Here is a 46,369-nt window from a genome sequence, read left to right as displayed (position 1 = left end):
ACGCCGCCCCTTGGGGCGGCGTTTTTTTTATGGCAAATCGGCTCAGGCTGGCCTGTGATGCCTGTCCAGCCAGCCTTGGGCAAGGCCGACCAGCAGACCCGCCAGGTGAGCCATGTTGGTGGTCGCTTTGGTTACCGAGCAGTTGCCGACAACCAGGCCTCACCCTGGCCGATGGCGCCTGTCCAGCCAGCCTTGGGCAAGGCCGATCAGCAGGCCCGCCAGGTGAGCCATGTTGGTGGTCGCTTTGGTTGCCGAGCCGTTGCCGGCAACCAGGCCTCACCCCGGCCTGTGGTGCCTGTCCAGCCAGCCTTGGGCAAGACCGACCAGCAGGCCGACCAAATGGGCCATGTTGGCGGTGGGGGTGCCGAGCATGTCCAGGAAGCCGAGCACCAGCCAGACCAGCATGAAGCCCATCAGGGCTGGCGGCATGGCAAGGCCGCAATCCGGTTGCAGCCTGGTTCGCAGCCAGCTGTAGCCGAGCAGGGCATAGACCACCCCGGAGAGGCCGCCAAAGCGCGGGCCGCTGACAAAGAACTCGGCGATATTGGGCAGGGCAGCCCCGACGATAAGCAGGATGAACAGCTTGCCGCTGCCGAGGCGCTGCTCGATCTGGCCACCGAGATACCACCACCACAACAGGTTGAACACCAGGTGCAGCACCGAGAAGTGGATGAAGGCCGGGGTGACGTAGCGCCAGGCCTGCCAATCGGTGAACTGGGCCAGGGTGGGATGGAAGGCGAGCTCGTCGAAGATGGGCAGGCCGATGGCATCCAGAGCGTAGATGGCCAGGCAGGCGATGATGACCACCAGGGTCAGGGGGCCCGCCTGGTGGAGGAAATCGGTGACCGGATCCGTCATCCCCTTGCTGTAGTCGATCCGGGCATCGGCATGGCCGGATTGCCAGGAGGCCTCCATGTAGCGGGGGTGATTGGGTTCGCTCAGGAAGCGTTTGACCTCCTGCTGGGCCTGGGCGAGGCGCCGTTCGTCCGCCAGCCAGACCGAGACGCCGAGCTCGGACTGGGTCAGCTCGCACGGAATGCCCAGGGTAGCGAGATAATCCACCAGCGCCTGGGCCATGCGGGCGTCGCCCAGCACCAGCAGCTGGATCATGCCGGTCGAGGAGGAACGACCCGCCTCTGTCATGCGTCCCCCGCCTGGATGGGGAACTCCTTGCGCCAGGCCTCGAAACCGCCATCTAGGCTATAGACCTCGTCATAGCCTTGTTGCAGCAGGTACTGGGCCGCCCCCTGGCTGCTGTTGCCGTGATAGCACATCACGATGACAGGGGTATCGAAGTCCACCTCGTTCATAAAGCGAACCAGGGTGCCGTTGGTAAGGTGGAAGGCGCCGACTGCGTGGGCCGTCTCGAAGGATTGGGGATCGCGAATGTCCACGAGACGGGCTTCGCCTGCGCTCAGCTTCTGGTGGGCATCATGGGCGCTGATATGGGCAAACTGGTCCATTGAGATGTCCTGAAAATGGAGGGTTGAAGGGCAGTTTACCGCAAGCGGCGGTTTGCGCTAAGTGTGCGATGGGGGCGGCATCCAGGGGATCGCAATTTTCTTCAATATCGGGCCGCCCGGGCCGGGTAGGCTCGGGCTTCCCTCAATTGAACGAGCATCATCCATGGAATTCAGTCTGCTGTTATCCATGGCCGGGTTTGCCCTGGCCATGTCCATCTCCCCGGGGCCGGTCAATCTGGTCGCTCTTGGCTCCGGCGCCCGGTACGGTTTCACGGCCAGCCTGCGCCACGTGGTGGGGGCCACCCTCGGCTTCATCCTGCTGCTCCTGCTGATGGGGCTGGGTCTTGGCGGCGCCCTGTCCCGCTGGCCTGTGGCGCTGGGGGCCATTCACTGGGGCGGCGTGCTCTTTCTCGGCTGGATGGCCTGGCAGTTGCTGGTGGACAGCGGCGAGGTGGAGGAAGTGGAGGGCGTGCCCCCCGCCTTCTGGTACGGGGCCTTGATGCAGTGGCTCAATCCCAAGGCCTGGCTCGCCGCCAGCATGGGGATGGGAGCCTATGGGATCGCGGGCGGCATGAGCCAGATCGCCCTCTTTACCGGCATCTATCTGGTGATCTGCCTCGGCTCCATCGCCTGCTGGGCCTATGCGGGCAGCCGATTGCAGGGGTGGCTGGTCTCTCCTCGCCGATTGCGCTGGTTCAACCGGGCCATGGCGCTCTTGCTGCTGCTCAGCGCCGCCTATCTGGTGCGCTCGTCCTGAGGGACGAGCTGCGCTCTGTACTGGCCCGGGGTGGCGGCCACCCGGCGTTTGAACTGGCGCTGGAAGTGGGCCTGATCGGCAAAACCGCTGGCAAGGGCCACTTCCGCCAGGGGCTGCCCCTGGCGCAGCAGGGTGCGGGCGTGGCGAATGCGCTGATCGAGCAGGTAGGCGTGGGGCGTCATGCCGTAGTGGCGGCTGAAGGCGCGCACGAAGTGGGAAGGGGTAAGCCCGGCCACCGCACTCAGCTGTGCCAGGGTGAGGGCGCAGGCACTCTCGTCCTGCATCAGCTCGGCGGCTCGCTGCAGGTGCCGGGGAGGGCGGTCATCCCACTTGGCCGGGGTGAGCCTGGCCAGAAGCTGGCGGCTGAAGAGGTGGCAGGCCACTTCGCGAGCCAGGGGATCCGGCTCCTCCACCAGTTGCCGATGAAGCCGGCAGAGCCCCTGGTAGAGCAGGGGATCCCGGCTTGCGGTCATGTCGAAGGGGCGAAACGCGTTGCCGAGCCCGGCCTCCTCCTGCTGGCGCTGCAACCAGAGGTTGTCGATGTAGAACATCAGATAGGACCAGGGCTGGTCAGCGACGGGATTGCAGGCGTGCACCTCTTCCGGGTTCATCAGCACCAGGCTGCCGCGGCCGACCTCTTGCAGGCTGCGCTGGTTGAGGTAGTGGCTGTGGCCGCCGGTGATGGCACCGATGGAGAAGTGGGGGTGGCTGTGCTTGTCATAGCAGACGCGCCGGCCATCCTGCACCGCCCGCGCCTCGATGAAGGGCAGGGCGGGATCGTGCCAGAAGTGGTGCTGATCCTGCGTCGCCCGCGCACGGCTCACAATGTGCTCCTCGGCGGGGGGCTGTTCCCCTGCCGGGCTCGGGGAGCGCGGCAGGGGAAGGGTGACGATGGTTGCTGCATCCTCAGCCGCCGAGATAGGCCTGGCGGACGGCGGGGTTGGCCAGCAGGGCCTCTCCCGTGTCTTGCAGCACCACCCGGCCGTTCTCCAGCACATAGCCGCGATCCGCCAGCTTGAGCGCCTGGTTCGCGTTCTGCTCCACCAGGAAGATGGTCATCCCCTTCTGGCGCAGTTGCTCTATGGTGTCGAAGATCTGCTGGATGACGATGGGCGCGAGTCCCAGGGAGGGTTCATCCAGCAGCAGCAGGCGCGGCTTGCTCATCAGGGCGCGGCCGATGGCCAGCATCTGCTGCTCGCCGCCGGACATGGTGCCTGCCCGCTGCTCCAGCCGCTCGTGCAGGCGGGGGAACAGGGTAAAAATCTGATCCAGCAGGCCGCGCTGCTCCGCCTTGTCGACGAAGAAGGCCCCCATCAGCAGGTTCTCCTCCACCGTGAGGCGGGCGAAGATGCGGCGCCCCTCCGGCACCACGGCGATGTCCTTGCGCATGATGCGGGCGGTGGTGAGAGAGTCTATCTGCTCCCCCTCGAACCAGATGGAACCGCTGCTGGGCTTGGGCTCGCCACACAGGGTCATCAGCAGAGTGGTCTTGCCGGCGCCGTTGGCGCCGATCAGGGTGACGATTTCCCCCTCTTTCACCTCGACGCTGACGTCGTGCAGCGCCTGAATTTTGCCGTAGTGGGTCGATACGTTGCGAAGTTCTAACATCTTTTTGTCCTTACGACTCGCCCAGATAGGCCTTGATCACCGCCGGATTGCTGCGGATTTCGTCCGGTTTGCCGTGGGCCAGCGGGGTGCCCTGGTTGACCACGAAGATGCGGTTGGAGATCTCCATCACCAGCTTCATGTCGTGCTCGATCAGCAACACCGAGACCCCGAACTCGTCCCTCAGGTTGGAGATGAGCTCGTTGAGCTCGTCGGTCTCCTTGGGGTTGAGGCCTGCGGCCGGTTCATCCAGCATCAGCAGCTCGGGCCGGGTCGCCATGCAGCGGGCGATCTCGAGGCGGCGCTGCTGGCCGTAAGCCAGGTTGCCCGCGGCGCGGTTGGCGAGATCCTTGAGGCCCACCTTTTCCAGCCAGAAGGCGGACTGCTCCAGCCCCTCTTTCTCGGCGCGGCGGAAGGAGGGGGTCTTGAACAGGCCGGCGATGAAGCCGGTATTGAGATGCCTGTGCTGGGCCACCAGCAGGTTTTCCACCGCCGTCATCTCCTTGAACAGGCGCACGTGCTGGAAAGTCCGCACTATGCCCTTGCGGGCGATGAGGTGGCCGGGCAACCCCTGGATCTCCTCACCCTTGTAGCGAATGACACCGCCACTCGGGCGATAGAAGCCGGTCAGGCAGTTGAAGATGGTGGTCTTGCCCGCCCCGTTGGGGCCGATGATGGAGATCACCTCCCCCTTTTCCACATCCAGCTTGACGCCGTTGACCGCGAGCAGGCCGCCAAAGCGCATCGACAGATCTGAGACATCCAACAATGGTTGATTGTTGCTCATTTACGCAGCTCCATATGGGGTCGACTCATGGGCAGCAGTCCCTGCGGCCGCCAGATCATCATGAATACCATCAAGAGACCGAACATCAGCATGCGATATTCGTTGAACTCGCGGGCGAGCTCCGGCAGCACCGTCATCACGATGGCCGCCAGCACCACCCCGATCTGGGATCCCATGCCCCCCAGCACCACAATCGCAAGAACGATGGCCGACTCGATGAAGACGAAGGATTCGGGGCTGATGAAGCCCTGGCGCGAGGCGAAGAAGCTGCCGGCAAAGCCCGCGAAGCAGGCGCCTATGGTGAAGGCGGTCAGCTTGATGATGGTGGGGTTGAGCCCCAGGGACTTGCAGGCGATCTCGTCTTCCCGCAGCGCCTCCCAGGCACGGCCGAGCGGCATGCGCAGCAGGCGGTTGATGACGAACAGGGTCGCCACTACCAGCACCAGGGCCATCAGGTAGAGGAAGATCACCTTGTGGTTGGCGTTGTAGGCGATGCCGAAGAAGTCGTGGAAGGTGCCAAAGCCCCCATCCTTGACGGTGCGGTTGAACTCGAGCCCCCCCAGGGTCGGTTTCGGAATGCCGGAGATCCCGTTCGGACCGCCGGTCAGGGTGGTCATGTTGTTGAGCAGGATGCGGATGATCTCGCCAAAGCCCAGGGTGACGATGGCCAGGTAGTCCCCCCGCAGCCGCAGCACCGGGAACCCGAGCAGGAAGCCGAAGGTGGCCGCCAGCAGACCTGCGATGGGCAGACACTCCCAGAAGCTCAGACCGAAGTAGGTGTTGAGCAGGGCGTAGCTGTAGGCGCCGACCGCATAGAAGCCGACATAGCCGAGGTCGAGCAGACCGGCGAGGCCCACCACCACGTTCAGTCCCAGCCCCAGCATGATGTAAATCAGGGTGAGGGTGGCCAGATCGATGGCGCCGCGAGAGGCCATGAAGGGCCAGCTCACCGCAAACAGCAGCACCAGCACGGCGGTGAGGTTATAGAGCTTGGGGGCCTCTTCGGGGCTTGGCAGCACCAGCTTGGTGAAGCCGACGGAGAAGCCGCTGATGGAGGCCTGGAACAGCCGGCTTATCTGGCCGCGCAGCATCTGGAACCAGAAAACGATGGTGGCGCCCCCCAGCAGCCAGGCCAGCGATACATCGAGGCGGCTCACCACCAGCAGGCGGGAGCCATCGGTCTCCAGCTTGAAGCCGAGCAGCCAGAAGGAGAGCACCAGCAGCACCAGGCTGGCGATGCAGGCATGGATAAATTGACGTTTCATCAGACTTTCTCCACTTCCGGACGGCCGAGAATGCCAGTGATGGTCATGAACAGCAGCACGAGGGCATGCATAGATTGGTTTTTCATACCTTCTCGACCTCCGGACGACCCAGGATGCCGGTGGGCATGAAGAGCAACACGAAGATGAGCAGGGCGAACGCCATCACATCCTTGTACTCGGTGCTGAGATAGCCCGCGGTGAGCGCTTCCACCACGCCGAGCAGCAGGCCGCCCAGTACGGCACCGGGAATGCTGCCGATGCCGCCCAATACCGCGGCGGTGAAGGCCTTCAAGCCCGCCATGAAGCCGAGATAGGGGTTGATGACACCGTAGTACATGCCGAGCAGCACCCCCGCGACGGCGGCCAGGGCGGCCCCCAGCACGAAGGTGATGGAGATGACCACGTGGGTGTCTATCCCTAACAGGTTGGCCATCTTGATGTCTTCGGAACAGGCTCGGCAGGCACGCCCCATGCGGGAGCGGCCGATGAACTGGGTCAACGCCAGCATGGTGACGAAGGTCACCACGAAGATGATGAGCTGCATGTAGGAGAGGCTGGCCTGGAAGCCATCCTCGCCGCCGAGGGTCCAGCCCCCGGAGATCAGAGTGGGCATGGCGATGTCACGCGAGCCCTGGGCCATCCGCATCATGTTCTGCAGGAAGATCGACATGCCGATGGCGGAGATGAGGGGGATCAGGCGGTTGCCGCCCCGCAGCGGACGATAAGCCACCCGCTCTATGGACCAGCCATAGCTGCCGGTGATGATGATGCTGACCAGGAAGGCGCCCCCCAGCAGCAGCACGGTGCTGTCGATGCCCATCATCATGAGCCCGGCCATCACCATGAAGGCGACATAGGAGCCGATCATGTAGACCTCGCCGTGGGCGAAGTTGATCATGCCGATGATGCCGTAGACCATGGTGTAGCCGATGGCGATCAACGCATAGGTGCTGCCTATGGTCAATCCGTTCAGCAACTGCTGAACCAGATAAAGAAGGTGTTCGGACATACCGCGTTCCCTGTGTACTTGCCCGCAAAGAAAGGAGGGGTGACTCATGTCACCCCGACCGGCAGATTATTTGAGTTGAGTGGAGGTACCGTCGGCGTGCCACTGGAACACACCGAATTCAAAGCCTTTCAGGTCACCGTTCGGTGCCCAGGTCAGGGGGCCCATCACGGTGTCGATCGGTGCGGCCTTGATGGCGGCAGCGACGGCAGCCGGATCATCCTCGCCCGCCTTGGCGATACCGGCCGCCAGGGCCTGCATGGCGGCATAGGTGGTCCAGACGAACGGACCGGAGGAGTCCTGACCCTTGGCCTTGAACGCTTCTACGATGGGGGCGTTGGCCGGCACCAGGTCATATTTGTTCGGCAGGGTCACCAGCAGGCCTTCGGAAGCCGGGCCGCCGATGGCGGAGATGTCCTTGTTGCCCACGCCTTCCGGACCCATGAACTTGGCCTTCAGACCCTTCTCGCCAGCCTGGCGCAGGATCAGACCCAGCTCGGGGTGGTAGCCGCCGTAGTAGACGAAGTCGACGTTCTCTTTTTGCAGCTTGGCGATCAGGGCGGAGAAGTCCTTGTCGCCGGCGGTGATGCCCTCATAGGCAACGACCTTGACGCCGGCCTTGTCCAGCGCGGCTTTCACGCTGGAGGCGATGCCTTCACCGTACTGTTTCTTGTCGTGGATGACGGCCACGCGCTGGGGTTTGACCTGCTCGATGATGTACTTGGCGGCGGTCGGGCCCTGGTCGCTGTCCAGACCGATGGTACGCAGGGTCAGCTGGTAACCGCGCTCGGTGATCTTGGGGTTGGTGGAGGCGGGGGTGACCATCAGGACCCCTTCATCTTCATAGATGTCGGAGGCGGGCAGGGTGTTGTCGGAGCAGAGGTGGCCGACCACGAACTTGACGCCGTCGTTGATCACCTTGTTGGCGATGGCCACGGCCTGTTTGGGATCGCAGGCATCGTCATAGATGACGGCTTCGATCTGCTTGCCCTTAATGCCGCCCGCCTTGTTGATCTGCTCGACCGCCATCTTGCCGCCGGTGAACTGCATGTCACCGTACTGGGCGACCGGGCCGGTCAGGGGGCCGGCAATGCCGATCTTGATGGTATCGGCCGCATTGGCCATGGAAACTGATCCAAACAGAGCCAAAGAAACCGCTGCTCTGACTGCCATTTTGCTGAAGTTATGCATTGATTCGTCCCTTAATCAGTGAATTGTTTCATTTTATGCACGTCATTCCGAGCCTGTGTCCCGCCAGCCCGGCGATAGATAAGGTTCTATCATTCCTCGCCGGGCAATAACAAGATGTTAAAGATACTAACCGGAGCAGGCGCGAGAGGGGTTTTGTGAAACTAACACGCAGTTTATTGCTGTTTACTGGATTTTAATGTCGTTAAGGTGGTGCAACATACAGATAACAAATTGTCATGGTGACAATTTCCAGAGTAAAAAACTGACGATATTTCATTCTGCGTCCGCTCTCATTTTGACCAAAATCCGTTTGCGCAAAAAGAAATGACCGCATAGATTAGCCAGCATTGATAATTCACTGGCAGCGCCCGTTAAAACCAAGCCTTTATTCGGGAAATCTGCTACTGTTCCGCCTTTGTTATTCAGGAGACAGAGATGGCAACTATCAAGGATGTCGCCTCGCGCGCAGGCGTATCCATCTCCACCGTCTCACATGTACTCAATCACACCCGTCGGGTCAGCGAAGACGCAACCCAGAAAGTGCTTGAGGCGGTGGCAGAGCTGAACTACGCGCCCAACTCGGTGGCGCGCAGTCTCAAGATCAATTCGACCAAGACCATTGGCATGCTGGTGACCACCAGTGCCAACCCCTTCTTCGCGGAAGTGGTACAGGGGGTGGAAGCCTACTGCTTCGAGCAGGGTTACAGCCTGATCCTGTGCAACACCGAGAACCAGCCGCCCCGCCAGCAGCACTATCTGCGCATGCTGATGGAGAAGCGGGTCGACGGTCTGCTGGTGCTGGGGACCGATATCGACACCCAGTTCAGGGACATGCTGCGTATCCACAAAAACGTGCCGCAGGTGGTGCTGGACTGGGGCAACGAGTGCGATTTCGCCAACGTGATCAACGACAACGCCCGCATCGGCGCGCGTCTGGCGGTGCGCCATCTGCTGGAGCAGGGCCACACCAACATCGTCTGCATCACCGGCCATCTCGCCAAGCCGACTACCCAGCAACGGCTGGACGGGGTGCGCGATGCCCTGGCTGAACAGGGGATGACCCTGAAAGAAGAGCAGATCTTCGAAGGGGACTACGAGAGCCAGAGCGGCTTCGATGCCATGCAGCGCATCCTGGCCCTCACCCCTCGCCCGACCGCGGTCTTTGCCTTCGATGATCCCATGGCCATCGGTGCCATCTGCGCCGCCTGGGAGGCCGGGGTCAAGGTGCCGGACGATATTTCCATGATCGGCTATGACGACGTGGAGATGGCGCGCTTCTCCAGCCCGCCGCTCACCACCATCCGCCACCCCAAGGCCGAGCTCGGCCTGCTGGCGGTGCAGCAACTGGTGAGCCGGATCCGCAACAAGGAGCTGGAAGTGGAGTCCATGACGGTGCAGCCCGAGCTCATCGTCCGCCGCTCGGTCAAGTCCCTGCGCTGACGGCGCCACGGGTGCCATGAACAAGAAACCCCCTCGCCAGCGAGGGGGTTTCTGTTTTTGGGCCCCTCTCGTATCTGGGGGCGTCAGGCCTTGAGACCGAGCCGCCTGGCGAGGCGGTGCAGGTTGCCGCCGTCCAGATCCAGCGCCCGGGCGCTGGCGGCCCAGTTGCCGTCATGGGCCGTCAGGGTCTGCTCGATGAGTTGGCGCTGGAACAGATCGGTGGCGGCGCGCAGGCCCAGGCCGGCAATGGCCGGAGAGGCGGGCTGGCTGACGGTGTCGGCGGGCAGGGATGAGCCCGTCGGTCCCAGGTTGAAGTGGTGGGGTTTCAGGGTCGGCGAGGGGCTGCCCTGTTCGGCCCTGGCCAGCACGGCGGCGCGGTGGATGGCGTGCTCCAGCTCGCGCACGTTGCCGGGCCAGTCGTGGCGCTCGAGCAGTTGCAGCGCCTGTGGCTGGATACGCAGCTGCTCCAGCCCCAGGCCGAGCCGGCAGCGCTCGCAAAAGTAACCGGCCAGCAGGGGAATGTCGCCCGGACGTTCCCGCAGTGCCGGGGCGTGGATCGGGAAGACGCTCAGCCGGTGGTAGAGGTCGGCCCGAAACTGCCCCTCGACCACCGCCTGCTTCAGATCCCGGTTGGTGGCCGCCAGGATGCGCACATTCACCTTGAGCGGGGTGTCGTCACCGATCCGCTGCAGATCGCCGTATTGCAGCACCCGCAGCAGCTTGGCCTGCAGCGCCAGGGAGAGCTCCCCTATCTCGTCGAGAAACAGAGTGCCCTTGTCCGCGAGCTCGAACTTGCCCGCCCGATTGTGGATGGCGCCGGTGAAGGCCCCCTTCACGTGGCCGAACAGCTCGCTCTCGGCCACGGATTCGGGCAGGGCGGCGCAGTTGAGGTAGACCAGGGGGGCATGGGCGCGGGGCGAGCCGCCATGCACCGCCTTGGCGATCAGCTCCTTGCCGACCCCGGTCTCCCCCAAAATCAGCACATTCAGCTCGGAGCTTGCCACCACGTCTATCTCGTGGCGCAACCGGGCCATGGCGGGGGAGCGGCCAATCATCTCGGGTTGGCCCGGCCCATTCTGGGTGGAGGGAGCGAGGGGTTCGCTGCTCTGGCGGGCGAGCCGCTCCAGCAGCAGGGCGTTGTCGAGGGCGGCGGCGGCCAGAGCCCCCACCAGCCGCAGCTCCTCGTCGCTGATGCCGTCGAACTGGGTCGGGTTCATGCCGTCTATGGTCAGGGCGCCGATCAGCGCCTGATCCGAGAAGAGCGGCAGGCCGACGCAGGCGTGTACCTTGAAGTCGTCGTGATCCGGCAGCAGGCCGTCATAGGGGTCGGGCAGGGCGCTGTCGGCAGGGAAGCGCACCACATCCCCGGCGCGGGCGATGGCCTCGAGGCGCGGGTGATCCTTGAGGGCGAAGCGGCGCCCCAGCACGTCCTGCATCAGGCCGTCGATGGCCAGCGGGATGAACTGGCCCCCCTCGTAGCGCAGCAGGGCCGAGGCATCCGAGTTCAGCAGGCTGCGCACGCTCTGGATCAGGCGGTGGAAGCGGTCCTGATGGGAGATGCCGAGTTGCAGGTCGAGGGCGATGCGCGCCAGGCTGTCGGTCGAGATCACGATAATTGTCCAAATGACAGTATGTTTGTGATTTTGACTATAAAGGTGTGGTGTCTTAATGACAACGAGTGATATGCGAAGCCATTAAAAACAATGGGTTACAATTTGGCACGTCCGCTGCAATAGCTGGTTCAGTTGAACATCCACTATTGCATTCGAGGAACTGCCTGATGAGCATTCACGTCAAGAACAACATCCACTGGGTCGGCCAACGGGACTGGGAGGTACGCGACTTCCACGGCACCGAGTACAAGACCCACAAGGGCACCAGCTACAACAGCTACCTCATCCGCGAAGGGAAAAACGTGCTGATCGACACCGTCGATCACAAGTTCAGCCGGGAGTTCGTGCAGAACCTGGCGGCCGAGATCGATCTCGCCGCCATCGACTACGTGGTGATCAACCACGCCGAGGAGGATCACGCCGGCGCCCTGACCGAGCTGATGGCCCGTATCCCCGGCACCCCCATCTACTGCACCCACAACGCCATCGACTCCATCACCGGCCATCATCACCACCCGGAGTGGAACTTCCACCCGGTCAAGACCGGTGACAGCCTGGACATCGGCAACGGCAAGCAGCTGGTGTTCATCGAGACCCCCATGCTGCACTGGCCCGACAGCATGATGACCTACATGACCGAGGACGCGGTGCTGTTCTCCAACGACGCCTTCGGCCAGCACTACTGCGACGAGCACCTGTTCAACGACGAGGTGGATCAGAGCGAGCTGATGGAGCAGTGCCAGCGCTACTACGCCAACATCCTCACCCCCTTCAGCCCCCTGGTGACCGCCAAGATCAAAGAGGTGCTGGGCTTCAACCTGCCAGTGAGCATGGTGGCCACCTCCCACGGCATCGTCTGGCGCGAGGACCCCACCCAGATCATCCTGAAATACCTGGAGTGGGCCGACCACTATCAGGAAGACCGCATCACCTTGTTCTACGACTCCATGTCCAACAACACCCGCATGATGGCCGACGCCATCGCCCAGGGCATCCACGAGGTGGACCCCGGCGTGGCGGTGAAGATCTACAACGTGGCCCGCCACGACAAGAACGAGATCCTGACCCAGGTGTTCCGCTCCAAGGGGATACTGGTGGGCTCCTCCACCATGAACAACGTCATGATGCCCAAGGTGGCGGGCATGCTCGAAGAGATCACCGGCCTGCGTTTTCGCAACAAGCGCGCCTCGGCCTTCGGCAGCTACGGCTGGACCGGCGGTGCGGTGGACCGGATCCAGACCCGATTGATGGACGCAGGTTTCGACATCAGCATCTCCCTCAAGGCCAAGTGGCGCCCGGATGGTTCGGCGCTGGCCGAATGCCGCGAGCATGGCCGCCAGCTCGCCCGTCAGTGGGCGCTGCATCCGCTGGATGCGCCCCGCCCGATCACCGCTACTCATGCGGCGGCGGTACCCGTTCCCGCGATGCCTGCTGTTGAGCCGCAAGCCGCAGCGGCCGCCGCCGAATGGGACGATGATCAGGCCATGCTCTGCACCGTCTGCCAGTGGGTCTATGACCCGGCGCTGGGCGAGCCGGATCAGCTGGTGGCGCCGGGCACCCCCTGGGCCCAGGTGCCGGACAGTTTCCTTTGCCCCGGCTGCGGCATCGGCAAGGAGGTATTTGAACCCTGCGCCGTGGAGGCCTGTGTATGAACGCAGCAACGCAGAGTGACGCCGGCATCAGCCGGGAGATAGTGGTGATCGGCAGCGGCTTCGCTGCCCAGCAGCTGGTCAAGAGCCTGCGCAAGCTGGATGCCGAGCAGCCCATCCGCCTCATCACCGCCGACAGCGGTGACGAGTACAACAAGCCCGACTTGAGCCACGTGGTGAGTCGGGGCTGCCCTGCCGCAGCCATGACTCGCCAGAGCGGCAGCGATTTTGCCGAGCAGCAGCGCATCGCGCTGCTGCCACACTGCCCGGTGCATGGCATCGACCCAGCAAGGCGGTTGGTGCTGACCGAGCAGGGGGAATTCCCCTACGGCCAGCTGGTGCTGGCCACAGGGGCGAGCGCGGCGCGCCCCGATCTGCCGGGCAGCGAACACCTGGTCACCCTCAACAGCCAGCAGGAGTATGCCGCCACCGAGGCGCAACTGCGCCAGGCCCACCGCATCCTGGTGCTGGGGGCCGGCCTCATCGGCTGTGAGCTGGCGATGGACATGGCGAGCGATGGCCGCGAGGTCACCCTGCTGGATCTGGCCGATAGCCCGCTCAGCGCCCTGTTGCCTGCTACCCTGACCCAGCAGCTGCAACAGGCCCTGCGCACCCAGGGGGTCAGTCTGCAGTTCGGGACGGGTCTCGCCAGGATGGATGCCCAGCCGGGGGATGGCTGGCGCGTCACCCTGACCGACGGGCGCGTCAGCGTGCAGGATCTGGTGATCGCCGCCATCGGCCTGAGGCCCAATCTGGGCCTGGCCCGTGGGGCCGGGCTGGCAGTGGAGCGCGGCATTCTGGTCGACGATCGGCTGCAGACCAGCGATCCCCATATCTTCGCGCTGGGGGATTGCGTGCAGTGGCAGGGCCAGCTGCTCCCCTTCCTGCAACCCATAGTGCTGGGGGCCAATGCGCTGGCGCGCACCCTGCTCGGGACGCCGACCCCGCTGACTTTGCCCCCCATGTTGGTGAAGGTGAAGACGCCGCGCTACCCGCTGCAACTGGCCGGTCGCACCCGGGGCGAGGATCTTGCCTGGCAGTGCCGCTGGAACAGCCACGGCATGGTGGCCGAGGCGCACGGCGAAGATGGCAAGCTGTGCGGCTTCGTGGTGGGTGGGGATCAGATGAGTGCCGCCTTCCCGCTGCTGCGCCAGCTGCCCCGTTAACCCCTTTCATTGCACCGGCCGGGTCGACCCGGCCACACGAGGAGAACCGATATGGCCATGCAACTGATCCCGTCTCACTGGGTGGTGCGTCGCTCCACCCCCTTCTTCACCCGCGAGAATGTGCCCCAGGCCCTGCTCACCCACCACAACACCGCGGCCGGGGTGTTCGGCCAGCTCTGCGTGATGGAGGGGACCGTCACCTATCACGGCTTTGCCAATGAGCAGGCCGAAGAGCCCGAGCTGAGCCTGGTGATCCGGGCCGGGGAGTTTGCCACCAGCCCACCCCGGTACTGGCACAGGGTCGAGCTGTCGGAGGATGCCCGCTTCAACATCCACTTCTGGGCCGAGCAGGCCGAATCCGACCAGCCGCTGTTCCACAGCCGCAAGGCATAGGCTCAATCGCGGGCAGGGGCACTGGCCCGAATCTCCCCCTGTGCCTATGCAGATCAAAATGATCAACTCAGATGTTGGTTATCCTTGCCGCCAGATCGGGTGTACGCAGTGGAGGATGCATGAGCGTGATTGAGGCGATGACCATGGTGGCCGGACTGGTCTATCTGGTCCTGTTGGTGTTGAAAACGGGGCCGGGCTGGTCATCTCGACTCTCCCTCGGAGTGCTGGTCATTGCCTGGCTGGCGGCGGCAGATGTCAGTCTCTGGCTTGGCCTGGGGCTGGTGGTCGGCAGTCTCAGCCTGCTTCATCGCATCCAGCCCTTCCCCGCACTGGACGAGCTGGGCAGTCAGCCGCTGCGGGAGTGGGCGCGTCATCTGCTGCTGCTCTGCTGGTTGCTGGTGTCGGTGCAATATGGGGTCTATATCTGGCTGCTGGCACGGGGGACGGTTCCCTGGCTGGTGCGCCCCGACGTGGTGGACGGTTTCCTGCCCATCGCCGGCGGGCTCGGGCTGCGGGCCTGGCTCGGGCAGGGGCTGACGGACCCCCATCACCCGGCGGCCACCGTCACCGTGCTGGTGCTTTCCCTGTCGGCCCTGCTGCTGGGTCGGGCGTTTTGTGCCTGGTTCTGCCCGCTCGGGTTGGTGGGGGAGTGGCTGCACGGCCTGCGCTCGCGCCTGTTGCCGGGGGAGTGGACCCCGCCGCGCTGGCTCGATGCCGTGTTGCGCGGCCAGAAGTTTCTGGTGCTCGGCTTTCTGCTCTTCATCATATTGCTGGCGGTACCCGCCGCCGCCCTGCCCGGCTACCTTGCCAGCCCCTACCATCAGGCGGCGGACATGAAGATGGGGGCCTTCTTCTTCAACCTGACCCTGATCTCGGGCCTGTGCCTTGGCTGGGTGCTGCTGCTCACCGCCACCTTCCGGCAAGGGTTCTGTCGCTACCTCTGTCCCTATGGCGCCTGGATGGCCCTGCTCGGCCTGCTGACCCCGCTGCGCATTCGCCGTGACCCGGCCCGTTGCTTGCGAAGCGCGGGCCACGACTGCGACAAGTGCAGCCGGGTTTGCCCCTCGCGCATCCAGGTACACCAGCTTATCGCGGTGCGCAGTCTCGAGTGCACCAGCTGCCAGAGCTGCGTGGCCGCCTGCCCCAAGCGGGCCGATGCCCTGCATCTTGGCACACAAGGGCAGCGACTCGCCCCCCGCCAACTGCTGGGGCTGCTCTGTCTGTTGCTGCTGGTGTTGCCGCTGCTCTCCTACGGCTTGCTGGATCTCTGGGTCAGCCAGACACCGATCCCTGACCGCTACGAGTTGTTGCAGCGGCTGCCCTGGCTGAGCCACTGAGGGGGGAAAGGGCAAAAGGTGGATGATGGGGGGATCTTTCGGATTGGCGATAATAAGCTGTATAAAAATCCCCCGCCAAATTGTTAGCGCCATCCCACTTTGCTCATATTGCAATTGATCATATAGCGCTCCCCACCATAATGGGTGCTGTTATTTGGCGTTGTTAATATCAATTGGATGAGCAACAACATGAATATCAAGGTCAGCTATCCCAAGTGGTTTACCCTGGACCATAAGATCGCGTTCTTCTTCCCGCTGTAATTCCCCGCGGCGGCGCGGCATGCCAGCCATGCCACGAGCCCGCCTCCATTCCTGAACTGAAATAGCTGCACCTGTCTTCGCCTGTTTATTCTGGCGAGGCGATGTCGTGCACCCATTTCACAATATTTCCCACCTGCCGGACATTCTATTTTCGGCGGGGGAAGAGACTCATTTTGAATATTTAAATCTGGGGTGTTTATATTATGGAAAACTTCAAGCATCTGCCCGAACCCTTCCGTATTCGTGTCATCGAGCCGGTCAAGCGCACCACCCGTGCCTATCGGGAAGAGGCCATTGTCCGGGCGGGCATGAACCCCTTCCTGCTGGACAGCGAAGACGTCTTCATCGACCTGCTGACCGACAGCGGCACCGGCGCCATCACTCAGGACATGCAGGCCGCCATGCTGCGCGGTGACGAGGCCTACAGCGGCAGCCGCAGCTACTATGCCCTGCAACAGGCGGTGCAGGAGATCTTCGGCTACTCCCTGACCATCCCCACTCACCAGGGGCGCGGCGCCGAGCAGATTTACATCCCCGTGCTCATCAAGAAGCGGGAGCAGGAGAAGGGGCTGGATCGCAAGAAGATGGTGGCCCTCTCCAACTACTTCTTCGACACCACCCAGGGCCACACCCAGATCAACTGCTGCGTGGCGAAGAACGTCTACACCAGGGAGGCGTTCGATACCTCGGTCACCGCCGACTTCAAAGGCAACTTCGATCTGGTGAAGCTGGAAGAGGCCATCCTGGAGGCGGGCCCCGCCAACGTGCCCTACATCGTCAGCACCATCACCTGCAACTCCGCCGGGGGGCAGCCGGTCTCCATTGCCAACCTGAAGGCGGTGTACGAGATCGCCAGAAAGTACGACATCCCGGTCATCATGGACTCCGCCCGCTTCGCCGAGAACGCCTACTTCATCCAGCAGCGGGAGCCCGGCTACGCGAACTGGACCATCGAGGAGATCACCAGGGAGTCCTACAAGTACGCCGACGGCCTCGCCATGTCGGCGAAGAAGGATGCCATGGTGCAGATGGGGGGGCTGCTGTGCTTCAAGGATGACAGCATGCTGGACGTCTACACCGAGTGCCGCACCCTGTGCGTGGTGCAGGAGGGCTTCCCGACCTATGGCGGCCTGGAAGGGGGCGCCATGGAGCGCCTGGCGGTGGGCCTGCGGGACGGCATGCGCCAGGACTGGCTGGCCTATCGCATCGGCCAGGTGCAGTACCTGGTGGACGGGCTGGAGGCCATCGGCGTGGTGTGCCAGCAGGCGGGGGGCCATGCGGCCTTCGTGGATGCGGGCAAGTTGCTGCCCCACATCCCGGCGGATCAGTTCCCGGCCCACGCCCTGGCCTGCGAGCTCTACAAGGTCGCCGGCATCCGCGCGGTGGAGATAGGTTCCCTGCTGCTGGGGCGCGACCCCGCCACCGGCAAGCAGCACCCCTGCCCTGCGGAGCTGCTGCGCCTGACCATCCCCCGTGCCACCTATACCCAGACCCACATGGACTTTGTCATCGAGGCCTTCGGCGAGGTGAAGAAGAACGCCCACCGGGTGAAGGGGCTGGACTTCATTTACGAGCCGGCCGTGCTGCGTCACTTCACCGCCAGACTGAAAGAGGTCGAGCATAACGACCCGTCAGCCGGCAAGACGCAGAAAAAATTGATAGAAGCATAACGAGTCAGGGGCACAGATTTTTCTGTGCCCTTTTTTTTCACTGCTCTGTGAAAGATTTGGAGTGACACACATGACATCAACACCGTCCGTCATCGGAGGGGCCTGCATCATTGCCAGCGTCTGTGTCGGTGCCGGCATGCTGGGGCTGCCGAGCGCGGGAGCCGGGGCCTGGACCAGCTGGTCAACCCTCGCCATCATTCTTACCATGGTCGTCATGACGGTTTCAGGCTGGATGCTGCTGGAAGCCCTGAAACCCTACGCATTGACCGCCTCCTTCAACTCGGTGACCAAGGATCTGCTCGGTCGCAGGATCAATCTCTTCAACAACCTCACCGTCTATTTCGTGGGCGGCATTTTGCTCTATGCCTACATCACCTCGTCGGGTCTCATCCTGGGCGGCCTGCTGGGCATCAATAGCCAGCTGGCCTCGGTGTTGTTCGTGCTGGTGTTCTCCTGGTTCGTCTGGCATTCGACCCGGGCGGTGGACAGGATTTCGGTCGTCCTGATCGTCTTCATGGTGCTGAGCTTCGTGTTCGGGGTCTCCGGGCTTGCCAGCAAGGTCGACACCGCCAAGCTGTTCAACTCCTTTGCCGAGGAGCTGGGCCGCGCCCCTTACGCCCTGGCCATGTTGCCGGTGGCGCTCACCTCGTTTGGCTACCACCACTCGGTGGCATCGATGCGCGCCTATTACGGCGAGGAGCAGAAAGCCAGGCAGGCGATCCTGGGGGGGACCCTGATCGCCCTGGCGCTCTATCTGCTGTGGCTGCTCAGCATCTTCGGCAACCTGCCTCGTCCCGCCTTCGGCCCCGTCATCGCCAAGGGGGGTGACGTGGATGTGCTGCTGGGGGCGCTGGCCTCGGTGATCGAGTCCAGGCAGGTCTCCCAGGCCATCAACCTCTTCTCCATGGCGGCCATCCTCTCCTCCTTCATCGGGGTGGGGCTCGGGGTGTTCGACTATCTGGCGGATCTGTTCCGGTTCGACAACAGCCGCCGGGGGCGGGCCAAATCCTGGGCGGTGACCTTCCTGCCCCCCCTGGCGCTCTCCCTGATGTTCCCGTTCGGCTTCGTGGTGGCCATCGGCTATGCCGGGGCCGCGGCGACCGTCTGGGCCTGCATCATCCCGGCCCTGCTGGCGAAAAAGTCCCGGGAGCTGGCCCCGGACGAGGCGGGGTTCAAGGCCCCCGGCGGCCAGCCCATGGTGGTGGCCGTCATCGTCTTCGGGGTGCTTACCGCCATCTTCCACCTGATGGCCATGGCGGGTCTGCTGCCCGTCTACACCGGCTGATCCTGGTGTGCTGAACCTGGCCCCATCCCGAACATATTCCACGGATGGGGCGCAGGATCCGGCCCGTTTCCCCCCATTTCCCCTCCGGATTTGATACCCGAAGGCATGCAGGGTAAAGTCCCCCGGCGCCAGCAGTGGCGAACGCAGGAGAAGCACGGCGGTGTGCCGTGACCAGTCGACAATCCGTTTGGGGGAGTAATGGAACAGAAACCATCGTTGGTGGGCGGGGCATGCATCATTGCCGGCGTCTGTGTGGGGGCCGGCATGCTGGGGCTGCCGAGTGCGGGGGCGGGCGCCTGGACCCTCTGGTCCATGCTCGCGGTGGCACTGACCATGGTGGTGATGACGGTCTCCGGCTGGATGCTGCTGGAGTCCTATCGGGGCTATCCCCTGCGCGTCTCCTTCGATACCGTGACCCGGGATCTGCTGGGGGAGAAGGTCAACGCCCTCAACAATCTCAGCGTTTATTTCGTCGGCGGCATCCTGCTCTATGCCTACATCACCTCGGCCGGTCTCATCATCGACGGCATGACGGGGATGGGCAGCCAGTGGGCGTCCGTGCTCTTTACCCTGGCCTTCTCCCTGCTGGTGTGGCACTCCACCCGGGCGGTGGACCGCATCTCGGTGTTGCTGGTGATCCTGATGGGGCTGAGCTTTGCCTTCGGCATCTCGGGCCTGTCGATGAACGTGCGCCTCGATCTGCTGCTCGACCGGGTGGGCAGCGAAGTGAGCTACGCCCCCTATGCCCTGGTGATGCTGCCGGTGGCGCTCACCTCGTTCGGCTACCACCATTCGGTCTCCTCCATGCGCGCCTACTACGGTGAAGAGCGTCGCGCCAGCCGCGCCATTCTGGGGGGCACCCTGATCGCGCTCGCGTTTTACCTCATCTGGCTGGTGAGCGTCTTTGGCAACCTGCCCCGCAGCGAGTTCGGCCCGGTGATCGCGGAGGGGGGCAACGTGGATGCCCTGCTCAAGGCTCTCGGTTCGGTGATAGAGTCCAAGGCGGTGGCCAGCGCCCTCAACGCCTTCTCCATGGCGGCCATCCTCTCCTCCTTCATCGGGGTGGGGCTCGGGGTGTTCGACTACCTGGCGGATCTGTTCAAGTTCGACAACAGCCGGGGTGGCCGCGCCAAGTCCTGGGCGGTGACCTTCCTGCCGCCCCTGGTGCTCTCCTTGCTGTTCCCGTTCGGCTTCCTGGTGGCCATCGGCTATGCGGGCGCCGTGGCGACCCTGTGGACCTGCATCATCCCGCCTCTGCTGGCCTGGAAGGTGCGGTCGGCCCGGCGCGAAGAAGGTGGCGAGGGCTTCCGCGCCCCCGGTGGCCTCTTCATGATCGTCCTGGTGATCCTGTTCGGCGTGCTGACCGCCGCCTTCCACCTGCTCAACATGGTGGACCTGCTGCCCGCCTACAAGGGCTGAGCCGTTACCCGGGTCGCAGTGCCAGCATACAATGACAAAGAAGGAGCCTCATGGGCTCCTTCTTGCTTGTCACACAGGCAATATTGGCGTCGGTTACTGAATGCCGACCGACAGGGAGTGGGGGACCTTGGCGCCTTTACGGGCGGTGGCGCGCATCTGGTAGACCTGGATCAGGTACTTGCCCGACTTGGGCAGGGTGCCTTGCCATTTTGTGTCCACGTTGCCGCCGCCCAGTGCCTCGGCCTGACCCGGGATGGCGCCCGGCGCGAAGACGTTGAAGTTGGCATTGGTGCTGCCGGTGATGGCGACCGTCATGGTCTGGCCTTCTTTGGCGCCCAGGGTGTAGTTGATGGTGTCATAACCGGAGAAGGTGCCGTCAACCTTGGCGCTGTGCGCGCCTTTGGCGAAGTGCACCGGCACCGTGGTCACCTTGTCTGCCGCCTGAACCGAGGCCGCCATCATCATGGCCAGCAAGGCGACCGTTACTGCTTTTTTCATTATGTATTGCTCCTGTGATCGGGCCCTGGCACGGGCCTCGAGGGGAAGATATGCCTGAACGATGACGGGACTCCATCGAAATGATGGGGCGGTCGGAGTGGGGGATGTTGCAAGATTTGGGGTATGCACAGATGGACATGGTGCCTTTTGGCCGCAAGCCAGATGAACACAAGGTCGATGGGGTTTTATATGGTGAGTTCCCTGATACAGGGGGCGTTTTTGTCAACGTGGTGTTGACGAACAGGGTGCCCGCTGCGGCCATGAGTCTGCGACAGAATTGATCGCCCCGGGTCTCCTGCATGGTCAGGGCGCGGGAAGGCGTGCGGAAAAAGAGGACGTTAAGGTTGGCTGGTGCCCCCAGCCGCCATGGCCTGCTGCTCATAGCGCGCCACCGAGCCGTCCTGCTTCATTTGCCGGATCACGCTGGCAAGGGGGGCCAGCAGATCCTGATGCCGTTCGTGCAGGTAGACGTAAGAATCGGCCAGCTCCATCACCCCGGCGGAGTAGATGCCGGCATAGCCCGGGTCCTGGCGCGTCAGGGCGGCCAGGGCCTGGCTGGCAATCAGGGTCTGCTCCACATAGAGGTCACTGCGCCCCTTGAGCAGCTTGCCCATCCCCTGCTCGGCGGTGGCGATGGCAAAGAGCCGGTCCGGTGCCACCACCTTGCCCAGCATCATCTCCGGCAGCTTGGCGCCACGGCGAAACTCGACCCGATAACCGGTGCCCTGCAGGCTGTGCCACCCCTGCAGCTGGATCCCGGGCTGGTGGGCATAGGCCTGATAGGAGACGGCGAAATGGGGCTCGGGCACGCGCTGGAGGGTGCGGGTCTGCTGCTGGTAGCTGGCGGCGCGGTGGATCTCGCCATCGACCTGTCCCTGCTCTGCCAGCAGGGGAGCCCGTCCCCCGGGGTAGCCCTGGTACTGGAAGTCATAGCCCAGGCGGGCGAACGCATCCCGATAGATGAGGTCGAGCCAGCGACCATAGGGGGACTCCCTGGTTTCAAGGGAGCTCACCAGTGTGATGTTGCCCCTGCCTTGCGCCCCCCATACCTGGAAGGCCAGCAGCAAGAGCAGTGAAAGAGCGAAGAAGCGGTATCCTGAAACCTGCGCCATGGTGTCCCTGTCAGAGCGGTGGTTGCAAAGGGTGACAGTCCCATCCTAGCCCAGGGGGTTGCCCGGTCCAGCGCTTTCTGCCGTCCGCCCGTGGATACCCTCCGGGCCGCCTTGCCCGAATGAACGACAACAAAGGGAGATGGCCAGCGCCGCTCACAGGCTGGCGAAATCCACCTCGGGCAGGGTTTCGAAGCCGGGGCGGGCAAACAGATAGCCCTGCATCAGGCTGACGCCCATCTCCCGCAGGCAGGCCATCTCTTCGCGGGTTTCGATCCCCTCTGCCAGCGGGGTGATCTGCAACTCCGTAAACAGCGCCAGACAGTGGCGAACGATGGCCTGACGGATCGGGTCCTGGTCGATGCCGCGCAGCAGGTGCATGTCGAGTTTGATGATGTCGGGGCGAAAATCGGCCAGCAGACTCAGGCCCGAGTAACCGGCGCCAAAGTCGTCGATCGCCGTCTTGAAGCCCAGGGCCTGATAGTGATCCACGATGCCGCGAATATGGCGGTTGTCCTGCACCTGCTCCACCTCGGTGAACTCGAACATGATCTGCTCGATGGGAAAGAGATGCTCGCGGGCCGCCTGCAACGTGGTGCGGATGCAGCGCTCCGGGCGATAGACCGCATTGGGCAGGAAGTTGATGCTCAGCATGCCCCGCATGTCGAGGCGGGCGGCCAGCGCGATGGCCTTGATCCGGCACAGCTGATCGAAGCGGTAGCGGTTGTCGTCGTTGACCCGGTCAATCACGCTCTGCGCCGACTCGTTGTTGAGCCCCCGCACCAGGGCCTCGTAGCCGAAGAGGGTGCGCTGACTGCAATCGACGATGGGCTGGAAGGCCATGGTGAAATCGAAGTCGAGATCCACCTGCTCATGACACTGCTGGCAGAGGGTGGAGGACGGGGCGGCAGGTATATCCATGACGTTCCTTTCAAGGCGTGGGGTCGCGAGAGATTGCCTCAAAGGATAACAGCTCATATCTCGCCGGCAGAGGTTATTCATTGGAGCTGGCGGGTGTCTAGGTGCGGATTGTGCGGCAAAGTCGGGGCCATGATGGATTCGACAATGACCGATCAATACCAAGCAGCATACTCCGTAGGCCTCCGTCGCCCCGTAGGTTCGATTAGCGCAGCGTAATCGGACGAACGAGAGGCTTTGGTTGCATTTGTTGCCGTGAGTCGGGGTTGGCCAGCCGGAGGGGAAATTGTGGCTTGCAGTTATAGCGGGAGAATTGATTAACACGAACGCCCTACGGGCTTACGAGTTTTCTTCTTATATCACCCTAAGACTATTATCAAATCTCAACAACGAATCATATTGTTAAATCAATGATCTTTGTGAGTTATAACACTCTTTACCGTTTTAATAGTTGGTAATGTATGCTTTTATGTATATGAAGACCTGAGATCATAAATTGATCTATGTATATAGGATGTGAACTGAGTTTTAATGTTGATTATCTCTGGAGGCGCAATGAGCAAGCGTATAGTTTTTTTTAATCATAAAGGTGGAGTCAGTAAGACTACTACAGCATTTAATCTTGGTTGGAAGTTAGCTGAGGGAGCGAGAGTTCTCTTGGTCGACGGTGATCCACAATGTAATCTAACAAGTCTTATTATTGAGGACTTTGATGAATATTATTCCAATGATTTAACAAAAAACAATAATATTCGTGATGGCGTTGAAGCAGCTTTTAAAGGAAGGCCAACACCAATTCAAGCTGTAGACTGTTTTAACTCACCTAAAAATCCTAATATTTTCTTGATTCCCGGGCATCAAAATCTACATGAGTTTGAAGCAGCGTTGACTTTCGCTCAAACGTCAAACAATGCAATTTCAACTTTGGAAAACTTACCGGGTGCATTCAGTGCATTTATTGGTGAGACAGAACGAAAATACAATATTGATTATACCATAATTGACCTTAACCCAGGTTTAAGTGCCATTAATCAAAATCTTGTTTTGGCTTCTGATTATTTAATAATCCCAACTAATCCAGATCCATTTTCTTTAATGGCAATAGATACCCTGAAAATAATATTGCCTCGTTGGGCCTCTTGGTTAGTACAAAGTGGGCCACTTTTTGACAATTCAGCATATCCATTTAATAAAGAGCCACCAGTCCTACTAGGTTCTATAATTCAGAGGTTTAATGTTAGAAAGGGTAAAGCTGCGAGGCCTTTCAGAGATAATATTCAAGAGATTAAGGATGATATATCAGAAGAGTTGATGCCAACCTTGAAGAAAATAGGAATGTTGTTTGACAATGAAAAATATGGTGATGCACTACTTCATAATGGGCTTTGTTTGTCAGAAATACCAAACTTCCAAGGTTTATTGCCCAAGGCTATAGATGCTGGTGTCCCTGTCTTCTCATTAAGTGATGAGGAGATAGGCGAAACTGGTCCAGTGTTGGACCAGCTCAAAGAAAATCGAGATAAATTTAATGCAATATTCTCTCATATAGCAAGCGAAGTTATACGATTAACAGCATAGGTCGAATTTTATGCTTCAAGTTTTTCATGAAAGTATAAGAGATGCAAGAAACTTGCGCTTATTGTATACACATTGTGTATTAGACCTAAAATTACCTGGTGACTATAGTGATCTATTAAGGATGGATATTGTTTATTGCATGAGTGCCTTAGATAAACTTATACATGATATTGTTAATTTTGAGATGGTAGAGGTTTATGCTGGGCGAAGAAATCCAACTCAAAAATACCTATCAGAGCCAATATCGCTCATGAATCACGCTATGCTTTCTACAATGGAAACACCATCTCAAATAACTTTTGATGGTATTGTAAGATTAAAATTGAAGCACCAAAGCTTTTTGGATCCAGCTAAGTTGGTTGATGCTTTAGGGCTGGTTTGGCAAGTTCAAGATAAATGGCTAGCAATATCTAATGCGATGCAGCGAGATCGCAAAGATGTGATGACTGAACTTAAAAGTATATTTCAAAGAAGAAATTCGATAGTTCATGAGGCTGATAAAGATCCTATTAGTAATAATAAATACCCAATAAGTGTTGCTGATACTATGCGAGTTGAAGAGTTTATTGAAACTCTTGGTGATACTGTTCATAATTTGGTTAGGTAAATGTTTTTTTATTATTTTTGATCATGTTTAAAATATGTTCGCTCCATAAAAACGGCGCCTCAATGGCGCCGTTTTTAATATCATTTACTTAACCAACATCACTGCAGCAGGGAGATATCCGCGACTTGCAGGAACAGGTTGCGCAGGTTGTTCAGCAGTGCCAGACGGTTGGCCTTGAGGGCTTCGTCGTCGGCCATCACCATCACCTCGTTGAAGAAGGTATCGACCGGCTCGCGCAGGGCGGCCAGACGGGTGAGAGCAGCCTGATAGTCACCGGCGGCGAACAGCGGGGCCAGTTCGGCTTGCAGTTCGGCAACCTGGGTGGCCAGCGCCTTCTCGGCAGCATCGACCAGCAGTTCCGGTTTGACGGCAGTCGGCAGTTCGCCTTCGACCTTGGCCAGAATGTTGCTCACGCGCTTGTTGGCGGCAGCCAGTGCCAGGGCGGCATCCAGCGTGCGGAAGTGGCTGACGGCCTTGACGCGACGATCGAAGTCGAGCGGACGGGTCGGGCGGCGGGCCAGTACGGCCAGCACCACGTCGGCACCGATGCCTTCGTCCTGATAGGCGGCGCGGAAGCGGCCCAGCATAAAGTCGACCACGTCGGTAACGACGGTTTTGTTGGTCAGCTTGTCGCCGTAGACGCGTACCGCTTCTTCAACCAGTTCAACCAGATCCAGATCCAGCTGCTTCTCGGTCATGATGCGCAGGGCACCGATGGCGGCGCGACGCAGGGCGAACGGGTCCTTGTCACCCTTGGGCAGCATGCCGATGCCGAAGATACCGGCCAGGGTGTCGAACTTGTCGGCCAGCGCGACGGCGCAGGCAACCAGACCGGACGGCAGGGCATCGCCGGCAAAGCGCGGCATGTACTGCTCGTTGAGGGCCACTGCAACCGCTTCGTCTTCGCCATCGTGACGGGCGTAGTGCATCCCCATGACACCCTGGGTGTCGGTGAACTCGCCGACCATGTTGGTCATCAGATCACACTTGGAGAGCAGACCGGCACGCTTGGCCTGAGCCACATCGGCGCCGATACGCTCGGCGATAAAGCCGGCGACGGTCTCGATGCGCTCGACCTTGGCCTTGACGGTGCCCAGCTGTTGCTGGAACAGCACGGTTTCAAGGCGCGGCAGGCGGGAGGCCAGGGTCTGCTTGAGGTCGGTCTTGAAGAAGAACTCGGCGTCTGAGAGACGGGGACGAACCACCTTCTCGTTGCCGCTGATGATCTGGCTCGGGTCTTTGGACTCGATGTTGGTGACGAAGATGAACTTCGGCAGCAGCTTGCCGTTCTTGTCGTAGACCGGGAAGTACTTCTGGTCACCCTTCATGGTGTGAACCAGCGCTTCAGCCGGAACGGCCAGGAACTTCTCTTCGAAGTTGGCAGTCAGCACCACCGGCCACTCGACCAGTGCGGTCACTTCTTCCAGCAGGGCGTCGTCCAGATCGGCTACGCCACCGAAGGCGGCAGCGGCCGCTTCGACGTCAGCCTTGATCTTGGCCTTGCGCGCCATGAAGTCGGCAATCACCATGCCGCGCTCCTGCAGGATCTGCGGGTACTGGCTGGCGTTGTCGATGGTGATCTCGCTCTCGCCCATAAAGCGGTGGCCGCGGATGGTGCGGGCAGAGTCGATACCCAGAATGTGGGCGGGAACCAGCTCGCCATCCAGCAGCAGGGTCACGGTGAAGACCGGACGCACGAACTGGATGGTCTTGTCGCCCCAGCGCATCATTTTCGGGATCGGCAGCTTGGCCAGCGCCTGGCTAACCAGCTCGCCCAGCAGATCGATGGCCGGACGACCTTCAACCTTGGCGGTGTGAACCAGCCACTCGCCCTTGTCGGTGACCAGACGCTCGGCCTGCTCAACGGTGATGCCGTTACCACGGGCCCAGCCTTCGGCAGCCTTGGTCGGCTTGCCTTCGGCATCGAACGCCTGAGCCACGGCCGGGCCGCGCTTCTCGACGCTCTTGCTCGGCTGTTCGCCAGCCAGCTCGCTCACCTTCAGCGCCAGACGGCGCGGTGAGGCAAACCACTCGACGTCGCCGAAGGCCAGATCGGCCTTGGTCAGTTCGGCTTTGAAGTTGTCGGCAAAGGCTTCGGCCAGGGAGCGCAGGGCTTTGGGCGGCAGCTCAGCAGTACCGATCTCTACCAGAAATGTATGTTGTGCCATGTCCGTTCCTTAACCTTGCTTGTTCTCACTGCGCTGACACATCGGGAAGCCCAGCGCTTCGCGGGAGGCGTAGTATGCCTCGGCCACGGCCTTGGTCAGGGTGCGAATGCGCAGGATGTAGCGCTGACGCTCGGTGACCGAGATGGCCTTGCGGGCATCCAGCAGGTTGAAGGAGTGAGCGGCTTTGAGGATGCGCTCGTAGGCAGGCAGCGGCAGCGGTTTTTCCAGTGCCAGCAGATTCTGGGCTTCCTTCTCGTACTGCTCGAAGCAGTGGAACAGGAACTCCACGTCGGCGTGTTCGAAGTTGTAGGTGGATTGCTCCACTTCGTTCTGGTGGAACACGTCGCCGTAGGTGGTCTTGCCCAGCGGGCCGTCAGACCAGACCAGATCGTAGACGCTGTCCACGCCCTGGATGTACATGGCCAGACGCTCGAGACCGTAGGTGATCTCGCCGGTGACCGGCTTGCACTCGAGGCCGCCAACCTGCTGGAAGTAGGTGAACTGGGTCACTTCCATGCCGTTCAGCCACACTTCCCAACCCAGACCCCAGGCACCCAGCGTCGGGTTTTCCCAGTTGTCTTCCACGAAGCGGATGTCGTGGATCTCGGGATCCATGCCCAGCTCTTTCAGGGAGCCCAGATAGAGTTCCTGAATGTTGTCGGGGGAGGGCTTGATGATCACCTGGAACTGGTAGTAGTGCTGCAGGCGGTTCGGGTTCTCACCGTAGCGGCCGTCAGTCGGACGGCGGGACGGTTGTACGTAGGCGCAGGCGATGGGCTCCGGGCCCAGGGCGCGCAGGCAGGTCATGGGGTGGGAGGTACCGGCACCCACTTCCATATCCAGCGGCTGAATGATGGTACAGCCCTGGCGGGACCAATAGTCCTGCAACTGCAGGATCAGGCCCTGAAAGGTTTTGACATCGAATTTTTGCATAGTGTTTTTCGCGCGAAATGAAATCAGAGCAAGATTTGCTGAATGTGAACCGAGGGAGTATACCGTCTGGCATGGTCGGATAATAGGCGAAATTACAGGGGATTAGTGGGGCTATGTTGTCGCTTGCTCTATGATGTCGCCGACGCAAGCGGCCTGCCGATGGCCGATGAAAAACAGGGGAGAGGAAATGGAACTGCGCTGCGCCTGGGTGACCAGAGACCCGGAATACATCGAATACCATGACAAGCAGTGGGGCAGGCCGGTGTATGACGCCCGCGAGTTGTTTGCCAAGCTCTGCCTCGATGGTCAACAGGCGGGGCTGTCGTGGATCACCATCCTCAAGCGCACCGAGAGCTACCATCGCGCCTATGCGGATTTTGATCCGGTGCGCATCGTGCAGTTCGACGACCAGGACGTGGCGCGGCTGATGCAGGATACCGGCATCATCCGCAACCGGCTCAAGGTGCAGTCGATCATCAAAAATGCCCGCGCCTATCTGGCGCTGGAGGCGGAAGGCATCGACTTCGTCGATTATCTGTGGGGCTTCGTGGGCGGCGCCCCCATCGTCAACCAGCGTCAGGGCAACGGCGACATTCCGGCGACCTCGCCGGAGTCGGATGCCATGTCCAAGGCCCTCAAGAAGCGCGGCTTCACCTTCGTCGGCAGCACCATCTGCTACGCCTTCATGCAGGCGGTGGGCATGGTGAACGATCATCTGGTGACCTGCCCCTGCCACGCCGAGTGCCAGCAAGCGGCGGCGACGTGAAGGGGAAGTGCACGAAGAAGGGAGGCTCAAGCCTCCCTTCTTTTTTACTCTGAATCAGCAGGGCTCAAGGGGGCGGCCGAGCGCCTCGCACACCTCGTCGCTGCTCATCAGCCGCACGAAGGGGCCGGCCAGGGTGGCGTTGTGATGGGTGATGATCTGGGGGGCTGTCAGTTGCGGCGTGTCCATGCAGGTGTGGGCATCGCTCACCAGCACTACGGTGTAGCCGAGATCTGCCGCCGCCCGGCAGGTGGTGTCGATGCAGTACTGGGTCTTCATGCCGGTGACGATCAGGGTCTGCACGCCGTCCTCTTTCAGCCAGCCATCGAGACCGGTGCCATGGAAGGCGCTGGGGCGCAGCTTGTCGAACACCCGGTCGGCCTCGCCGACGACCAGCTCAGGCGCAAGCTGCCAGAACGGGCTGCCGGCGGCGATGGGGCTGCCGGCCGGGCCCGTGTGACGCACCGCCAGCACGGGGAGAGCGGCACTGCGGGCCGCCTGGCTCAGGCGATTGATGTTGGCCAGGGTCTCGGCCCCGGCATGGGGGGATTCCGGGCCGTGAAGGAGGCCCACCTGGATGTCGATGATGAGCAGCGCGGGGCGGGAAAGGGACGACATGATCATGGCTCCGTGAGAAATGTCACCCACTCTGGGGCCATGGGCTCTTATGAGACAACCCGCATATGGGGGGCTCCATTGCGCCAGACCCATGGAGCATGTTGCCGTTGCATCGGGCCGGGAGCCTTGTCGCCCCTTGGTACAGCCGGGATACAGTCACACGGGTTCACCATCGGGAGCGCCATCACGAGGGAATCCCGTGTCACTGAGCGCCGCTCGCCCTCTCTCCCCCGGCCTGATCGGCTGCACCCTGGGGATGACGTTGCTCGTCAGGGCAAACACGAGGGGAAGCCGGCCCTGTGCAAGGTGGTCCGAGGCTGCACAAACGACGCCCCCGAGGGCCGAGTCTGCGCTACCGGGATCTTGCCCCTCCCCTATCATTGAAAGACGCCGGACCGGTTCAGGTTGTCTGGCGAAGGAGCCATCATGAAGAAGTCCGTATTGGCGCTGCTTGCCGCCACCGTCTTGCTGGCCGCCCTGCCTGCACAGGCCACCAAGCAGGCCCAGGAGCGCCGTGACGCCCGCGATGTGCGTCAGGATACCCGTCAGGAGTCCCGTGACGCGAAACAGGAGTGTCGTGAGGGGGTGGTGGGCAATGCCGACTGCCGCCAGGAGCATCGTGACAACAAGCAGGAGGGGCGAGACAAGGCCCGGGATATCAAATATTGATGTGGGTCCGTCCGAAGATGGCCTGCACCGGGTAAGTCGCAAGGGGCAGGGGGCGTTTTGCCCCCTGCCCATCTTCGCAATGCGCGCGTCACACTCTGGCGCCTCTCTGGGTTAGAATGCGCGGCTATCGGCTAGAGTCGTTCTTTTTCAGAGGTTTTTTCATGCATTTCAAGAAACTGGTTCCTGCACTTGCCCTGACCGTCGCCATCACTGGCTGTACCACCAACCCCTATACCGGTGAATCCCAGACCTCCAAGGGCGCCTGGGGCGCGTTGGCGGGTGCGGCGACCGGCGCAGCTGTGGGGGCGCTCTCCTCCAGCAAGGGCGACCGCAAAAAGGGCATCCTGACTGGCGTCGCCGCCGGTGCGGCCCTGGGTGGTGGTATCGGTTACTACATGGATGTGCAGGAAGCCAAGCTGCGCGAGAAGCTGCAAGGCACCGGCGTCAGCGTGACCCGCAACGGTGATCAGCTGATCCTCAACATGCCGAACAACGTCACCTTCGACAGCTCCAGCGCCCAGCTGAAAGCCGCCGGTGCCAACACCCTGTCCGGCGTGGCCCTGGTGGTTGCCGAGTTCGACAAGACCCGTCTGAACGTGGTCGGTCACACCGACAGCACCGGCTCCCGCGAGCTGAACATGAAGCTCTCCCGGGATCGCGCCGATGCCGTCGCCGCCCAGCTGATCGGCCAGGGCGTGTCCGGCAGCCGCATCGCCATCAGCGGTGTGGGCCCGGATCAGCCGGTGGCCAGCAACAGCACCGCCGAAGGCAAGGCCCAGAACCGTCGGGTGACCATCACCCTGACCCCGACCGCCTAAGCGGTCCGGTTCGATGCCATGAAAAAGGCCCCGCCAGCGATGGCGGGGCCTTTCTATTGGCGCCGGTGCGTGCCCTGTGCTCCTTGCCCCCTTCTCCCCTTGCGGGAGAAGGGTCGGGGATGAGGGGATAACCGCCTCTTAGACAGCGGCAGTGAGCTGTACTTCCACCCTGTAGCCTTCGTGGGCGAGGCGGGCCTGCACGCAGGCGCGGACCGGGGCTGTGTCGGCATCAGGGGAGCCAGGCATCCCGCTTGGTTTAGACAGCGGCTGTGAGCTGCACTTCTACCCTGTAGCCTTCGTGGGCGAGGCGGGCCTGCACGCAGGCGCGCACGGGGGCTGTGTCTGCATCAGGGGAGCCAGGCATCCCGCTTTGTTTAGACAGCCGCAGTCAGCTGCACTTCCACCTTGTAGCCTTCGTGGGCGAGACGGGCCTGCACGCAGGCGCGAACGGGGGCTGTGTCTGCATCAGGGGAGCCAGGCATCCCGCTTTGTTTAGACAGCCGCAGTCAGCTGCACTTCTACCCTGTAGCCTTCGTGGGCCAGACGGGCCTGTACACAGGCGCGGACCGGGGCTGTGCCTGCCGGGATCCAGGCATCCCACTGCGCGTTGAAGGCGGCGATGTCTTCAATGTCCTTGAGATAGATGTTGGCCATCAGGATCCTGTCGACGCCGGAACCGTTGGCTTCCAGCAGACGCTGCAGGCTTTCCAGCACTTCACGGGTCTGCTGGTGGATGTCGGCGGTCTCGGTGGCGGGCACTTCCACCACGTAGAGGGTGCCGTTGTGGATGACCACATCAGACCAGCGCTGGGTGGTCCCGATACGGGTAATGGTTGTCATGTTTGCTCCGGTACGGGGTTATTGACCCTTGCGGATCAGGTAGCGGTAAGGGGCCTGCTCAGTCTCGCTGGCGACCAAGGTGTGGTCCATGAAGCGGCAGAAGCTGGGAATGTCGCGGGTGGTGGAGGGGTCGTCGGCGCTGACCAGCAGGGTCTCCCCATCCGCCATCAGCCGCACTTTCTTGCGAACCATCATTACGGGTTCGGGGCAACGAAGCCCGATTGCGTCCAGCTCGTGGGTCGCATTGCAGAATACAGTACTCATGAATAATCAACCTTCAGCCGCACCTTCTTGCGCGCCATCGTCACGGGCCCGGGGCAACGAAGCCCGATTGCGTCCAACTCGTGCGTTGCGCCGCAGAATAAAGCACTCATCAATAATCAACCTTCAACCAATTCGGCCAGCAATGATACTCACGGCGAAAAAATAATCAAACCACGGGGCGGTTATGCAGCATATGCTACCAAAATGTGAACCGGCTCTACCCAGGCTTCGCTCGATGAGTAATATAAAAATTGAACCATATTCAACAAGGAGGTGTGAATATGCAGGTCTCCTACGGCAGATTGCAAGCCTACGCAGGCATGGGGTTCTTGTCGTTCGCCATGATAGTGCTGGGCAGCCCGATCGGTAATACCGGTACCTGGTTCGGCTCCATGGTGATGATAGGGCTGGGGCTCTGGATCGAGCTCAGTGACTACTACGACGAGGATGAGGACGAGAACGATCCCTCCTGAGAGCCTGGCTCTCGGCACTCAAAGGCGGACGATGTCCGCCTTTGTCATTTCTGCTCCGCGCCTGAACGGGTCGAGCGCATGGCGCGTTCCAGCTGCTGCGCCGTCTGCTCGGGGTTGGCCCTGGCGTCGTTGAAGAAGCTGCTCAGCACATCCATGATCCCCTGGCGCATGTTGGTGGGCACCGCCATCCCCTCCGCCATGCTGGGCAGCAGGTTGTCCTGTTGCTCGGCGTGGAGGAAATCCTGATAGGAGCGGATGGCGCAGCGATCGAACTTGCTCATGTCCGGCTTGATGAGCGCCGGGATGGAGCCCTTCACCCGGTTGAACTCCTCCTGAAAGCGCGGCGTCATCAACAGCCTGGCCAGCTCGCCCTGGGCCTGCAACTGGGCGGGATCCCGCTGCTTGAACATGGCGATGGAGTCGAGGTTGTAGCTGAACAGCCCCTGGCTGCCCGGGCTTGGCAGGCACTCGATATCCTCGCCGGGGCGGTAGTTGCCGGCGCTCAGCTCCCCTTTCACCCAGTCCCCCATCACCTGCATGGCGGCGCCGCCGCTCTCCAGCAGGTTGGTGGCCTGGTGCCACTTCAGGCCGGCGTATTTCTCGGGTACATAAGCGCGCAACTGCTGGAAGCGGGTCAGCACCCGCACCATGTCGGGGCCGGTCAGGGTGGCGCTGTCCTGTTCGAGGAAGGCCTTGCGATAGAAGGTCTTGCCCCCTTCGCCGAGGGCCACCGTTTCGAACAGCACCGCGATCTGCCAGGGTTCGTTACCGATGGCGAGGGGGGTGATGCCCTGCTCCTTGAGCTTGTCCGCCACCGCCACGAACTGGGCCCAGTCGGTGGGGGGCTTGAGCCCCTGTCGCTCGAATACCTTGCGGTTGAGCCACAGCCAGTTGACCCGGTGGATGCCGGTGGGGACCGCCATCAGGGCGCCGTTCTGGCTGAGGGTATCGCGCACCATGGGGGGCAGCTGAGGGTACCAGCCGAGATGCTCGGCCATGGGGGTGAGATCGCGCAGAAAGCCCAGGCTGCCCCACTCGTGCAGCTCGAACCCCTTGAGGTGGGCCGCCTCCGGCGGGTTTGCCGCCAGGGCCCGGCTCTTGAGCACCGTCATGGCGCTCTTGCCGCCCCCCCCCTGTACTGCGAAGTCGTTCCACTGGTTGCCCTGTTCGGCCCACTCGGACTTGAGCACTTCCACGGCCCTGGCCTCGCCGCCGGAGGTCCACCAGTGCAATACCTCCACCTGGGAGGCGCAGACGGGCAGGGAGAGCAGGGCGATGACAGAAAAAGACAACCACTTCATACATTACTGCCTTGGTAGGGAGAGGGTGGCCTGCAGGCCGCCCTGGGGGCGATTTTCCAGCACCAGGTCGCCGCCGTGGGCGTGGGCTATGTTGCGGGCGATGCCAAGGCCCAGCCCGGTGCCGGCGGCATCGGTGCTGAGGCGGTAGTAGGGCTCGAAGATGCGCTCGAACTGATCGTCCGGCAGACCGGGCCCCTCGTCCATGATGAAGAGGATCAGCATCTCCTCGTCATCCATGATGATGATGCGCACCTTCTGGCCGTACTTGATGCCGTTGTCCACCAGGTTGCCGATGCAGCGCTTGAGGGCCAGCAGCTTGCCGCGATAGGGCCACTTGCAGTGGCCCTCGATGGTGAGCAGATCCTCGTGCAGGTTCATGGCCTCCGCCATCTGCTCCAGCAGGGCGTTGACGTCGATCTGCTCGAGGTTCTCGTGAATGTCCGTCTCTTTGACCGTCTGCAGCGCCCCTTTGACCATCAGCTCCAGCTCGTCCAGGTCCTTGTTGAACTTGGCGATCTGCACCTCGTCGTCCAGCAGTTCGACCCGCAGTCGCAGCCGGGTGATGGGGGTCTTGAGGTCGTGGGAGATGGAGCTGAAGAGGCGCTCCCGATCGTCGATGAAGCGGCGAATGCGCTGCTGCATGATGTTGAAGGCGCGGGTCGCCGCCACGATTTCGGAGGCACCCTCCTCTTTGAGGGACGGCTGGTCGATGTCCTTGCCGAGGTTGACCGCCGCCTTGGCGAGGCGACGCAGGGGGCGGGTCTGCCAGCGCACCAGCATGAAGGTGAAGAAGCAGAGGAAGACCGTCATCAGGGCGATGAAACGCACCTGGTTGCTCGGCATCACGGTGTCATCCAGCGTCATGTAGGGGGCGGGCAGCAGGGCCGCCAGATAGAGCCACTCCCCCGGTTCTATCTCGATCTGGGTCACCAGCACCGGCGGATTGATGGGCTCCAGCGACAGGGTGTAGCGGGCCCAGGAGGAGGGGAGATCCGCCAGCAGGGTGTCGTTGTTGAAGACGTGCAGCTCCTCGGGGCGGGAGAAGTCCACCTTGATCGCCATGGCGTCGGAGAGTTTGCGGCTGAGCACCTCCTGCACCTCTTTGAGCACCAGCGTCTTGCGCTCGCTGTCGGGGATGGCGCTGATGTGGATCTCTTCCTCGTTCAAGGAGACGAAGAAGCGGCTGCCCCCCATGTTGCGCAGCTGGTCCAGCGCGATGTGGCGGTATTGCAGGGGCAGGGACTTGAAGAAGTTGACGGTGGAAGCCGCCGACAGCGCCAGGTTGCGGGTGGTGCTGAGCATGCCCTCCAGCTCCCGCTTCTGGATCTGTTGCATCCAGATGCCAGTGAGGATGGTCTGGGAGAGCAGGATGGCGAGCAGCAACAGCAGCAGCATCCGCGACAGCAGGGAACGGGGCACCAGGGCCCGCCAGAACTTCTGCCCCGTCATGGCAGCGTGTGTCTCTTGTCGATCAGCATGGGGTGCTTACCTCTGTGCCTTGCCGTTGCCCCGTGATGGGTCTCTCTTCTGCCCGTTCAAGGTCTCGCCGTAGCGTCTGTCTGTTACGGGATCTCGTGGACTTCGGCGATCAGCATGTAGCCGCTGCCGCGAATGGTCTTGATGATGCGCGGGCTCTTGCCGTTGTCACCCAGCTTTTGGCGCAGGCGGCTGATCTGCACATCGATGCCGCGCTCCATGGGCAGGCTCTCGCGACCGCGGGTGGCGTCCGAGATGGTATCCCGGTCCAGGACCACGCCGGGCTGTTGCAGGAACATGCCGAGCAGCAGGGCATCGCTGCCGGAGAGATCCAGCAGGCTGCCATCTTCGTGGGTCAGCTGGTGGCTCAGGGTGTCCAGGGTCCACTCGGCGAAGCGCAGCCGACGGCTCGGTTCCTTTTCTTTCTCCGGCTGGCGGAATTCGGCGCGGCGCAGCAGCGCCTTGATGCGGGCCTGCAGTTCGCGCGGGCTGAACGGCTTGGCGATGTAGTCGTCGGCGCCAAGTTCCAGCCCAATCACCCGGTCAGCCTCGTCGGAGGCGGCGGTCAGCATGATGATGGGTACCTGGGAGTCGCGGCGGATCTGCTGGCAGAGGGTAAAGCCGTCGTCGCCGGGCATCATGATGTCCAGAATGATGAGGTCCGGGCTGTGCTGGGCCAGTTGTTGGCGCATCTCGTTCCCTTCGGCCGCGGTCAGTACCTCGAAACCAGCCCGGGTCAGGTACTCGTTGAGCAGCTCGCGGATCTCCCGATCGTCGTCGACGATAAGCAGTTGTTTGCTCGTTGACATATGTATGTGCATCCACCCATTTTTTTGTGCAGATTGAACCTGTCGGGGGAGCAAAAAGCAAGCAAGCCCCCCCTCTAATGTGAAGTTATGGGCAATATAGCCTCAGGATTGGCCCCGATCGCGGGAAAAGAATAAAAAAGGCCGACCCAAACGGGCCGGCCAACACGCAGATTCCGACGGCAGGAGCGCACCCCGTGTGGCGCGTTCCACAGACTCGACAGCAGGGTCGGCAGGCCGACCCGGTATTCGTGATGGGGCCGCTGTGCCGGGAAGCAGGGCCGCCTTCTGTCTGTTGTTGCCGCCCCGAGGCGGCGTCCCTGACCGGTGAGCAGTCAGGGGCGATTCACTTACACCCGTTCGAACACGGTGGCGATGCCCTGACCCAGGCCGATGCACATGGTGGCGACTCCCAGGGTGGCGTCCTTCTCTTCCATCAGGTTGATCAGGGTGGTGGAGATGCGGGCACCGGAGCAGCCGAGCGGGTGACCCAGGGCGATGGCGCCCCCGTTGAGGTTCACCTTCTCGTCCACCAGGTCTTGCAGACCCAGATCCTTCACGCAGGGGAGGGACTGGGCGGCAAACGCCTCGTTCAACTCGAACAGATCGATGTCGCCGACGGTCAGCCCGGCTCGCTTGAGCGCTTTCTGGGTGGCCGGCACCGGGCCGTAACCCATGATGGCGGCGTCACAGCCGGCAATAGCCATGGCGCGCACCCTGGCGCGCGGGGTGAGGCCGAGCGCCTTGGCACGGTCCGCACTCATCACCAGCATGGCGGCGGCGCCATCGGACAGGGCCGAGGAGGTGCCGGCGGTGACGGTACCGTTGACCGGGTCAAACACCGGGCGCAGCTGGCTCAGGGTTTCTACCGTGGTCTCCGGGCGGATCACCTCGTCATAGTCGTAGAAGAAGCGGGCGCCGCTGGCGTCGTGCCCTTCCAGCCCAACGATCTCCCTGGCAAAACGCCCTTCCACGGTGGCAGCGTGAGCGCGGCGGTGGGAGCGGGCGGCAAACTCGTCCTGCTGCGATCGGCTGATGCCGTGCAGCTTGCCGAGCATCTCGGCGGTCAGCCCCATCATGCCGGAGGCTTTTGCCACCGACTTGGCCATGCCGGGGTGGAAGTCCACCCCGTGGCTCATGGGCACGTGGCCCATGTGCTCGACGCCGCCGATGATGAAGATATCCCCATCACCTACCTGAATGGCACGGGAGGCATCGTGCAGCGCCTGCATGCTTGAGCCGCACAGGCGGTTGACGGTGACCGCCCCCACCTGTTTCGGGATGCCGGCCAGCAGGGCGGCGTTGCGGGCGATGTTGAAGCCCTGCTCCAGGGTCTGCTGCACGCAGCCCCAGTAGATATCCTCGATCTCGTTCGGGTCGAGGTTGGGGTTGCGCAGCAGGATGGATTTCATCAGGTGCGCGGACAAGTCTTCTGCACGCACGTTGCGGAAGGCGCCGCCCTTGGACCGGCCCATCGGGGTCCGGATACAGTCGACAATGACTACGTCTTTCATGAATGGATCTCCTTTCCGCAATCAGTAGAAGGTGTTGCCCTGGGCGGCCATCTCACGCAAGCGGTCGCTGACGCGGTAGAGCGGGCCCAAGTCGGCATACTGGTCGGCCATGGCCACATAGCGATCCAGACCAATGGTGTCCAGATAGCGGAACACGCCGCCGCGGAAGGGAGGGAAGCCCAGACCGTAGACCAGCGCGATGTCGGCTTCGGCTGGCGTGGCGACTATGCCCTCTTCCAGACAGAGCACCACCTCGTTGATCATCGGGATCATCATGCGAGCAATGATGGCGTCCTTGTCAAAGTCCTGCTTCGGCTTGGCGATGGGGGCCAGCAGCTCGTAGCTGGCTGCGTCGGCCACCTTCTTCGGCTTGCCCTTCTTGTCCTGCTCGTAGGCGTAGAAACCCTTGCCGTTCTTCTGACCGAAGCGGCTGGCGTCATACATTACGTCGATGGCGGTGCGGCCTTCCTTGCTCATGCGCGCCGGGAAACCCTGCGCCATCACGTCACCGGCGTGGTGGCCGGTGTCGATGCCGACCACGTCCAGCAGGTAGGCGGGGCCCATGGGCCAGCCAAACTCCTTCTCCATCACCTTGTCGACGGCGGCGAAGTCGGCGCCGTCGGCGACCAGCTTGTTGAAGCCGAAGAAGTAGGGGAACAGCACGCGATTCACGAAGAAGCCGGGGCAGTCGTTGACCACGACCGGGGACTTGCCCATGGCGGCGGCGTAGGCCACCACGCGGTTGATGGTTTCATCGGAGGTTTGCTCGCCGCGGATGATCTCCACCAGTGGCATGCGGTGCACCGGGTTGAAGAAGTGCATGCCGCAGAAATTCTCGGGGCGCTTCAGTCCCTTGGCCAGCAGGGAGATGGGGATGGTGGAGGTGTTGCTGGCGAGCACGGCGTCTTCGCCGATGATCCCTTCCACTTCACTCAGCACGGCCGCCTTCACTTTCGGGTTCTCGACCACGGCTTCGACCACCACGTCCACATGCTTGACGTTGTCATAGCTAAGGGTCGGCGTGATGGCGGAGAGCACCTGGCCCATCTTGATGCCGTCGATGCGACCGCGCTCGAGCTGGCCGTTGAGCAGCTTGGTGGCCTCATTCATGCCAAGTGCCAGCGCTTTCTCGTTGATGTCCTTCATCACCGCCGGGATGCCTTTGCTGGCAGACTGGTAGGCGATGCCACCCCCCATGATGCCGGCACCCAGCACGGCGGCATGGCCGGTGGCCTTGTTTGCCTGCTTGGCGGCCTTCTTGGCCAGCGCCTTGATGTGCTGATCGTTGAGGAAGATACCGACCAGAGCCTTGGCCACGTCGGTTTTCGCCAATTTGATGAAGGTGGCGGCCTCGGCGGCCAGCGCTTCGTCACGGCCCATGCCAGCGGCGGCTTCCACCGTCTTCACTGCGGCCATGGGGGCCGGATAGTGTTTGCCCGCCACGGCGGCAACCATGCCGGCGGCGGTGGTGAAGCTCATCATGGCTTCCAGTTTGGAGAGGCGCAGCGGGGCCTTCTTGGCGGCGCGGCGGCCCTGCCAGTCCAGCTTGCCCTTGATCGCGTCCTTGATCATCTGCACGGCGGCGCTGTGCAGCGCGTCCGGGGCGACCACGGCGTCGATGGCGCCCACCTTGAGGGCGTCATCGGCACAGTAATCCTTGCCGGTGGTGATCCACTCCAGCGCGTTGTCGGCACCGATCACCCGCGGCAGACGGACGGTGCCGCCAAAGCCCGGCATGATGCCGAGCTTGGTCTCGGGCAGGCCGATTTTGGCCGTGGTGTCGGCCAGCCGGAAATCGGTGGAGAGTATCGTCTCGCAGCCGCCGCCCAGAGCATGGCCCTTGATGGCGGAGAGGGTCGGCACCGGCAGATCTTCGATGGCGCTGAAGATGTCGTTGGCCTTTTTCAGCCAGCCGAGCAGGTCTTCTTGCGGAAGATCGAACAGTTCCAGGAATTCGGTGATGTCGGCTCCGACGATGAAAGCGTCTTTGCCGGAGGTGAGGATCAGACCCTTCAAATCGGCTTGTTGCTGTAATGCGGCGATCGCTTCGCTCAGGGAGAGCAGGGTAGCGCGATCCAGCTTGTTGACTGAACCCGGGGCATCGAACCTCAGCTCGGCAATGCCGTCTTCGAGGTAGCTGACCGTCAGGGTTTCGCCTTGGTAGATCATGAGAGTGTCTCCTTGTTCCCACTCTGTGGGGAATGGTGCTCCTTTATCCCCAGCAGGGGGCGAGGCTCACTATTGATCCAAAAGGAGACATTTTCAACACCTATTTAAAACATTTGTTTAACAGTTATCGAGTAAAAGCTCTTCATCACAAAACGGGTAAAAAAGAGGCGCCTTGCGGCGCCTCCGATGGAGATGAGCGTGGTATCAGCTAGCCAGTTCCGGCCGGTTGCGATACTGGTTCAAGACCTCGGGATCGGCGAGGGCGTGGGTGTTGTTGACGGGGCGGTTGTGCACCACTTCCCGCACCGCCAGCTCCACTATCTTGCCGGACTTGGTGCGGGGGATGGCATCCACCTGCAGGATGCGGGCAGGCACATGACGGGCGGTGCAGTGTCGCTTGATCTGCTGGCAAATCCGCTCACGCAGTCCGTCGTCCAGCTTGCAACCCGCCTTGAGCTTGACGAACAGCACCACCCGCTCGTCCTGTTTCCATTGCTGGCCGATGACGATGCTCTCTTCCACCTCATCGAGTTGTTCCACATAGCGGTAGATCTCGCTGGTGCCGATGCGCACGCCGCCCGGGTTGAGGGTCGCGTCGGAGCGGCCGTAGAACAGAATGCCGCCGGTTGGGGTCAGCTCGATCCAGTCCCCGTGGCACCAGATGTTGTCGAACCGCTCGAAGTAGGCGGCGTGGTATTTGTCGCCGTTCTCGTCACCCCAGAAGTAGATGGGCTGGGCCGGGAAAGGCTTGGTGCAGACCAACTCGCCCTTTTCCCCCAGCACCGGCTGGCCCGCCTCGTTGAATACCTGCACCGCGAGACCAAGGCCGCGCCCCTGGCTCTCGCCGCGATAGACGGGGCTCAAGGGGTTGCCGATGACGAAGCAGGAGCAGATGTCGGTGCCGCCAGAGATGGAGCTGAGCTGCACATCCTGCTTTATCTGCTGGTAAACGTAGTCAAACCCCTCCGGCGACAGCACGGATCCGGTGCTGCAGATCAGCCGCAAGTGCGGCAAGTCGTGGGTCTTGATGGGGGCATAACCCTGCTTGTGCAGCGCATCGAGATACTTGGCCGAGGTGCCGAACAGGGCGACCTCTTCGTCCCGTGCGAGATCCCATAACACGTTGCCATCCGGGTAGAAGGGGGAACCATCGTAGAGCACCAGAGTGGCGCCGGAGGCGAGGGCGCTCACCAGCCAGTTCCACATCATCCAGCCACAGGTGGTGAAGTAGAAGATGCGCTCCCCCGGCTTGATGTCGCAGTGCAACTGGTGCTCTTTCAGGTGTTGCAGCAGGGTGCCGCCAATGCCGTGCACGATGCACTTGGGTTTGCCGGTGGTACCGGAGGAGTAGAGGATATAGAGCGGGTCGTTGAAGGCCATGGGCTCGAAGGCGAGCTGGGCATCATGCTGGCTTGCCAGCAGTTGCTGCCAGTCGTGACCAAGCTGCAGCGGGTTGCCGAGCAGAGGGATCAGCACCGTCTGCTCTATGCTGTCGAGCTGACCGACGACGCTGGCCACCTTGTCCTGAATGTCGATGGCCTTGCCGCCGTAGCGGTAGCCATCCACCGCGAACAGCACCCTGGGACGGGTCTGGCCGAAGCGCTCCACCACGCTGGCCTCGCCAAAATCGGGACTGGTGGAGGTCCAGATCGCGCCGAGGCTGGTGGTTGCCAGCATGGCCACCACGGTTTCCGGGATATTGGGCAGGTAGGCTGCGACCACATCACCCCGGCCTATGCCCTGGCTGCGAAGCCACTGGGCCAGGCGGGCGACCTGATCTGCCAGCTGATGCCAGCTCAGGGTCCGGCTTGGGGCCCCTTCGATGCGGGAGATAATGGCCGGGCTCTCATCCTGACGGCGCAGCAGGTTCTCGGCGAAGTTGAGCTGGCTGTCGGGGAACCAGCGGGCGCGCTGCATATCCTGGCGGTTCTCCGCCACAATGTTGCCAAGTTCGCCCTTGACGCCGCAGTGCTGCCACACCAGGGGCCAGAAGCGGGTGGTCTTCTCCACCGACCATTGATACAGGTCGGCATAGCTGCGCAGTTGCAGACCATGGAAGTGATTGACCTCGGCCATGAACTGGTGGAGGTTGGAGTGCTGCATCCTGTCCTGATCCGGTGTCCACAGACAAAGGTTTTGCATGAGTCGTTCCTGACGGCTGATATCTACTGTCTGTGGGCAGTGTATTGAATTGTTCTTTGTTTGTTAATTGTCTGTTTTATCCTCATAACAAAAAGCCTGTAACCTATGCGTTACCTCACGAAGCGAAAGCCGGGTGGCTCGAGCCTTGATTCGCTTGATGTTATGCTGAAGTCACATTCGCCCGGAGCAGGACGCCATGAGCAGTTACAGCCAACTTTTTGCCCAGCATCTCGACACCCTTCAGCAGCGTACCCGCGACATCCTGCAACAACAGGGTCTTGGCGGTCTCGCTATCCACTCCGGCCAGACTCATCGTATCTTCCTCGATGACCAGGATTATCCCTTCAAGGTGAATCCCCAGTTCAAGGCCTGGCTGCCGGTGCTGGACAACCCTCACTGCTGGTTGCTGGTGGATGGCGTGAGCAAGCCGGTGCTGCTGTTCTACCGGCCGGTGGACTTCTGGCACAAGGTGGCGGAGTTGCCCAACGCCTTCTGGGTCGACTTCTTCGACATTCGCTTCCTGACTCGCCCGGAGCAGGTTGCCGATCACCTGCCGGCCAACAAGCAGGAGTGGGCCTATCTGGGCGGCCATCTGGAAGTGGCCGAGCTGCTGGGACTGGGTCAGCCCAATCCGGAGGCGGTCCTCAACTACCTGCACTACCACCGTGCCTACAAGACGCCCTATGAGCTGGAATGTCTTCGCGATGCCAACCGCATCGGCGTGCGCGGCCACATCGCGGCCAAGGACTCCTTCATGGCGGGGGCGAGCGAGTTCGAGATCAACCTGGCCTACATGAAGGCGGTCGGACAGGGGGCCAATGAGGCGCCCTACGGCAACATTGTTGCCATCAACCGCAATGCGGCCATCCTGCACTACACCCATCTCTCCACCCAGCGGGTGCCGGATGCGGAGCGTTACTCCTTCCTCATCGATGCCGGTGTGGACGTGCACGGTTATGCCTCCGACATTACCCGGACCTGGGCCTGGCGCCGCGGTGAGTTCGCCGATCTGATCGCAGCGCTGGATGCACAGCAACAGGAGATCGTCGACGAGATCAAGCCGGGCCGCCGCTACAGCGAGCTGCACCTGCAGATGCACCACAGGCTGGCGCGCCTGCTGCAAGCCACCGAACTGGTAGACATGTCGGTGGACGAGATGATCCACACCGGGGTGACCAATGTCTTCTTCCCCCACGGTCTCGGCCACTTCCTCGGCCTGCAGGTACACGATGTCGGCGGCTTCATGCAGGATGAGCGCGGCACCCACCTGGCGGCCCCCGAGCAGTTCCCTTATCTGCGCTGCACCCGGGTGATGGAAGTGGGCCAGGTGTTCACCATAGAGCCGGGTCTCTACTTCATCGACAGCCTGCTGGAGCCGCTGCGCCAGGGTGAGCAGGGCAAACGGGTCAACTGGAACAAGGTGGAGGCGCTGCGTCCCTATGGTGGCATTCGCATCGAGGACAACGTGGTGCTGCATGCCAACGGGGTGGAGAACCTGACCAGACAAGCAGGGCTCTGATGGCGACGGATTACCCCATACCGGCAGCCCCGTTGGAGGTGAGCGAAGAGATCAAGAAGAGCCGCTTCATTACCTACATCGCCCACACTCCGACCGTCGAGGCTGCCAAGGCCTGGATCGACGAGATCAAACAGCAACACCCGGGAGCCCGGCATCACTGCTGGGCTTTTGTCGCCGGCGCCCCCCAAGACAGCCAGGTTTATGGTTTCAGTGATGATGGCGAACCCTCGGGCACAGCGGGAAAACCCATGCTGGCCCAGTTGATGGGGGCCGGTCTGGGTGAAGTCGCCGCCGTGGTGGTGCGCTATTACGGTGGAGTGCTGCTGGGGACCGGTGGCCTGGTTAAGGCCTATGGCGGTGGTGTGGGGGCAGCACTCAAGCAACTTGAAACCTGTATCAAGCGTCAGCTGACCTCTTCCGTGATCCAGTGTGACTACACCGACATGGGGGCCGTGGAGTCCCTCATCTCTGCCCATCAAGGGCAGTTGCTGGTGGCCGATTATGGTGCCAGCGTCACCCTTCAGGTAGCGTGGGAGTCTGCACTCTGGGCCCGTATCGCACAGGAATTGACCGACCGGACCCAGGGTCGGGTATCCCTTCGTCCCTTAGATGGCTAGAATCCATCGCTCTTTTAGTCTGAAGAGGGAGCCGGAATGCAGATTCTGAGCATCATTCGTATCGTCGGTCTGCTGGTTGCCCTGTTCAGCTCGACCATGCTGCTGCCCGCGATGGTCGCTTTTGGGTATCGTGATGGCGGTGGTACCGAGTTCGTCAACTCCTTCGTCATAGCCCTCCTGCTCGGCCTCCTGCTCTGGTTCCCCAACCGCCACCAGAAAAAGGAACTCAGGTCCAAGGAAGGCTTCCTCATCGTGGTGCTGTTCTGGGTGGTGCTGGGGAGCGTGGGTGCCGTCCCCTTCATCATCAGCGACGTGCCGAACATGTCGGTCTCGGAGGCATTTTTCGAGTCGTTTTCCGGCCTGACTACCACGGGCGCAACGGTGCTGACCGGGCTGGACAATCTGCCCAAGGCGTTTCTCTTCTACCGCCAGCTGCTGCAATGGCTCGGTGGCATGGGGATCATCGTGCTGGCGGTGGCCGTGCTGCCACTGCTGGGTATCGGGGGTATGCAGCTCTATCGCGCCGAGATCCCGGGGCCCGTCAAGGACAACAAGGTGACCCCGCGCATCGCCGAGACGGCCAAGGCGCTCTGGTTCATCTATCTGTTGCTGACCTCCCTCTGCGCTCTCGCGTACTGGATGGCGGGAATGACGTTGTTCGATGCCATCTGCCACTCCTTCTCCACCTTGTCGGTTGGGGGGTTCTCGACCCACGACGCCAGCATCGGTTTCTTTGACAGCCCGGCCATCAACCTGATCACAGTGGTGTTCCTGTTGCTGGCGAGCGTCAACTTCGCGCTTCACTTCATGGTATTTGCCCACAAGCCGGTGCGCGTGAGCAGCTATCTGCGGGACTCGGAGCTCAAAGTGTTTCTGAGCATCCAGTGCGTGCTGGTGTTGATCTGTTTCGTCTCTCTGCTGTTCCACGGTCATTACGCCACCTGGCAGGAGGCGCTCAACCACGGTCTGTTCCAGGCGGTGTCGCTGGGCACGACCACCGGCTACAGCACGACCAGCTATGCGGAGTGGCCCTCCTTTCTGCCCATGCTGTTGATGTTCTCCGCCTTCATCGGCTGCTGCGCCGGCAGTACCGGGGGGGGCATCAAGGTGATGCGTTTCATGATCTTGTTCCTGCAGGGGATGCGTGAACTCAAACGGCTGGTGCATCCGCGGGCCATCTACACCTTGAAGCTGGGACGCCGCGCCGTACCGGAGCGGATCGTGGAAGCGGTCTGGGGCTACTTTGCCACCTACATCATCCTGTTCTTCATCTTCATGCTGTTGCTGCTGATGACGGGGCTGAACGAAGTGACGGCCTTCTCCGCCGTGGCTGCGGCATTCACCAACGTGGGGCCGGGTCTGGGGGAGGTGTCGGCCAACTTCGGCAATATCTCGGCCACTGCACAGTGGATATTAATCGTGGCCATGTTGTTTGGTCGATTGGAAATCTTCACACTTCTGGTACTGTTTACTCCTGCATTCTGGCGTAGTTGAGGTTGGTATGGACAAGATTTTGGTGCTTTATTCTTCCCGGGACGGGCAAACGCGGAAAATCGTGGATGTCATGCTGGAGGAAATATCAGGATGCGAAGTGGTGATGCACGACCTGCACACCCTGCCCATGTGCAACCTCAGCAAGTATGCCAAGGTGTTGATTGGCGCTTCCATTCGCTACGGTAACTTCCACCCCAGCCTGCTCAGCTTCATACACGCACATCATGAACAGCTGGAAGTAGCCAATGCGGCGTTCTTCTGCGTGAACCTGACGGCACGCAAGCCCGAGAAGCAGACGCCGCAGACCAACGCCTACATGAAGAAGTTTCTGCGCCTCTCTCCCTGGAAGCCTAAAACTCTGGGGGTGTTTGCCGGGGCATTGCAGTACTCCCGTTACAACTGGTGGCAGACCCGCATCATCCAGTTGATCATGAAGATCACCGGGGGCAGCACGGATACCAGCAAGGATCTGGAATTCACCGACTGGGACAAGGTGCGCGGCTTTGCCCGTGAATTTTGGTCAAAAAAGTAACAGTGACGTCATTCAGAGCGGCCAGAGCCCTGCGTAAGTAGGGCTTTTTGTTTGATAAGTAGGCATTCGAGCCATAAATCGGTAAAAAGGACTATTTTTCGCAAAATAGCCCTTGTCATCCCGGCGCGGCTCCCTATAATGCGCCCCTACCAGCACGGCGGAACACGCCGAACTGATGAGCTCGCTTCCTTGTGAAGCCAGCGCCGAAAGAAAAGCGAAAACAATCGCTTGACTTT

General features: G+C 61.6%; 45 protein-coding genes and 3 pseudogenes. 21 read left to right on the top strand and 27 right to left on the bottom strand.

Going from position 1 to position 46,369, the window contains the following annotated elements; all coding sequences use genetic code 11:
* Positions 1-276: 276 nt before the first annotated feature.
* Positions 277-1,110, bottom strand: coding sequence for a rhomboid family intramembrane serine protease GlpG (gene glpG, locus AB5Y89_RS11410; protein ID WP_029313427.1), 834 nt, complete (start codon positions 1,108-1,110; stop codon positions 277-279).
* A 29-nt stretch (positions 1,111-1,139) separates the two neighbouring features.
* Complete coding sequence (glpE, locus tag AB5Y89_RS11405; RefSeq protein WP_244812984.1) at positions 1,140-1,463, bottom strand: thiosulfate sulfurtransferase GlpE; 324 nt, start codon at positions 1,461-1,463, stop codon at positions 1,140-1,142.
* 163 nt (positions 1,464-1,626) lie between these two features.
* On the opposite strand from glpE, the gene AB5Y89_RS11400 reads away from it, so the two are divergent.
* Entirely contained in the window at positions 1,627-2,220 is a 594-nt protein-coding gene (locus AB5Y89_RS11400; RefSeq protein ID WP_223924999.1) for a LysE family translocator, read from the top strand.
* Here AB5Y89_RS11400 and AB5Y89_RS11395 read toward each other — a convergent pair.
* The 6 genes from AB5Y89_RS11395 to AB5Y89_RS11370 form a co-directional block, all read right to left on the bottom strand.
* Positions 2,199-3,044, bottom strand: coding sequence for an AraC family transcriptional regulator (locus AB5Y89_RS11395; protein WP_134997275.1), 846 nt, complete (start codon positions 3,042-3,044; stop codon positions 2,199-2,201). The genes AB5Y89_RS11400 and AB5Y89_RS11395 overlap by 22 nt on opposite strands.
* Positions 3,045-3,126: 82 nt before the next feature.
* Positions 3,127-3,828 (bottom strand): ABC transporter ATP-binding protein, encoded by a 702-nt coding sequence (locus AB5Y89_RS11390; protein ID WP_010672380.1) that lies wholly within the window; start codon positions 3,826-3,828, stop codon positions 3,127-3,129.
* A 10-nt stretch (positions 3,829-3,838) separates the two neighbouring features.
* Positions 3,839-4,612, bottom strand: coding sequence for a high-affinity branched-chain amino acid ABC transporter ATP-binding protein LivG (livG, locus tag AB5Y89_RS11385; protein WP_010672381.1), 774 nt, complete (start codon positions 4,610-4,612; stop codon positions 3,839-3,841).
* Complete coding sequence (locus AB5Y89_RS11380) at positions 4,609-5,877, bottom strand: high-affinity branched-chain amino acid ABC transporter permease LivM (RefSeq protein WP_039041002.1); 1,269 nt, start codon at positions 5,875-5,877, stop codon at positions 4,609-4,611. The genes livG and AB5Y89_RS11380 overlap by 4 nt, the downstream gene beginning before the upstream one ends.
* A gap of 82 nt (positions 5,878-5,959) precedes the next feature.
* On the bottom strand, positions 5,960-6,886 hold the full coding sequence (livH, locus tag AB5Y89_RS11375; protein WP_010672383.1) for a high-affinity branched-chain amino acid ABC transporter permease LivH: 927 nt from the start codon (positions 6,884-6,886) through the stop codon (positions 5,960-5,962).
* A gap of 66 nt (positions 6,887-6,952) precedes the next feature.
* Positions 6,953-8,074 carry a branched-chain amino acid ABC transporter substrate-binding protein gene (locus AB5Y89_RS11370; protein ID WP_039041003.1) on the bottom strand — a complete coding sequence of 374 codons (1,122 nt, stop codon included), beginning with the start codon at positions 8,072-8,074 and terminating at the stop codon, positions 6,953-6,955.
* Positions 8,075-8,509: 435 nt separating this feature from the next.
* Here AB5Y89_RS11370 and AB5Y89_RS11365 point away from each other — a divergent pair, with 435 nt between their 5' ends.
* The gene (locus AB5Y89_RS11365) at positions 8,510-9,514 is read left to right on the top strand and encodes a substrate-binding domain-containing protein (RefSeq protein ID WP_010672385.1); all 1,005 of its coding nucleotides are present in this window, start codon (positions 8,510-8,512) and stop codon (positions 9,512-9,514) included.
* 83 nt (positions 9,515-9,597) lie between these two features.
* Here the strand turns inward: AB5Y89_RS11365 and norR are convergent, their stop codons facing one another.
* Positions 9,598-11,124 carry a nitric oxide reductase transcriptional regulator NorR gene (gene norR / locus AB5Y89_RS11360; RefSeq protein ID WP_069784339.1) on the bottom strand — a complete coding sequence of 509 codons (1,527 nt, stop codon included), beginning with the start codon at positions 11,122-11,124 and terminating at the stop codon, positions 9,598-9,600.
* A 170-nt stretch (positions 11,125-11,294) separates the two neighbouring features.
* Between norR and norV the strand changes: the two genes are divergently transcribed.
* The 8 genes from norV to AB5Y89_RS11320 all read left to right on the top strand — a co-directional run bounded on the left by norV (position 11,295) and on the right by AB5Y89_RS11320 (position 20,307).
* Positions 11,295-12,779 (top strand): anaerobic nitric oxide reductase flavorubredoxin, encoded by a 1,485-nt coding sequence (gene norV / locus AB5Y89_RS11355; protein ID WP_368223799.1) that lies wholly within the window; start codon positions 11,295-11,297, stop codon positions 12,777-12,779.
* On the top strand, positions 12,776-13,942 hold the full coding sequence (gene norW, locus AB5Y89_RS11350) for an NADH:flavorubredoxin reductase NorW (RefSeq protein WP_368223797.1): 1,167 nt from the start codon (positions 12,776-12,778) through the stop codon (positions 13,940-13,942). Before norV ends, norW begins: the two co-directional genes overlap by 4 nt.
* Before the next feature lie 51 nt (positions 13,943-13,993).
* Positions 13,994-14,335 carry a DUF1971 domain-containing protein gene (locus AB5Y89_RS11345; RefSeq protein ID WP_319918720.1) on the top strand — a complete coding sequence of 114 codons (342 nt, stop codon included), beginning with the start codon at positions 13,994-13,996 and terminating at the stop codon, positions 14,333-14,335.
* A gap of 119 nt (positions 14,336-14,454) precedes the next feature.
* Positions 14,455-15,672, top strand: a complete 1,218-nt coding sequence (locus AB5Y89_RS11340) for a 4Fe-4S binding protein (RefSeq protein WP_368223796.1) — start codon at positions 14,455-14,457, stop codon at positions 15,670-15,672.
* Between the two features lie 177 nt (positions 15,673-15,849).
* Positions 15,850-15,933 carry a tryptophanase leader peptide gene (tnaC, locus tag AB5Y89_RS11335; RefSeq protein ID WP_069652909.1) on the top strand — a complete coding sequence of 28 codons (84 nt, stop codon included), beginning with the start codon at positions 15,850-15,852 and terminating at the stop codon, positions 15,931-15,933.
* A gap of 203 nt (positions 15,934-16,136) precedes the next feature.
* The gene (gene tnaA / locus AB5Y89_RS11330; RefSeq protein WP_010672391.1) at positions 16,137-17,603 is read left to right on the top strand and encodes a tryptophanase; all 1,467 of its coding nucleotides are present in this window, start codon (positions 16,137-16,139) and stop codon (positions 17,601-17,603) included.
* 70 nt (positions 17,604-17,673) lie between these two features.
* Positions 17,674-18,888 carry an aromatic amino acid transporter gene (locus AB5Y89_RS11325; RefSeq protein WP_045522579.1) on the top strand — a complete coding sequence of 405 codons (1,215 nt, stop codon included), beginning with the start codon at positions 17,674-17,676 and terminating at the stop codon, positions 18,886-18,888.
* A gap of 198 nt (positions 18,889-19,086) precedes the next feature.
* On the top strand, positions 19,087-20,307 hold the full coding sequence (locus AB5Y89_RS11320; RefSeq protein WP_368223794.1) for an aromatic amino acid transporter: 1,221 nt from the start codon (positions 19,087-19,089) through the stop codon (positions 20,305-20,307).
* 93 nt (positions 20,308-20,400) lie between these two features.
* On the opposite strand, the gene AB5Y89_RS11315 is transcribed toward AB5Y89_RS11320, so the two are convergent.
* Positions 20,401-20,805 (bottom strand): g-type lysozyme inhibitor, encoded by a 405-nt coding sequence (locus AB5Y89_RS11315; protein WP_368223792.1) that lies wholly within the window; start codon positions 20,803-20,805, stop codon positions 20,401-20,403.
* 104 nt (positions 20,806-20,909) lie between these two features.
* On the opposite strand from AB5Y89_RS11315, the gene AB5Y89_RS11310 reads away from it, so the two are divergent.
* The gene (locus AB5Y89_RS11310; protein ID WP_368223791.1) at positions 20,910-21,086 is read left to right on the top strand and encodes a hypothetical protein; all 177 of its coding nucleotides are present in this window, start codon (positions 20,910-20,912) and stop codon (positions 21,084-21,086) included.
* Between the two features lie 57 nt (positions 21,087-21,143).
* On the opposite strand, the gene AB5Y89_RS11305 is transcribed toward AB5Y89_RS11310, so the two are convergent.
* Both AB5Y89_RS11305 and AB5Y89_RS11300 read right to left on the bottom strand, forming a co-directional pair.
* Positions 21,144-21,917, bottom strand: coding sequence for a hypothetical protein (locus tag AB5Y89_RS11305; protein WP_368223790.1), 774 nt, complete (start codon positions 21,915-21,917; stop codon positions 21,144-21,146).
* Positions 21,918-22,070: 153 nt separating this feature from the next.
* Positions 22,071-22,835 carry an EAL domain-containing protein gene (locus AB5Y89_RS11300; RefSeq protein WP_219604199.1) on the bottom strand — a complete coding sequence of 255 codons (765 nt, stop codon included), beginning with the start codon at positions 22,833-22,835 and terminating at the stop codon, positions 22,071-22,073.
* A gap of 552 nt (positions 22,836-23,387) precedes the next feature.
* On the opposite strand from AB5Y89_RS11300, the gene AB5Y89_RS11295 reads away from it, so the two are divergent.
* Both AB5Y89_RS11295 and AB5Y89_RS11290 read left to right on the top strand, forming a co-directional pair.
* The gene (locus tag AB5Y89_RS11295; protein ID WP_082189161.1) at positions 23,388-24,410 is read left to right on the top strand and encodes a ParA family protein; all 1,023 of its coding nucleotides are present in this window, start codon (positions 23,388-23,390) and stop codon (positions 24,408-24,410) included.
* Positions 24,411-24,420: 10 nt separating this feature from the next.
* Positions 24,421-25,017: a HEPN domain-containing protein gene (locus AB5Y89_RS11290; RefSeq protein WP_323925321.1), complete on the top strand. Its 597-nt coding sequence runs from the start codon at positions 24,421-24,423 to the stop codon at positions 25,015-25,017.
* Between the two features lie 98 nt (positions 25,018-25,115).
* On the opposite strand, the gene glyS is transcribed toward AB5Y89_RS11290, so the two are convergent.
* Together glyS and glyQ are read right to left on the bottom strand one after the other, a co-directional pair.
* Positions 25,116-27,185, bottom strand: coding sequence for a glycine--tRNA ligase subunit beta (gene glyS / locus AB5Y89_RS11285; RefSeq protein WP_368223789.1), 2,070 nt, complete (start codon positions 27,183-27,185; stop codon positions 25,116-25,118).
* 9 nt (positions 27,186-27,194) lie between these two features.
* A complete protein-coding gene (gene glyQ, locus AB5Y89_RS11280; protein WP_005339464.1) occupies positions 27,195-28,118 on the bottom strand; it encodes a glycine--tRNA ligase subunit alpha in 924 nt (307 codons plus the stop codon).
* 187 nt (positions 28,119-28,305) lie between these two features.
* On the opposite strand from glyQ, the gene AB5Y89_RS11275 reads away from it, so the two are divergent.
* Positions 28,306-28,884 (top strand): DNA-3-methyladenine glycosylase I, encoded by a 579-nt coding sequence (locus AB5Y89_RS11275; RefSeq protein ID WP_042017393.1) that lies wholly within the window; start codon positions 28,306-28,308, stop codon positions 28,882-28,884.
* Positions 28,885-28,938: 54 nt separating this feature from the next.
* Here AB5Y89_RS11275 and AB5Y89_RS11270 read toward each other — a convergent pair whose 3' ends face one another.
* A complete protein-coding gene (locus AB5Y89_RS11270) occupies positions 28,939-29,499 on the bottom strand; it encodes a cysteine hydrolase family protein (RefSeq protein ID WP_368223788.1) in 561 nt (186 codons plus the stop codon).
* Positions 29,500-29,925: 426 nt separating this feature from the next.
* Here AB5Y89_RS11270 and AB5Y89_RS11265 point away from each other — a divergent pair, with 426 nt between their 5' ends.
* Positions 29,926-30,168 (top strand): hypothetical protein, encoded by a 243-nt coding sequence (locus AB5Y89_RS11265; RefSeq protein ID WP_368223786.1) that lies wholly within the window; start codon positions 29,926-29,928, stop codon positions 30,166-30,168.
* 161 nt (positions 30,169-30,329) lie between these two features.
* Positions 30,330-30,986 carry an OmpA family lipoprotein gene (locus AB5Y89_RS11260; protein ID WP_010672405.1) on the top strand — a complete coding sequence of 219 codons (657 nt, stop codon included), beginning with the start codon at positions 30,330-30,332 and terminating at the stop codon, positions 30,984-30,986.
* Positions 30,987-31,124: 138 nt separating this feature from the next.
* On the opposite strand, the pseudogene AB5Y89_RS11255 reads toward AB5Y89_RS11260, so the two are convergent.
* From AB5Y89_RS11255 to tusA, 5 genes and pseudogenes are all read right to left on the bottom strand, one after another.
* Positions 31,125-31,214 (bottom strand): annotated as a pseudogene (locus AB5Y89_RS11255) (endoribonuclease L-PSP); the annotation flags it as partial.
* A 28-nt stretch (positions 31,215-31,242) separates the two neighbouring features.
* Positions 31,243-31,332 (bottom strand): annotated as a pseudogene (locus AB5Y89_RS11250) (endoribonuclease L-PSP); the annotation flags it as partial.
* Positions 31,333-31,360: 28 nt separating this feature from the next.
* Positions 31,361-31,450: pseudogene (locus tag AB5Y89_RS11245) on the bottom strand (endoribonuclease L-PSP); the annotation flags it as partial.
* A gap of 28 nt (positions 31,451-31,478) precedes the next feature.
* Positions 31,479-31,826 (bottom strand): RidA family protein, encoded by a 348-nt coding sequence (locus AB5Y89_RS11240; protein WP_045522565.1) that lies wholly within the window; start codon positions 31,824-31,826, stop codon positions 31,479-31,481.
* Positions 31,827-31,844: 18 nt separating this feature from the next.
* Positions 31,845-32,090 carry a sulfurtransferase TusA gene (tusA, locus tag AB5Y89_RS11235; RefSeq protein WP_010672408.1) on the bottom strand — a complete coding sequence of 82 codons (246 nt, stop codon included), beginning with the start codon at positions 32,088-32,090 and terminating at the stop codon, positions 31,845-31,847.
* 281 nt (positions 32,091-32,371) lie between these two features.
* On the opposite strand from tusA, the gene AB5Y89_RS11230 reads away from it, so the two are divergent.
* Positions 32,372-32,563 (top strand): hypothetical protein, encoded by a 192-nt coding sequence (locus AB5Y89_RS11230; RefSeq protein WP_010672410.1) that lies wholly within the window; start codon positions 32,372-32,374, stop codon positions 32,561-32,563.
* A gap of 44 nt (positions 32,564-32,607) precedes the next feature.
* Here the strand turns inward: AB5Y89_RS11230 and AB5Y89_RS11225 are convergent, their stop codons facing one another.
* From AB5Y89_RS11225 to AB5Y89_RS11200, 6 genes are all read right to left on the bottom strand, one after another.
* The gene (locus tag AB5Y89_RS11225) at positions 32,608-33,864 is read right to left on the bottom strand and encodes an ABC transporter substrate-binding protein (protein ID WP_039041362.1); all 1,257 of its coding nucleotides are present in this window, start codon (positions 33,862-33,864) and stop codon (positions 32,608-32,610) included.
* Between the two features lie 3 nt (positions 33,865-33,867).
* On the bottom strand, positions 33,868-35,313 hold the full coding sequence (locus AB5Y89_RS11220) for an ATP-binding protein (protein ID WP_010672412.1): 1,446 nt from the start codon (positions 35,311-35,313) through the stop codon (positions 33,868-33,870).
* A 113-nt stretch (positions 35,314-35,426) separates the two neighbouring features.
* Positions 35,427-36,149 (bottom strand): response regulator, encoded by a 723-nt coding sequence (locus AB5Y89_RS11215; RefSeq protein ID WP_010672413.1) that lies wholly within the window; start codon positions 36,147-36,149, stop codon positions 35,427-35,429.
* A gap of 347 nt (positions 36,150-36,496) precedes the next feature.
* A complete protein-coding gene (fadA, locus tag AB5Y89_RS11210; RefSeq protein WP_235676434.1) occupies positions 36,497-37,681 on the bottom strand; it encodes an acetyl-CoA C-acyltransferase FadA in 1,185 nt (394 codons plus the stop codon).
* On the bottom strand, positions 37,682-39,829 hold the full coding sequence (gene fadB / locus AB5Y89_RS11205) for a fatty acid oxidation complex subunit alpha FadB (RefSeq protein WP_368223785.1): 2,148 nt from the start codon (positions 39,827-39,829) through the stop codon (positions 37,682-37,684).
* 204 nt (positions 39,830-40,033) lie between these two features.
* Complete coding sequence (locus AB5Y89_RS11200) at positions 40,034-41,971, bottom strand: acetoacetate--CoA ligase (RefSeq protein WP_368223784.1); 1,938 nt, start codon at positions 41,969-41,971, stop codon at positions 40,034-40,036.
* Positions 41,972-42,167: 196 nt separating this feature from the next.
* Between AB5Y89_RS11200 and pepQ the strand changes: the two genes are divergently transcribed.
* The 4 genes from pepQ to hemG are packed head-to-tail and all read left to right on the top strand — an operon-like array spanning position 42,168 to position 46,133.
* Positions 42,168-43,490: a Xaa-Pro dipeptidase gene (gene pepQ, locus AB5Y89_RS11195; RefSeq protein WP_043156014.1), complete on the top strand. Its 1,323-nt coding sequence runs from the start codon at positions 42,168-42,170 to the stop codon at positions 43,488-43,490.
* Positions 43,490-44,107 carry a YigZ family protein gene (locus tag AB5Y89_RS11190; protein WP_010672418.1) on the top strand — a complete coding sequence of 206 codons (618 nt, stop codon included), beginning with the start codon at positions 43,490-43,492 and terminating at the stop codon, positions 44,105-44,107. Before pepQ ends, AB5Y89_RS11190 begins: the two co-directional genes overlap by 1 nt.
* Before the next feature lie 36 nt (positions 44,108-44,143).
* Positions 44,144-45,601 (top strand): TrkH family potassium uptake protein, encoded by a 1,458-nt coding sequence (locus AB5Y89_RS11185; RefSeq protein WP_048209300.1) that lies wholly within the window; start codon positions 44,144-44,146, stop codon positions 45,599-45,601.
* Positions 45,602-45,608: 7 nt separating this feature from the next.
* Complete coding sequence (gene hemG, locus AB5Y89_RS11180; protein ID WP_029313439.1) at positions 45,609-46,133, top strand: menaquinone-dependent protoporphyrinogen IX dehydrogenase; 525 nt, start codon at positions 45,609-45,611, stop codon at positions 46,131-46,133.
* A 12-nt stretch (positions 46,134-46,145) separates the two neighbouring features.
* Here the strand turns inward: hemG and AB5Y89_RS11175 are convergent.
* On the bottom strand, positions 46,146-46,369 hold a 224-nt coding region (locus tag AB5Y89_RS11175), incomplete at its 5' end, for a hypothetical protein (protein WP_368223783.1).

Origin of the sequence: Aeromonas sp. s4, assembly GCF_040907855.1 — a bacterium.
Classification (GTDB): Bacteria; Pseudomonadota; Gammaproteobacteria; order Enterobacterales; family Aeromonadaceae; genus Aeromonas; species Aeromonas caviae.
This window is presented reverse-complemented; position numbering and strand designations above follow the sequence as displayed.

What these genes read in the sequence shown, in the direction of transcription:
- glpE (WP_244812984.1), bottom strand. Translation starts at nt 1,463, where the DNA reads ATGGACCAGTTTGCCCATATCAGCGCCCATGATGCCCACCAGAAGCTG.
- AB5Y89_RS11310 (WP_368223791.1), top strand. Translation starts at nt 20,910, where the DNA reads ATGTTGCAAGATTTGGGGTATGCACAGATGGACATGGTGCCTTTTGGC.
- AB5Y89_RS11300 (WP_219604199.1), bottom strand. Translation starts at nt 22,835, where the DNA reads ATGGATATACCTGCCGCCCCGTCCTCCACCCTCTGCCAGCAGTGTCAT.
- glyQ (WP_005339464.1), bottom strand. Translation starts at nt 28,118, where the DNA reads ATGCAAAAATTCGATGTCAAAACCTTTCAGGGCCTGATCCTGCAGTTG.
- AB5Y89_RS11240 (WP_045522565.1), bottom strand. Translation starts at nt 31,826, where the DNA reads ATGACAACCATTACCCGTATCGGGACCACCCAGCGCTGGTCTGATGTG.
- tnaC (WP_069652909.1), top strand. Translation starts at nt 15,850, where the DNA reads ATGAGCAACAACATGAATATCAAGGTCAGCTATCCCAAGTGGTTTACC.
- AB5Y89_RS11390 (WP_010672380.1), bottom strand. Translation starts at nt 3,828, where the DNA reads ATGTTAGAACTTCGCAACGTATCGACCCACTACGGCAAAATTCAGGCG.
- AB5Y89_RS11400 (WP_223924999.1), top strand. Translation starts at nt 1,627, where the DNA reads ATGGAATTCAGTCTGCTGTTATCCATGGCCGGGTTTGCCCTGGCCATG.
- AB5Y89_RS11215 (WP_010672413.1), bottom strand. Translation starts at nt 36,149, where the DNA reads ATGTCAACGAGCAAACAACTGCTTATCGTCGACGACGATCGGGAGATC.
- pepQ (WP_043156014.1), top strand. Translation starts at nt 42,168, where the DNA reads ATGAGCAGTTACAGCCAACTTTTTGCCCAGCATCTCGACACCCTTCAG.
- AB5Y89_RS11345 (WP_319918720.1), top strand. Translation starts at nt 13,994, where the DNA reads ATGGCCATGCAACTGATCCCGTCTCACTGGGTGGTGCGTCGCTCCACC.
- hemG (WP_029313439.1), top strand. Translation starts at nt 45,609, where the DNA reads ATGGACAAGATTTTGGTGCTTTATTCTTCCCGGGACGGGCAAACGCGG.
- glpG (WP_029313427.1), bottom strand. Translation starts at nt 1,110, where the DNA reads ATGATCCAGCTGCTGGTGCTGGGCGACGCCCGCATGGCCCAGGCGCTG.
- AB5Y89_RS11295 (WP_082189161.1), top strand. Translation starts at nt 23,388, where the DNA reads ATGAGCAAGCGTATAGTTTTTTTTAATCATAAAGGTGGAGTCAGTAAG.
- AB5Y89_RS11305 (WP_368223790.1), bottom strand. Translation starts at nt 21,917, where the DNA reads ATGGCGCAGGTTTCAGGATACCGCTTCTTCGCTCTTTCACTGCTCTTG.
- AB5Y89_RS11190 (WP_010672418.1), top strand. Translation starts at nt 43,490, where the DNA reads ATGGCGACGGATTACCCCATACCGGCAGCCCCGTTGGAGGTGAGCGAA.
- AB5Y89_RS11290 (WP_323925321.1), top strand. Translation starts at nt 24,421, where the DNA reads ATGCTTCAAGTTTTTCATGAAAGTATAAGAGATGCAAGAAACTTGCGC.
- AB5Y89_RS11220 (WP_010672412.1), bottom strand. Translation starts at nt 35,313, where the DNA reads ATGACGGGGCAGAAGTTCTGGCGGGCCCTGGTGCCCCGTTCCCTGCTG.
- norW (WP_368223797.1), top strand. Translation starts at nt 12,776, where the DNA reads ATGAACGCAGCAACGCAGAGTGACGCCGGCATCAGCCGGGAGATAGTG.
- AB5Y89_RS11230 (WP_010672410.1), top strand. Translation starts at nt 32,372, where the DNA reads ATGCAGGTCTCCTACGGCAGATTGCAAGCCTACGCAGGCATGGGGTTC.
- tnaA (WP_010672391.1), top strand. Translation starts at nt 16,137, where the DNA reads ATGGAAAACTTCAAGCATCTGCCCGAACCCTTCCGTATTCGTGTCATC.
- livH (WP_010672383.1), bottom strand. Translation starts at nt 6,886, where the DNA reads ATGTCCGAACACCTTCTTTATCTGGTTCAGCAGTTGCTGAACGGATTG.
- AB5Y89_RS11275 (WP_042017393.1), top strand. Translation starts at nt 28,306, where the DNA reads ATGGAACTGCGCTGCGCCTGGGTGACCAGAGACCCGGAATACATCGAA.
- AB5Y89_RS11200 (WP_368223784.1), bottom strand. Translation starts at nt 41,971, where the DNA reads ATGCAAAACCTTTGTCTGTGGACACCGGATCAGGACAGGATGCAGCAC.
- livG (WP_010672381.1), bottom strand. Translation starts at nt 4,612, where the DNA reads ATGAGCAACAATCAACCATTGTTGGATGTCTCAGATCTGTCGATGCGC.
- AB5Y89_RS11225 (WP_039041362.1), bottom strand. Translation starts at nt 33,864, where the DNA reads ATGAAGTGGTTGTCTTTTTCTGTCATCGCCCTGCTCTCCCTGCCCGTC.
- AB5Y89_RS11270 (WP_368223788.1), bottom strand. Translation starts at nt 29,499, where the DNA reads ATGTCGTCCCTTTCCCGCCCCGCGCTGCTCATCATCGACATCCAGGTG.
- AB5Y89_RS11185 (WP_048209300.1), top strand. Translation starts at nt 44,144, where the DNA reads ATGCAGATTCTGAGCATCATTCGTATCGTCGGTCTGCTGGTTGCCCTG.
- AB5Y89_RS11380 (WP_039041002.1), bottom strand. Translation starts at nt 5,877, where the DNA reads ATGAAACGTCAATTTATCCATGCCTGCATCGCCAGCCTGGTGCTGCTG.
- AB5Y89_RS11265 (WP_368223786.1), top strand. Translation starts at nt 29,926, where the DNA reads ATGAAGAAGTCCGTATTGGCGCTGCTTGCCGCCACCGTCTTGCTGGCC.
- AB5Y89_RS11370 (WP_039041003.1), bottom strand. Translation starts at nt 8,074, where the DNA reads ATGCATAACTTCAGCAAAATGGCAGTCAGAGCAGCGGTTTCTTTGGCT.
- norV (WP_368223799.1), top strand. Translation starts at nt 11,295, where the DNA reads ATGAGCATTCACGTCAAGAACAACATCCACTGGGTCGGCCAACGGGAC.
- AB5Y89_RS11320 (WP_368223794.1), top strand. Translation starts at nt 19,087, where the DNA reads ATGGAACAGAAACCATCGTTGGTGGGCGGGGCATGCATCATTGCCGGC.
- AB5Y89_RS11315 (WP_368223792.1), bottom strand. Translation starts at nt 20,805, where the DNA reads ATGAAAAAAGCAGTAACGGTCGCCTTGCTGGCCATGATGATGGCGGCC.
- tusA (WP_010672408.1), bottom strand. Translation starts at nt 32,090, where the DNA reads ATGAGTACTGTATTCTGCAATGCGACCCACGAGCTGGACGCAATCGGG.
- AB5Y89_RS11365 (WP_010672385.1), top strand. Translation starts at nt 8,510, where the DNA reads ATGGCAACTATCAAGGATGTCGCCTCGCGCGCAGGCGTATCCATCTCC.
- AB5Y89_RS11325 (WP_045522579.1), top strand. Translation starts at nt 17,674, where the DNA reads ATGACATCAACACCGTCCGTCATCGGAGGGGCCTGCATCATTGCCAGC.
- fadB (WP_368223785.1), bottom strand. Translation starts at nt 39,829, where the DNA reads ATGATCTACCAAGGCGAAACCCTGACGGTCAGCTACCTCGAAGACGGC.
- AB5Y89_RS11340 (WP_368223796.1), top strand. Translation starts at nt 14,455, where the DNA reads ATGAGCGTGATTGAGGCGATGACCATGGTGGCCGGACTGGTCTATCTG.
- AB5Y89_RS11260 (WP_010672405.1), top strand. Translation starts at nt 30,330, where the DNA reads ATGCATTTCAAGAAACTGGTTCCTGCACTTGCCCTGACCGTCGCCATC.
- glyS (WP_368223789.1), bottom strand. Translation starts at nt 27,185, where the DNA reads ATGGCACAACATACATTTCTGGTAGAGATCGGTACTGCTGAGCTGCCG.